Origin of the sequence: Salmonella sp. SAL04213 (genome assembly GCF_046550535.1) — a bacterium.
Lineage (GTDB): Bacteria > Pseudomonadota > Gammaproteobacteria > Enterobacterales > Enterobacteriaceae > Salmonella > Salmonella enterica.
The window spans coordinates 614,300-671,970 of sequence record NZ_JBGDXS010000001.1; the positions used below are offsets into that span (position 1 = coordinate 614,300).

Here is a 57,671-nt window from a genome sequence, read left to right on the forward strand (position 1 = left end):
TCACGCTCATCCTGGAAGATGTTGCCGTAACCACCGCCCCAGCTTGGAATATTGGAGTGGTTGTCATATTCGGTGAAGTGCAGTTTGAACATGGTGCCTTTGGCACGCCCCTCCTGCAGGGTATAGACCGCATCCAGACTGTATGAGGACTCTTCGATAGTGCGGTTTTTGTCGTAGTAAGCATCCGGGTTACTTTGCCAGGTTGCCGGTTTAGCATCCCAGGCGTAAACGTAAGACGCGCCCACAGCCCAGCCCGGCAGATTCCAGTTTTTCAGGTCATACATCGCGCCGAAGAAAACCGCCTTTTCACCGTTAGCGTTAAAGTCGGAGCGGTTATCCCACCAGATATCCAGACGACCGTTTGAAGAGGCGTAGGTTGGCGTCATACGTTGCAGAAAATAGCCCTGCTGACCGTCCGCTTTCACCCAGGTGCCTTCCAGACGCAGGTCAACCACTTCCGCGACTTTGTAGCCGAAGGTCAACGCCTGCAGCCAGGCCGTACCGTCGTAAATATCATTCACGCTGCGATCGTCTACTTTGTCGCGCGCGCCGTAGAACTGGTAACTGGTGGTGAACGGATTGCCGCCTAAATCAAATTTATAGCTGGCCTTTGCGAAATATTGATCGACATAGCCTTCGGACTGACCAAACGCCGCTTCCAGCACCAGATCATTTTTGAAGTCGTACTTCGCGCCGATGGAGTGGAGGTAGTCCACATTGGTTTTTTTATCCGCCTGATAAAACTTATCCATTTCGGTATGCCACGGCGCTTTATATTCGTTAGTCCACATGTAGGAAAAACTTAACGCGCCCGCATCGCCATAGTCAAAACTGGCGCCGGCTTCCGCACCCTGATAAGTACCCGGCATAAAACTCCAGTGCGGCGCTAACAGCGTCTGACCGGTAGGCTGAATATAACCGGCGCGCGCCCAGACCGGGCCATATTTAAATTTCGCTGCGGCTTTATAAAGACTGATACCGCTCTTATCGCCGGAATAGTCTTCGTCGTAGCCTTTATTCTTTTTCGAGAAGGCAATTTCGTTTGGATGACCGCTGTCGCCGTTTTCTGCCATTTCAATCGCGGTAAACGCCGCGATATCCAGACCGAACATATCCGCAGCGTAACCAGACTGAAAATCCAGGTTAGCGTTCCAGGTCGCATGAGAAAGGTTAGTTTTATATTTGTCGCCGTCGGTCACATCTTTGCGATCGCGTTCACGCTGCCAATAATAGATGCCGCCCGTTAACGTGGAGTCGTCGAAAAAGCCGGAGGCTTGCGCCTGCGGAACAACGATCCACCCCGACATTGCTGTGATACCGGCGATAGCCAGAGCCAGCGTACTACGTTTGCCACTAAACGTACGCATAAGTTAATCCTCTTTGACGTATAAATTGCTGCCGACAAAAGCGAACAGCGAAAAAATAAAAATAAAAAGTAGCGCTGAGAAACCTCATTTACTACGTTAAATAGACTATTTTTCGCGATGCGAATTATCAATCTCTTTCTGTAACCAGTATGTAATAATATGAGCAACCGCACATATTTAATTGCTTTCTGTTACATTCAACTGCTGGTGGGGGAAGCAGACCGCCAGAAAGAAAATTGACTTGTTTTCCATAGGCATGAAAATAATTGTCTCCTGTTGACCTGACGCTTATAACATTTAGATTAATAATCATTTATCAGATCAATAATTTTCAGAGAATAATTAATTCGCCTCGCAAAAAAGAGAATCGACTTAGAGCCTATCCCACCAGGCGTTATTGGCGCAGCCAGTTTGGACACGGACAGCGCGCAAAAACCGGAGCGTACACGTAGTACGTGAGGTTTGACTCGCTACGCTCGCCCTTCGGGCCGCCGCTAGCGGCGTTCAAAACGCTAACGCGTTTTGGCGAGCACTGCCCAGGTCCAAAATGGCAAGTAAAATAGCCCTAATGGGATAGGCTCTTGGAAATGCAGAGAAAAAACGCCGCAAAACGCGGCGTTGACAAGGTATTTTTACAGCATTCGCCTGTTGGCGCAGTGCTTACTCGCCCGCTTTCGCCCAGGTATCACGCAGGCCCACGGTGCGGTTAAAGACCAGCTTATCGGCCGTTGCATAGCGGCTGTCGAGGCAGAAGTAGCCTTCACGTTCAAACTGGAAAGCTTTCCCTGCTACCGCCGCTTTCAGCGACGGCTCGCCATAACCCTGCTTAATCACTAATGATTCGGGGTTGATAACAGACAGGAAGTCCTCCGCGGCGCCTGGATTCGGCACGCTGAACAGACGGTCGTAGAGACGAATTTCAATCGGCAGCGCATGTGCTGCGCTAACCCAGTGGATTACGCCTTTCACTTTACGCCCGTCAGCCGGATCTTTACTCAGCGTATCGGCATCATAGGTACAGAAGATGGTGGTGATATTCTCTTCGGCATCCTTCTCTACGCGCTCCGCTTTAATGACGTAGGCATTACGCAGACGCACTTCTTTGCCCATCACCAGACGCTTGTACTGCTTGTTCGCTTCTTCGCGGAAATCTGCGCGATCGATCCAGATCTCACCGCTAAACGGCACTTCACGGCTGCCCATCTCCGGTTTATTCGGATGGTTAGGCATGGTAACCATTTCGCTCTCACCCTGCGGGTAGTTTTCGATAACCAGTTTTACCGGATCGATTACCGCCATCGCGCGCGGCGCGTTTTCGTTCAGATCTTCGCGAATGCAGGATTCCAGCGACGCCATCTCAATGGTGTTGTCCTGCTTGGTGACGCCGATGCGTTTGCAGAACTCACGAATAGAAGCCGCGGTATAGCCGCGACGGCGCAGACCGGAAATAGTCGGCATACGCGGATCATCCCAGCCTTCGACGTGTTTGTCGGTCACCAGCAGGTTCAGCTTACGCTTGGACATCACGGTGTATTCCAGATTCAGGCGCGAGAATTCGTACTGGCGCGGGTGAACCGGAATGGTGATGTTGTCCAGCACCCAGTCGTACAGACGACGGTTATCCTGGAACTCCAGCGTACACAGAGAATGAGTAATGCCTTCCAGCGCATCGCTGATGCAGTGAGTAAAGTCGTACATCGGATAGATGCACCACTTCGTGCCGGTCTGATGATGCTCGGCGAATTTAATGCGATACAGCACCGGATCGCGCATCACGATAAACGGCGACGCCATGTCGATTTTAGCGCGCAGACAGGCTTTACCCTCTTCAAAACCGCCGGTACGCATTTTTTCAAATAGCGCGAGGTTTTCTTCCACGCTGCGATCGCGGAACGGGCTGTTTTTACCCGGCGCGGTCAGCGTACCGCGGTATTCGCGGATCTGCTCCGGCGTCAGCTCATCAACGTAGGCCAGGCCTTTATTGATTAGCTCGACCGCATAGGCGTGCAGTTGGTCAAAGTAATCGGAGGAGTAGCGAATATCGCCAGACCAGTGAAAGCCTAACCACTCGACGTCGTTTTTGATCGAATCAACGTACTCGATATCTTCTTTTACCGGGTTGGTGTCATCGAAACGCAGGTTGCACTGGCCCTGATAATCTTGCGCGATGCCAAAGTTCAGGCAGATAGATTTCGCGTGGCCGATGTGCAGATAGCCATTCGGCTCCGGCGGAAAACGGGTATGGACAGTGGTATGTTTACCACTCGCCAGATCTTCATCAATAATCTGACGAATAAAGTTAGTCGGGCGGGCTTCAGCCTCACTCATCGTGGATTCCTCAAAGCGTAAACAACGTATAACGGCATATGATCTTATAAGCCGGACAGACTGACAACCTTTAGTTACTTAAAAAGTGGCTTTGCAGAAAATATTGGGGCTAATTGCGGTAAAAAAAAGCGGCGAAGGTTCCCCTCTGCCGCTTATGTTTTCTGTGATATCGCCGGATGGCGTCTTACGCCTTATCCGGCCAGGAAGCGATTATTTGCTCTTAATCTCGTACAGCGGCGTTTGACCCGCTACCACGTGACCATCCGCTTTGATGACCAGAGCGCTGAAGTCATCGCTGTTGCTGCAAACAACCGGGCTTATCATGGAACGCGCATTGGCATTCAGGAAGTCCAGATCCAGTTCCAGCACCGGCTGACCCGCCGTGACTTCCGCACCCTCTTCTACCAGACGCTTGAAGCCCTGACCGTTCAGCGCGACGGTATCGATACCCATATGGACAACGATCTCCGCGCCTTTTTCGGTTTCCAGACAGAACGCGTGGTTAGTGTTGAAGATTTTCACGATAGTACCCGCCGCCGGAGAAACCACGGTTTTATCGGTGGGTTTCACCGCCACGCCGTCGCCGACCGCTTTGCTGGCGAAAGCTTCATCCGGTACCTGATCCAGCGCCACTACCTCACCGGTAATCGGAGAGACCAGTTCAGCGATAGTCACCGCATTCGGCACCGCCTGGGGTTTGGCCGCCGGAGCAGGTGTCGCAACGTGAGCCGCATCAGCAGACGCTGCCACGACCGGTCCCCGCGCCACCACTTTCTTCATTTCATCGCCAATCGATTCCGCTTTCGCGCCGACAATAACCTGAATGGTCTGTTTGTTCAGTTTCACCACGCCGGAAGCGCCGAGGCGTTTGCAGGCCGCATCGTTGACGCGAGCAGAGTCGTTCACGGTCAGACGCAGACGGGTAATACACGCATCGATCGCTTTCAGGTTGTCCGTACCGCCAACCGCAGCAATATAGCTGGTCGCCAGTTGCGTTAACCCTTCTTCGGTGTTGCTGTTGGCTTCTTCCGTTACCATCTCATCAACTTTATCTTCGCGGCCCGGCGTTTTCAGGTTAAACATACGAATAACCGCGCTGAACAGCAGGAAGTAGATGATAAAGAATACAACGCCCATCACCAGCAACATCCAGACGTTATTGCTGGCCGCTGGCAGGTTATACATCAGAACATAGTCGATCGCGCCTGCCGAGAAAGAGAAGCCCGCATGGATACCCAGCAGCGTCGCGACGAACAGGCTGATACCGGTCAAAATGGCGTGCAGGAGGTACAGCAGCGGCGCCAGGAACATAAACAGGAATTCCAGCGGCTCGGTTACGCCGGTCAGAAACGCGGTGATCGCGACAGACAGCAGCATACCGCCCACCATCGGACGACGTTCTTTCGGCGCGGCGAAATACATCGCCAGAGCGGCGCCCGGCAGACCAAACATCATGATCGGGAAGAAGCCGGACATAAACATCCCCGCCGTGCCGTCGCCAGCATAGAAGCGGTTGATGTCGCCGTGGAATACAGTGCCTGCGGCATTGGTGAATTCACCAATCTGGAACCAGGCGATGGTGTTCAGTACCTGATGCAGACCGGTGGGGATCAGCAGACGGTTGATGAAGCCAAAGATACCGGAACCCAGCGCGCCTGCGGAAACGATCCATTCACCGCCCGCATGGATGCCATGCTGTACCGGCGGCCAGACGTAACCGAAAATAGCGGCCAGCACCAGACAGAAAAAGCCCGTTGCGATCGGTACAAAACGTTTTCCACCGAAGAAACTGAGAAAATCAGGCAGTTTGATACCAGACCAGCGATTATAAACCGCGCCGCCGACCAGACCGGTAATAATCCCCGCCAGCACGCCCATGTTGATTTCCGGGTTAATCGTCACCATCGCTTTGGTCATGACGAAGTAACCCACGGCTCCCGCCAGCGCTGCCGCGCCCGCGCTATCTTTAGACCAACTGGAGGCCACGCCGATAGCGAAAACCAGCGCCAGGTTATCGAAAATAGACCCGCCCGCTTGCGCGATAAACGGCATATTCAGCAAATCTGGTTGGCCGAATCGCAGCAACAACGCTGCCACCGGCAACACGGCGATAGGGAGCTGCAACGCCCTACCCAACCGCTGGAAAAAACCTAAAATATTCATCTTATTCCCCCTACGAGACGCCGATATGGCTTCTTTGAAGCCGTTTTTTATTGTGCTGCAAACGTTAAAAACGTGATGTTCTGTAATCGAACGGTGAGATCATCTTCTGCAGAGTGTGTGGAAAATTAATTCGCCTCGCAAATTAAACGGGTGTTTTTTGTGATTATAATCACTAAATATCGTAATCACCCCCACCATCCACTGGCTAACACGGAAAACTTATTTTATGATTCAAAAAATCAGGACGGATTGAACACGAACCCTGGATATCCAGGTTACGCTTAATACGATCCGCCAAATTTTGACATTGATTATTGAGGTGAAGAATGAGACTGATCCCCCTGAGTACCGCAGAACAGGTTGGCAAATGGGCCGCTCGCCATATCGTTAACCGTATTAATGCGTTCAAACCGACAGCCGATCGTCCGTTTGTCCTTGGACTGCCTACCGGCGGCACGCCGCTAACGGCGTACAAAGCGCTGGTTGAGATGCACAAAGCGGGCGAGGTCAGCTTTAAGCATGTGGTCACCTTTAATATGGACGAATATGTTGGCCTGCCGAAAGAGCACCCGGAAAGCTACCACAGCTTTATGCATCGTAACTTTTTCGATCACGTTGATATTCCGGCAGAAAACATCAATCTTCTCAACGGTAACGCACCGGATATCGATGCAGAATGCCGTCAATATGAAGAAAAAATTCGTTCTTACGGTAAAATCCATCTGTTTATGGGCGGCGTCGGCAACGACGGTCACATCGCCTTTAACGAACCGGCGTCTTCCCTGGCTTCCCGTACCCGTATCAAAACGTTAACCCATGATACTCGCGTAGCGAACTCCCGCTTCTTTGACGGCGACGTAAACCAGGTGCCGAAATACGCGCTGACGGTAGGCGTAGGCACGCTGCTGGATGCGGAAGAAGTGATGATTCTGGTGCTGGGCCATCAGAAAGCCCAGGCGCTGCAGGCGGCGGTTGAAGGCAACGTCAACCACATGTGGACCATTAGCTGCCTGCAACTCCATCCGAAAGCGGTTGTGGTATGCGATGAGCCGTCCACAATGGAACTTAAAGTTAAAACATTGAAATATTTCAATGAATTAGAAGCAGAAAATATTAAAGGTCTGTAATGTTGTCTCCGCCCCGCCAGTCAATGCGGGGCGGTAAATTTTTGATATCGGGGGTCGGAATGTATGCTTTAACCCAGGGCCGGATCTTTACCGGTCACGAAATTCTTGATGACCATGCGCTTGTTGTCGCTAATGGCCTGATTGACCGCGTTTGTCCGATGGCTGAACTGCCGCCGGGAATAGAACAACGCTCATTGAATGGGGCCATTCTCTCCCCCGGTTTTATTGATGTGCAGCTAAACGGCTGCGGCGGCGTGCAGTTTAACGATACCGCAGAAGCCGTCAGCGTTGAAACGCTGGAAATTATGCAGAAAGCCAATGAAAAATCGGGCTGTACTAACTTTCTGCCAACGCTTATCACTACCAGCGACGAATTGATGAAACAGGGCATTCGCGTCATGCGCGAATACCTGGAAAAACATCCGCACCAGGCGCTGGGTCTCCACCTGGAAGGCCCCTGGCTTAATCTGCTAAAAAAAGGCACCCATAATCCTGATTTCGTGCGTAAACCAGACGCTGCGCTGGTCGATTTCTTATGCGATAATGCCGACGTCATCACCAAAGTCACACTCGCGCCGGAAATGGTGCCTGCTGACGTAATCGCTAAACTGGCGAATGCGGGCATTGTGGTTTCCGCAGGTCACTCCAACGCGACGTTAAAAGAGGCGAAAGCGGGCTTCCGCGCCGGGATTACCTTTGCGACTCACCTGTTTAACGCGATGCCGTACATTACAGGGCGTGAGCCGGGCCTTGCTGGCGCTGTTCTGGACGAAGCGGATATTTATTGCGGCGTTATCGCCGATGGTCTGCATGTCGACTACGCCAACATTCGCAATGCCAAACGCCTTAAAGGCGACAAACTTTGTCTGGTGACAGACGCCACCGCACCGGCGGGGGCCAATATTGAGCAGTTCATTTTCGCAGGTAAAACAATATACTACCGCAATGGACTGTGTGTGGATGAAAACGGTACGTTGAGCGGTTCGTCCTTAACCATGATTGAAGGCGTACGCAACCTGGTCGCGCATTGCGGCATCGCGCTGGATGAAGTGCTGCGCATGGCAACGCTCTATCCAGCTCGCGCTATCGGCGTTGATAAACATCTCGGTAGCATTGCGCCGGGTAAAGTCGCCAACCTGACCGCGTTCACCCACGATTTTAAAATTATCAAGACCATCGTTAATGGTGACGAGGTCGTTGACTTGAGTAAGTGAGAATATGACACCAGGCGGACAAGCTCAGATAGGTAACGTTGATCTCGTAAAACAGCTTAACAGCGCGGCCGTTTACCGCCTGATTGACCAGCATGGTCCTATCTCGCGCATACAAATTGCCGAGCAAAGCCAGCTTGCTCCCGCCAGCGTAACGAAAATTACGCGTCAACTCATTGAACGCGGGCTGATCAAAGAAGTCGATCAGCAGGCCTCTACCGGAGGCCGCCGCGCTATCTCTATCGTCACGGAAACCCGTAACTTCCATGCCATTGGCGTTCGCCTGGGGCGTCATGACACCACTTTAACGCTCTACGATCTGAGCAGTAAAGTGGTCGCTGAGGAGCATTATCCGCTACCGGAGCGCACCCAGGAGACGCTGGAACATGCGCTGCTCAACACCATCGCCGTCTTTATTGATAGCTGTCAGCGTAAAATTCGTGAATTGATCGCTATCTCGGTGATCCTGCCAGGGCTTGTCGATCCGGAAAGCGGCGTGATTCGTTACATGCCGCACATTCAGGTTGAAAACTGGGGACTGGTCGAAGCGCTGGAAAAACGGTTTCACGTTACCTGTTTCGTGGGACACGATATCCGTAGCCTGGCGCTGGCGGAACACTACTTCGGCGCCAGTCAGGATTGCGAGGACTCGATTCTGGTGCGCGTTCATCGTGGTACAGGCGCCGGGATTATCTCCAACGGACGCATCTTCATTGGCCGTAACGGCAACGTCGGCGAAATTGGGCATATTCAGGTGGAGCCGTTGGGCGAACGCTGCCACTGCGGTAATTTCGGCTGTCTGGAAACCATTGCCGCCAATGCGGCGATTGAACAACGGGTGCTGAATTTGCTTAAACAAGGGTATCAAAGCCGTGTTCCGCTTGACGACTGCACGATTAAAACCATCTGTAAGGCGGCAAACCGGGGCGACAGCCTGGCCTCGGAAGTCATTGAGCATGTTGGCCGCCATTTGGGCAAAACGATCGCCATTGCTATCAACCTGTTTAATCCGCAAAAAATCGTCATTGCCGGCGAGATCATTGAAGCCGATAAAGTCCTGTTGCCCGCTATCGAAAGCTGTATCAATACGCAGGCGTTAAAGGCATTTCGCAAAAATTTGCCGGTGGTTCGCTCCACGCTGGATCACCGTTCTGCTATCGGCGCTTTTGCCTTAGTTAAACGCGCCATGCTCAACGGAACATTGCTGCAACGTTTGCTGGAAAGTTGATGCGCTCTTATAGTATCGGATTATTCACAAATTCCCTGGGTAGTTCATGACCATCAAGAATGTAATCTGCGATATCGACGGCGTGCTGATGCACGACAACGTAGCCGTACCCGGTGCGGCGGAATTTCTGACGGGGATTCTGGAAAAAGGTCTGCCGCTGGTGCTGCTGACCAATTACCCGTCGCAAACCGGCCAGGATCTGGCGAACCGTTTTGCTACCGCTGGCGTTAACGTGCCGGACAGCGTGTTTTATACGTCAGCAATGGCGACAGCCGATTTTCTGCGCCGTCAGGAAGGTAAGAAAGCGTATGTCGTGGGCGAAGGCGCGCTTATTCACGAGCTCTATAAAGCGGGTTTTACCATTACCGATGTGAACCCTGATTTTGTCATCGTTGGAGAAACCCGCTCCTACAACTGGGACATGATGCATAAAGCGGCATTTTTCGTCGCCAATGGCGCGCGCTTTATCGCCACCAACCCGGATACCCACGGTCGCGGCTTTTATCCGGCCTGCGGCGCGCTGTGCGCAGGCATTGAAAAAATTTCCGGCCGGAAGCCGTTTTATGTCGGCAAACCCAGCCCGTGGATCATCCGCGCGGCGTTGAACAAAATGCAGGCGCACTCGGAAGAGACCGTTATTGTCGGCGATAACCTGCGCACCGACATTCTGGCGGGGTTCCAGGCCGGTCTGGAGACCATTCTGGTGCTTTCAGGCGTATCAACAATCAATGATATTGACAGTATGCCGTTCCGCCCAAGCTGGATTTACCCTTCCGTCGCCGAGATCGACGTTATCTAAACCTGTCCCCTGCCTGATGACGCATAGCTTTCAGGCCTACGGTTCGAACAACATTGTAGGTCTGATAAGCGAAACGTCATCAGGAAAAACATAATTCAATTAAACCACGATAAAACTGAAGATCCATCAATAAATCCGCGCAATACGTAATCATTTTTCACTAATCAACAATGACGATTGCATTTTTCATTTTTCAGACCGTAATCCCCTTGCGCCTTCCACGCCTTTGCGGCATTTTTTAGTCAAGCAAACACAAAAAGTACGACGCAACAGATTAACGGAGAAGGCTATGTGTTCTATTTTCGGCGTATTCGATATCAAAACAGATGCAGCGGAACTGCGTAAAAAAGCCCTTGAACTGTCACGCCTGATGCGCCATCGCGGCCCGGACTGGTCCGGCATCTACGCTTGCGATAACGCGATTCTCGCACATGAACGTTTGTCGATTGTTGATGTTAACGCCGGCGCCCAGCCCCTGTATAACGCCAGAAAAACCCACGTGCTGGCGGTGAACGGTGAAATTTATAACCATCAAACGTTACGCGCGGAGTATGGCGATCGTTACGCGTTCCAGACAGGCTCCGACTGCGAAGTTATCCTCGCGCTGTATCAGGAAAAAGGGCCGAATTTCCTTGACGATTTACAGGGGATGTTCGCCTTCGCCCTGTATGACAGCGAAAAAGACGCTTATCTGATTGGTCGTGACCATATCGGTATTATTCCGCTCTATATGGGCTATGACGAATTCGGCAACTTCTACGTAGCGTCAGAAATGAAAGCGCTGACCCCGGTCTGCCGCACCATTAAAGAGTTTCCGGCGGGCAGCTACCTGTGGAGCAAAGACGGCGAAATTCGTCAGTACTATCAGCGCGACTGGTTTGAGTTCGATGCGGTAAAAGACAACGTCACCGACAAAAACGCGCTGCGTCAGGCGCTGGAAGAATCCGTGAAAAGCCACCTGATGTCCGACGTCCCTTACGGCGTGCTGCTCTCCGGCGGTCTGGACTCGTCGATTATCTCGGCTATCACCAAAAAATTCGCCGCCCGTCGCGTCGAAGATCAGGAGCGCTCCGAAGCCTGGTGGCCACAGTTGCACTCTTTTGCGGTCGGTCTGGAAGGTTCGCCTGACCTGAAGGCGGCCCAGGAAGTGGCTAACCACCTCGGCACCGTGCACCATGAAATTCACTTCACCGTGCAGGAAGGCCTTGATGCCATTCGTGATGTTATCTATCACATTGAAACCTATGACGTGACCACTATCCGCGCCTCAACGCCGATGTATCTGATGTCGCGTAAGATCAAAGCGATGGGCATCAAAATGGTGCTCTCCGGCGAAGGTTCCGATGAGGTGTTTGGCGGCTACCTGTACTTCCATAAAGCGCCGAACGCCAAAGAGTTACATGAAGAGACGGTCCGTAAGCTACAGGCGCTGCATATGTATGACTGCGCCCGCGCCAACAAAGCGATGTCCGCCTGGGGCGTGGAAGCGCGCGTACCGTTCCTGGATAAAAAATTCCTCGACGTGGCGATGCGTATCAACCCACAGGATAAAATGTGCGGCAACGGCAAGATGGAAAAACACGTGCTGCGCGAGTGCTTCGAGTCTTATCTGCCAGCAAGCGTGGCGTGGCGTCAGAAAGAGCAGTTCTCTGACGGCGTAGGCTACAGCTGGATTGATACGCTGAAAGAGGTGGCGGCGAAACAGATTTCCGATCAACAACTGGAAACCGCCCGCTTCCGCTTTCCATACAACACGCCGTCGTCTAAAGAGGCGTACTTGTACCGGGAAATTTTTGAAGAATTGTTCCCGGTGCCGAGCGCCGCGGAATGCGTACCCGGCGGCCCGTCCGTGGCCTGTTCTTCCGCCAAAGCCATTGAGTGGGATGAAGCATTCAAAACGATGGATGACCCGTCAGGCCGCGCGGTCGGCGTGCATCAGTCGGCGTACCAGTAAATTAACGATGACGAAAGAGCCCTTAGGGGCTCTTTTTTTATAGCAAACCACTTTCGGAAAAACGATTAATAACCAATAATTGCCGAATATTGCGCCACGCTGTTCGCAACCTAACCAAACAGACACTTTCCGACGTTTTTCGATGAAAAAGAGGTTGACGCTTCAAGGCTCAATACGCATAATGCGCCCCGCAACGCCGATAAGGTAACGCGAAAAAAGATGGCTACGTAGCTCAGTTGGTTAGAGCACATCACTCATAATGATGGGGTCACAGGTTCGAATCCCGTCGTAGCCACCATCTTTTTTGCGGGAGTGGCGAAATTGGTAGACGCACCAGATTTAGGTTCTGGCGCCGCAAGGTGTGCGAGTTCAAGTCTCGCCTCCCGCACCATTCACCGATAAGCGTTGTACGGATGGGGTATCGCCAAGCGGTAAGGCACCGGTTTTTGATACCGGCATTCCCTGGTTCGAATCCAGGTACCCCAGCCATATTTCTTCGAGTTTGCGGTTCACCGCGACGGTATTGGGGTATCGCCAAGCGGTAAGGCACCGGTTTTTGATACCGGCATTCCCTGGTTCGAATCCAGGTACCCCAGCCATCGAAGAAATCATCTGGCTACGTAGCTCAGTTGGTTAGAGCACATCACTCATAATGATGGGGTCACAGGTTCGAATCCCGTCGTAGCCACCATATTCAGAACGCGTCGAGGTATTCGACCGGTTCGAAAATAATTTGTTGGGGTATCGCCAAGCGGTAAGGCACCGGATTCTGATTCCGGCATTCCGAGGTTCGAATCCTCGTACCCCAGCCAGTTTTAAAGACGCTCTGCTAACGAGCGCAAGAAGTACGACAATTGGGGTATCGCCAAGCGGTAAGGCACCGGATTCTGATTCCGGCATTCCGAGGTTCGAATCCTCGTACCCCAGCCACCTTTAAAAAGCTCGCTTCGGCGAGCTTTTTGCTTTTCTGCGTTTATAAATTCCGAAAGAGGTTTCCCCCTCAATGCCCTGCTATCAGTAAAACGCTATGATAAAGCCTTACAGGGATCGTTCGGTAACCTCACAATGAATTACCAGTTTTGTTGGTATCTCTTTTTGCGGCCATTAACATTTTTTATGGTCGTCTTGCTCTGCGCTTTCACCTTCATTGATATCACGGCCAGCGCCGCCTGGTTGATTATTTTGGGTCTGGTTTACCCCGTGGCAGTGTCAATGAGGCTACATATACTGCACCAGAAAAAGGCCGTCATGTTGCGCCAGAATAGTGCGGAATGGATAGTGTATCTGCCAGGGATCCCTGTGCAAGAAAAACAAAGCGCGCTGATTAATGTCGCGTTTTCCTCGAAAACGGCGCTGCGTGGATTCTATATTCGCGCCCTGTCCAGCAAAGTCATTCTTCACATCATCACTTTTTATATTCTGTGGTTTGATGTCCAACATGCAACACTGACGTGGTATCGGATTATCGCCGCATTAATCACCCTGGCGATTCTTGTAAAATCAATGAGTTCCACATTACTGATGCTACATAAAGTAGTACGTTGCCAATACAACGTATGCACAATTGAAATGGCATCACCTTGGTATGAAATTGATTTCAAAGGGAAATTAGGTTTATGTGCATTATTTGCAGTAAAGTAAGATGTCAATACGCTTACCCGACCTGCAATTGAGCGTTTTTACAAACCGGGTAAGGCATTCAACGGGTTACAACCCCAACGCATATTTCAGCGCCTGACGTTTTAGCACGCCTGCGCGCTGCGCCGCCATCAGCCCCATATTGCGTAAAATACGCAGCGGCGGCAGTTCATTGCTGAACCCGGCATAAAACAGATCCATTCCACTTTGCATCATAAAATTATCTGCCATGCGCCGCGTCTGATAGCGTTTCAACACCGAATGGCTGGCCCAGGACTCGCCATAGCTACGGGCACTCGCCAGCACATCAATCAACGCATCAACATCCCGATACCCCAGGTTGACGCCCTGCCCGGCCAGCGGATGAATGGTATGCGCCGCGTCGCCTACCAGCGCCAGCCCCGGTTGCGCATACTGCAACGCGTGACGACGGGTTAGCGGAAACGCGCCCGCCGCGACAGGCATCACCGCCCCCAGACGCGCCGGAAAGTGCTGGTTAATTTCCACCTGCAATTGCGTCATCGATAAACTCTGTAGCTGGCGAATACGTGCCGGAGCGTCATACCACACCAGCGACGCCCAATCGTCGAACAGCGGCAAAAAGGCGCGCGGCCCCGTTGGCGTAAACTGCTGCCAGGTGCTGTCGCCTGGCGCATTTTCACACTTGACGGTGATAAGCATACACGACTGCGCATATTGCCAGGCATGAATGCCAATTCCCGCCATTTGCCGAACCTGCGAATTCGCGCCGTCGGCGCCAATCACTAACTTCGGCGTTACCCATTCGCCGTCGGCCAGTTCCAGCGCATAACCATCGTGGCGGCGGTGCAATGCCGCCAGTGAAGCCGGAACGCGCAGCGTCACGCCGGGGTGCGCTTCCAGCGCCTGCCACAGCGCCTGTTGCAGGACGTTGTTCTCTACCATATAGCCTAACAGCGGCAGCTTGAGTTCAGCGGCGTCGAACACCACATGGGCGTTTTCCCACTCCCAGGTCTCCAGTCGCCGATAAGGATGGCTACGCATCCCCTGCACCGCCTCCCAAACGCCCAGTCCCTTGAGCAGCGCCACGGATGCCGCGCTAATGGCCGAAATCCGCACGTCAGGCTGGCTGTCAGCCACAAACGGCGCAGGCGCGGCATGTTCTATTACCATCACCGTAAACCCTTGCTGCGCCAGACCCAGCGCCAGCGCGCCGCCGACCATTCCCCCGCCGACAATGGCAATTTCCGTTGGTTGATTTGTCATGGTCATTCATCCTGTTACGTTTTAGACAAGTTTACAGGATTTTTTACCCATTAGGGCTGACGTCAGTCATACTGGTCACAACCGCGCCAAAGCATTACACTATGCGCCCTGCTTTTCAGCCACTATTTCGCAAGAGCAAGTCGATGACTAAAAAACTCCATATTAAAACCTGGGGCTGTCAGATGAACGAGTACGATTCATCGAAGATGGCCGATCTGCTGGACGCCACCCACGGCTATCAACTGACCGACGTGGCGGAAGAGGCGGATGTGCTGCTGTTAAATACCTGCTCAATCCGCGAGAAGGCTCAGGAAAAAGTCTTCCATCAATTAGGTCGCTGGAGACTGTTAAAAGAGAAAAATCCCGATCTGATTATCGGCGTCGGCGGCTGCGTGGCTTCCCAGGAAGGCGAGCACATTCGTCAACGCGCCCATTACGTCGACATTATTTTTGGCCCGCAAACCTTACACCGCCTGCCGGAGATGATTAACTCCGTGCGTGGCGACCGTAGCCCGGTGGTCGATATCAGCTTCCCGGAAATCGAGAAGTTCGACCGTTTGCCGGAACCACGCGCAGAAGGCCCGACCGCTTTCGTTTCTATCATGGAAGGCTGCAATAAATATTGTACTTACTGCGTGGTACCGTATACCCGCGGTGAAGAAGTCAGCCGTCCCTCAGACGATATCCTGTTCGAAATCGCCCAGCTAGCGGCGCAGGGCGTGCGTGAGGTCAACCTGCTGGGCCAGAACGTTAACGCCTGGCGCGGAGAAAACTACGACGGCACCACCGGCACCTTTGCCGATCTGCTGCGTCTGGTTGCCGCCATCGACGGCATTGACCGTATTCGCTTTACCACCAGCCATCCGATTGAGTTCACCGACGATATTATCGAGGTGTACCGCGATACGCCGGAGCTGGTCAGTTTCCTGCATCTGCCGGTACAGAGCGGTTCCGATCGCGTGTTGAATCTGATGGGGCGCACCCACACTGCGCTGGAATATAAAGCAATCATCCGTAAACTGCGCGCGGCGCGGCCGGACATTCAGATAAGCTCTGACTTTATCGTCGGTTTCCCAGGCGAAACTACCGATGATTTCGAAAAAACCATGAAGCTTATCGCCGACGTCAACTTTGATATGAGCTACAGCTTTATCTTCTCTGCGCGTCCGGGAACGCCGGCTGCCGATATGGTTGATGACGTACCGGAAGAAGAGAAAAAGCAGCGTCTGTATATTCTGCAAGAGCGTATCAATCAGCAGGCGATGGCATGGAGCCGCCGTATGCTCGGCACGACACAGCGCATTCTGGTGGAAGGCACGTCACGTAAAAACATTATGGAACTGTCTGGCCGTACCGAAAACAATCGGGTGGTGAACTTTGAAGGCACGCCGGAGATGATTGGTAAGTTTGTCGATGTGGAAATTACTGACGTCTATCCGAACTCCCTGCGCGGAAAAGTGGTGCGTACCGAAGATGAAATGGGTCTGCGCGTCGCCGAAACGCCGGAGTCCGTCATTGCCCGTACCCGTAAAGAAAATGAGCTGGGCGTAGGATTCTACCAGCCTTAATCCTGCAGGAAAGGCAATAATGCCCGATGGCGCTACGCCTGTCGGGCTTCCTGGTCATGGCCTGTCGCCCGACGGGCCTTGCAATTTTCTCTCTTCATCCCCATCTTCATTGCAATGCTTGCGCCTTTTCCCTATGGCGTGAATAATTTCCTTAGATGCCGGTAAATGTTCAGCGTCCGGCGATACAGACACAAGAGGAACAGTTTGAATATAGACACTCGCGAAATTACCCTTGAGCCCGCAGACAACGCCCGTCTGTTGAGCCTTTGCGGGCCGTTTGATGACAATATTAAACAGCTCGAACGTCGTCTCGGTATTGAAATCAACCGCCGTGACAATCACTTTAAACTGACCGGTCGTCCGATTTGCGTGACCGCGGCGACAGATATTTTGCGAAGTCTGTATGTCGATACCGCACCGATGCGCGGCCAGACTCAGGATATCGAACCGGAACAAATTCATCTGGCGATCAAAGAAGCGCGGGTGCTGGAACAGAGCGCGGAAAGCGTGCCTGACTATGGCAAAGCTATTAATATCAAAACCAAGCGCGGCGTGATTAAACCGCGTACCCCGAACCAGGCGCAGTACATCGCCAATATTCTCGATCATGATATTACCTTTGGCGTCGGCCCAGCGGGTACCGGTAAAACTTATCTTGCGGTCGCCGCTGCGGTAGACGCCCTGGAGCGCCAGGAGATTCGCCGTATTCTACTGACCCGTCCGGCGGTGGAAGCGGGCGAAAAACTCGGCTTTCTGCCAGGCGATTTAAGTCAGAAGGTGGACCCGTACCTGCGTCCGCTGTATGACGCGCTGTTCGAAATGCTCGGCTTTGAAAAAGTCGAGAAGCTGATTGAGCGCAATGTGATTGAAGTCGCGCCGCTGGCCTATATGCGCGGACGCACATTAAACGACGCCTTTATCATTCTGGATGAAAGCCAGAACACCACCATCGAACAGATGAAGATGTTCCTGACGCGTATCGGCTTTAACTCTAAAGCGGTTATCACCGGCGACGTCACCCAGATTGACCTGCCGCGCAGCACCAAATCCGGCTTGCGTCATGCCATTGAAGTGCTGGCGGAAGTCGATGAAATCAGCTTTAACTTCTTCCACAGCGAAGACGTGGTGCGCCATCCGGTCGTTGCCCGCATTGTGAACGCCTATGAAGCCTGGGAAGAGGCCGAACAAAAACGCAAAGCGGCGTTGGCGGCGGAGCGTAAGCGTGAAGCCCAGGAGCAGGAACAGAAATGAGTCAGGTGATCCTCGATTTACAGTTGGCCTGTGAAAACCACGCGGGCCTGCCGGATGAAGCTCAGTTTCAACGCTGGCTGGACGGCGTTATTCCGCAGTTTCAGGAAGAGGCGGAAGTCACAATCCGTCTGGTGGATGAGGCCGAAAGCCACAACCTTAATTTGACGTACCGCGGGAAAGATAAACCCACTAATGTTCTCTCCTTCCCGTTTGAAGCGCCCCCCGGCATTGAAATGCCGCTACTGGGCGATCTGATTATTTGCCGTCAGGTCGTGGAGCAGGAAGCGCAAGAACAGAGCAAGCCGCTGGAGGCGCACTGGGCGCACATGGTCGTGCACGGTAGCCTGCATTTGCTGGGTTACGATCATATCGACGATGACGAAGCAGAAGAGATGGAGTCTCTCGAAACGGAGATTATGCTTGCTATGGGCTATGAGGATCCGTACATTGCCGAGAAGATTGCAGAATAGTAGCTTGCCGGATGGCGGCGCTTGCGCCTTATCCGGCCTACATTCATGCCTTTTGTAGCCCTGATAAGCGTAGCGTCATCAGGCAAAACATGCCGTCACAGCTGAGTATACGCATGACGAGCTTTGTATTAACTAACATGAGAACCCATACGACGCCATGAGCGACGACAATTCACACAGTAGTGACACAGTAAACAGTAAAAAGGGATTTTTTTCCCTGCTACTCAGCCAGCTTTTCCACGGGGAACCTAAAAACCGTGATGAGTTGCTGGCGCTGATCCGTGATTCCGGGCAGAACGAGCTTATCGATGAAGATACGCGCGATATGCTCGAAGGCGTAATGGACATCGCCGACCAGCGCGTTCGCGATATTATGATCCCGCGCTCCCAGATGATTACCCTGAAACGCAACCAGACGCTGGACGAATGTCTCGATGTTATCATCGAGTCCGCCCACTCGCGTTTTCCGGTGATCAGCGAAGATAAAGATCACATTGAAGGGATTCTGATGGCCAAAGATTTGCTGCCGTTTATGCGCAGCGATGCCGAAGCCTTCAGCATGGACAAAGTGTTACGCACCGCGGTTGTCGTACCGGAAAGCAAACGGGTTGACCGTATGCTCAAGGAATTCCGCTCCCAGCGCTACCATATGGCCATCGTTATCGATGAGTTCGGCGGCGTTTCCGGCCTTGTGACTATCGAAGACATCCTCGAACTGATTGTCGGTGAAATTGAAGATGAGTATGACGAAGAAGACGATATCGACTTCCGTCAGCTTAGCCGCCATACCTGGACGATTCGCGCGCTGGCGTCGATTGAAGACTTCAATGACGCTTTCGGCACCCACTTCAGCGATGAAGAAGTTGATACCATCGGCGGACTGGTGATGCAGGCGTTCGGCCATTTACCGGCCCGCGGCGAAACCATTGACATTGATGGTTACCAGTTCAAAGTGGCGATGGCCGATAGTCGTCGTATTATTCAGGTGCATGTCAGGATCCCGGATGACTCGCCCCAGCCAAAACTGGACGAATAACAGCAATAGTGGACTAAAAATGGCATTTGCCTCGTTAATTGAACGCCAGCGTATTCGCCTGCTGCTGGCGTTATTATTCGGCGCCTGCGGAACACTGGCTTTCTCTCCGTATGACGTCTGGCCCGCAGCGATAGTGTCGCTTATCGGGCTGCAGGCCTTAACGTTTAATCGCCGCCCGCTCCAGTCTGCCGCCATCGGCTATTGCTGGGGACTCGGACTTTTCGGTAGCGGGATTAACTGGGTTTATGTCAGTATCGCGCAGTTTGGCGGCATGCCGGGCCCGGTTAACGTTTTTCTGGTGGTGCTGCTTGCAGCTTATCTCTCACTGTATACCGGACTGTTTGCCGGGATTTTGTCGCGCCTGTGGCCAAAAACCAACTGGCTGCGCGTCGCTATCGCCGCGCCTGCAATATGGCAAATCACCGAATTTTTACGCGGCTGGGTGCTGACCGGCTTCCCCTGGCTGCAATTTGGCTATAGTCAGGTCGACGGCCCGCTAAAAGGCCTGGCGCCGGTAATGGGCGTCGAAGCGATCAACTTCCTGCTGATGATGGTCAGCGGCCTGTTAGCGCTGGCACTGGCGACGCGGAACTGGCGTCCGCTGGCTGTCGCCGTGATTCTGTTTGCTTTGCCCTTTCCGCTACGTTATATCCAGTGGTTTACGCTGGAACCGGCCAAAGCGACCCAGGTATCGCTGGTGCAGGGCGATATTCCGCAGTCGCTGAAGTGGGACGAAAACCAGCTACTGAATACGCTAAAAATTTATCTCAACGAAACCCGCCCAGAGTTAGGCAAATCACAGATTATTATCTGGCCTGAGTCGGCGATTCCGGATCTCGAAATCAATCAGCAGCCTTTCCTTCGTTCGCTGGACGAGATGTTACGCGAAAAAAATAGCACGCTGATCACCGGTATTGTCGATGCGCGTCTCAATAAACAGAATCGATACGACACCTACAATACGATTATTACGTTGGGCAAGGATAATCCATACAGTTATGACTCGCCCAATCGCTACAATAAAAATCACCTTGTGCCCTTTGGCGAGTTCGTTCCGCTGGAGTCTATCCTGCGTCCGCTGGCGCCGTTCTTCGATCTGCCCATGTCCTCCTTTAGCCGCGGCCCTTATATCCAGCCGCAGTTACATGCGCACGACTATAAGCTGACGGCGGCAATCTGTTATGAAATTATTCTTGGCGAACAGGTGCGGGATAACTTCCGCCCGGACACCGACTATCTGCTGACGATTTCTAACGACGCCTGGTTTGGTAAGTCCATTGGCCCGTGGCAACATTTCCAGATGGCGCGGATGCGTTCGCTGGAGCTGGCGCGTCCGTTACTGCGCAGTACTAATAACGGTATTACGGCGGTGATTGGCCCGCAGGGCGAAATTCAGGCGATGATCCCGCAGTTCACACGCCAGGTACTGACCACCCACGTCACGCCAACCACGGGGTTAACTCCCTATGCCCGTACCGGCAACTGGCCGCTATGGGTACTGACCGCGCTGTTTGCTTTTGGCGCGGTAGTGATGAGTCTGCGACAACGACGGAAATAATCTCTCCCCAGGCCGGATAGCGCTTCATTTATCCGGCCTGAAAATTCTCCTTTATCCCCCATTCTGGCACGTCTATTGCTTTGTTAAACATGGCAAACCTGTTCTGGCTGCTTGTGCAACCTGGTCGCACCAAAATCGATCATCGGTAGCACCTGAACGGTGCAATGTAGGATTTTTGCCTCTGAACGGTGCGGCGCACTTCGCAAAAATAAACAATATCGCAGCAAAATATTTACAACAAGCCACACTAAATGTTAACAAACACACATAACACTGCACGCGCAAGTTGCAGGCAATAACAACATCACAATAGCTATCAATGCGTCGACGGCGCAGATGATAAAGGAGTTGGATATGCAATTACGTAAGCTAACCACAGCAATGCTGGTCATGGGACTGTCTGCGGGCCTCGCGCACGCAGAAGATGGCGCGCCTGCCGCTGGTAGCACCCTGGACAAGATCGCTAAAAATGGCGTGATCGTCGTCGGGCATCGCGAATCTTCTGTGCCCTTTTCTTATTACGACAACCAGCAGAAAGTGGTCGGCTATTCCCAGGACTACTCCAACGCCATTGTGGAAGCGGTAAAAAAGAAACTTAACAAGCCCGATCTGCAGGTGAAGCTGATCCCGATCACCTCGCAAAACCGTATTCCGCTGTTGCAAAACGGAACCTTCGATTTTGAATGTGGTTCAACGACTAACAACCTTGAGCGCCAGAAACAGGCCGCCTTCTCCGATACGATTTTCGTCGTCGGGACGCGACTGCTGACTAAAAAAGGCGGCGATATTAAAGATTTCCCGGATCTGAAAGGCAAAGCGGTCGTCGTCACCTCCGGGACGACCTCTGAAATTCTGCTGCATAAGCTTAACGAAGAGCAAAAGATGGGGATGCGTATTATTAGCGCGAAAGACCACGGTGACTCGTTCCGCACCCTGGAAAGCGGTCGCGCCGTCGCCTTTATGATGGATGACGCGCTGCTGGCCGGCGAGCGCGCCAAAGCCAAGAAACCGGATAACTGGGAGATTGTCGGTAAACCGCAGTCCCAGGAAGCCTACGGCTGTATGCTGCGTAAAAACGACCCTGAGTTTAAAAAGCTGATGGACGATACCATCGCCCAGGCGCAAACCTCCGGCGAAGCGGAAAAGTGGTTTGATAAGTGGTTTAAAAATCCGATCCCACCGAAAAACCTGAACATGAATTTCGAGTTGTCTGACGAGATGAAAGCCCTGTTCAAAGCACCGAATGATAAAGCGCTTAACTAACTAAAACTAAATGGGACGGGACTCCTGTCCTCTCGATTGTCGCTCAGCACGGACAGACTATAAGCCTGATGGTCGTTCCCCATCGGGCCTGAAGCCGCAAATCGCCGGGCAACAATCTTCGAGGGTAGCGCTGCTACCCTTTTTTTTCGGAGTAGATGTATGTCAATAGACTGGAACTGGGGTATTTTTTTACAGGAAGCCCCCTTCGGCAATACCACCTATCTCGGCTGGCTATGGAGTGGTTTTCAGGTCACCGTAGCCCTTTCGATTACCGCCTGGATTATCGCTTTCCTGGTAGGATCTATTTTCGGCATTTTACGTACCGTTCCCAACCGTTTCCTCTCCGGACTGGGCACATTGTACGTAGAACTGTTCCGTAACGTGCCGCTGATCGTGCAATTCTTCACCTGGTACCTGGTGGTGCCTGAACTGTTGCCGGAAGATCTTGGCATGTGGTTTAAGGCGGAACTCGATCCCAATATTCAGTTTTTCCTCTCCTCAATGATCTGTCTGGGACTGTTTACCGCCGCGCGTGTTTGCGAACAGGTACGCGCCGCGATTCAGTCTTTGCCTCGCGGGCAGAAGAACGCGGCGCTGGCGATGGGGCTAACGCTGCCGCAGGCTTATCGCTATGTCCTGCTGCCGAATGCCTATCGCGTTATCGTGCCGCCAATGACGTCAGAGATGATGAACCTGGTGAAAAACTCGGCTATTGCCTCAACCATCGGCCTGGTGGATATGGCGGCGCAGGCAGGCAAACTGTTGGATTACTCGGCGCACGCCTGGGAATCCTTCACCGCCATTACGCTGGCCTATGTGCTGATTAACGCCGTTATCATGCTGGTCATGAGCCTGGTTGAACGCAAAGTCCGCCTGCCGGGCAACGTGGGGAGCAAATAATGTACGAATTTGACTGGAGTTCGATTATCCCCTCACTGCCTTACCTGCTGGCCGGGTTGGTCATCACGCTGAAGATCACCGTCACCGCCGTTGTCGTGGGGATAGTCTGGGGAACCATTCTGGCCGTCATGCGCCTCTCAAGCTTTACCCCTATCGCCTGGTTTGCTAAAGCGTATGTTAACGTTTTCCGTTCCATCCCGTTGGTGATGGTGCTGCTGTGGTTTTATCTGATTGTACCCGGCTTTCTGCAAAACGTGCTGGGACTATCGCCGAAAACCGATATCCGCCTGATCTCCGCGATGGTGGCATTCTCCATGTTTGAAGCGGCCTACTATTCCGAGATTATTCGCGCCGGTATTCAAAGTATTTCCCGCGGGCAGTCCAGCGCCGCGCTGGCGTTGGGGATGACCCACTGGCAGTCGATGAAGCTCATTATTCTGCCGCAGGCGTTTCGGGCGATGGTGCCGCTGTTGCTTACGCAGGGCATCGTGCTATTTCAGGACACCTCTTTAGTTTATGTACTCAGCCTGGCGGACTTCTTCCGCACCGCGTCGACTATCGGCGAGCGTGACGGTACTCAGGTCGAAATGATTCTGTTCGCCGGCGCCGTTTATTTTGTTATCAGCCTGAGCGCGTCGTTGCTGGTCAGCTATTTGAAGAAAAGGACAGTTTAATGATTACCCTGAAAAATGTTTCAAAATGGTATGGTCACTTTCAGGTGCTGACCGATTGTTCAACAGAAGTGAAAAAAGGTGAAGTGGTGGTAGTCTGCGGGCCATCGGGTTCCGGTAAATCCACGCTGATTAAGACCGTCAACGGTCTGGAACCGGTGCAAAAAGGCGAAATTACCGTTAACGGCATTATTGTGAACGACAAAAAAACCGATCTGGCGAAACTGCGTTCCCGCGTGGGCATGGTATTCCAGCACTTCGAGCTGTTTCCCCACCTGTCGATCATCGAAAACCTGACGCTGGCGCAGGTGAAAGTGCTGAAACGCGATAAGGCCGCCGCCCGCGATAAAGGCCTGAAGCTGCTGGAGCGCGTTGGCCTGTCTGCGCATGCCAACAAGTTCCCGGCGCAGCTTTCCGGCGGTCAGCAGCAGCGTGTCGCCATCGCCCGTGCGCTGTGCATGGACCCCATTGCCATGTTATTCGATGAACCGACTTCCGCGCTCGATCCGGAAATGATCAACGAGGTGCTGGACGTGATGGTCGAACTGGCGAACGAAGGGATGACCATGATGGTGGTGACGCACGAAATGGGCTTTGCCCGTAAAGTGGCTAACCGGGTGATCTTTATGGATGAAGGTAAAATCGTCGAAGATTCGCCAAAAGAGGAGTTCTTCGCTAACCCCAGTTCCGATCGCGCAAAAGACTTCCTTGCGAAAATCCTGCACTAATCTTCCCGGCGCGCATGTCAGAGTGCGCGCTATCTCACGCTTTACCGCTTCGCTTCTCGAAACGTATCCAGCCGGGCGTTAACCTTGTCACAAAGTACCGCTTACAAGGAGCCACAATGGCACTGCCCATTATTATTGATTGCGATCCGGGTCATGATGACGCGATCGCCCTCGTTCTCGCCCTCGCCTCCCCTGAACTGGAAGTGAAAGCGATCACCTCTTCCGCCGGCAACCAGACGCCGGAGAAGACCCTGCGCAACGTGCTGCGGATGCTGACGCTGCTCAAACGCCCGGATATTCCGGTGGCGGGCGGCGCGGTGAAACCTCTCATGCGCGAACTGATTATCGCCGATAACGTTCACGGCGAAAGCGGCCTCGACGGCCCGGCGCTGCCCGAGCCGTCATTCGCCCCGCAAAGCGGCACTGCCGTTGAGCTAATGGCAAAAACACTGCGCGAGAGCGCACAGCCAGTCACCATCGTCTCCACTGGCCCACAGACCAACGTGGCGCTGCTGCTGAATAGCCATCCGGAACTGCATACGAAAATCGCCCGCATTGTGATCATGGGCGGCGCAATGGGATTGGGTAACTGGACGCCCGCTGCGGAATTTAATATTTACGTCGACCCGGAAGCGGCAGAAATTGTCTTCCAGTCAGGCATTCCGGTGGTGATGGCCGGGCTGGACGTCACTCATAAGGCACAGATTCACGCCGCCGATATCGAACGCTTTCGCGCCATCGGCAACCCGATTTCCACCATCGTCGCCGAACTGCTGGACTTCTTTATGGAGTACCACAAAGACGAAAAATGGGGATTTGTCGGCGCGCCGCTGCACGACCCGTGCACCATCGCCTGGCTGCTGAAACCCGAGATTTTCACCACCGTTGAGCGTTGGGTTGGCGTGGAAACCCAGGGGAAATACACCCAGGGGATGACGGTGGTGGATTATTATTTCCTGACGGGGAATAAGCCGAATGCGACGGTGATGGTCGATGTAGACCGCCAGGGATTTGTCGATTTGCTGGCGGAACGGCTGCAATACTACGCATAAAGCGCAAAGTAGAATCCAGGGATGAACAGCGATGTTTTGGCGTAACAATAGACCTGAAATCAGCCTGCTACAGCACGACGTAGCCCATATTACGTTTTCAGTACGTAACGGAAAAGCATTGCTTCGTCCCTGCGTTATCCACGATCCCGACTCTTACGCCGGTATTCATACGCTTTCCTGGCATGGCTCGCCGCTGATTCGTTTTTACACTGAAGCCTGGTGCCCAACCTGCGCAGAATTTGTTTATGCCGGTTTTAGCAATGATGATGAAGGCGCCGCGCAGTTTTTATCCTCACTTGCCGAGTGGAATCAGCCAGGAGTCGGGTTGAACGAAGCATTTACCGCCCTGACGCCGCTGTTTTCACTCTTTGCCGATGGCTATTACCGGCTGGAAGAACGCGAACTTTATCCCACAGATGGCAACGGACATTTTTTCTGGGCGGTGGGTAACGAAAAACAACCGAATCCCGCGACCACAGGGCAGTGGATTGCTGACGTGGACTATCACTACCAGTCCGGCGAACCCTGTTTTTTACTGCCAGGCCAGCCCCCATCGCGATTTAACCCACAACGCGCCGGGTATTACCGCGATAAGCCAGAGAGCCACGCGCTGGCCTGGCATATGAATGACAGCTGGCTTTGCGTCCTGCTTGATGGTCACCATAAAGCCACCGCCGCCGCGCTGGAAGGCCGGCCCGTGAAGACCTGGGTCATCAGCCAGCCGGTAGCGGTGTCATGCTACGAGACGCGACAGCAATACCTGCGATTTTATGACGGCGCGCGCCTGGAAGCAGCCCAGTTTCAGCGCCGCATCCCCCTGAAAATACAGTACGAAAAACTACCGCCATCCCTTTGGGAGGATTACTTTACTCGCCATGACGGACGTTATACCCGCGTCAACTGGCCGAACGCATTGGCTAACTGCGCAACGCATTATCCCGATCTTGCGGCCTGCGCAGATATTATTGCCGCAGGCGATCTGAGCGAGGCCGGCCTCAACAAAATCATGGCGCAAGGGATCACCGAAGAGGGATTTCCCGCCATACTGTTACGCGCGCTGTTTTATACCCATTCTCCCTTGTTGATTGATTTTGTCCGTTTTCTGACTCGCGCACCCGGTTATGCCTGCCACTACCCGCTGGCGTTTCGTTTACTGGCCCAGAAACGCACGCCACAGGCCGATGCTTTTTTCCTCGATTTCGCCATCAATGATGACGGCGAGCGCCCGGAGTTGACGAATATTATGGATGAATACTTTCGCCAGGCGTGACATTGATAAAGATCACCACGCCAGAGGGTGGTGTTCTTTATTCTATAAACTCTCTTTCCCGATAAATTAAACGCAATGGATAATGCAACGTTAGCGATTGGTATCGATCTCGGCACTACTAATAGTTTAATCGCCGTCTGGCAAGACGGAGCCGCACAATTAATACCTAATAAATTTGGTGAATATTTAACACCATCCATAATTAGTATGGATGAAAATAAACAAATTCTGGTGGGAAAACCTGCCGCAGCGCGTAAAACATCTCATCCAGATAAAACCGCTGCCTTATTTAAACGCGCAATGGGCAGTAATACTCACTGGCATTTGGGTGAAGAGTCGTTTAATGCGCCGGAATTATCTTCGCTGGTTTTACGCTCGCTGAAAGAAGATGCGGAAGACTACCTTCAGCAGCCAATCAAGGATGTCGTGATCTCGGTTCCGGCTTATTTCAGCGATGAGCAGCGTAAGCATACACGCCTTGCCGCTGAGCTTGCGGGGTTAAACGCCGTGCGCTTGATCAATGAACCCACGGCGGCGGCAATGGCTTATGGCCTGCATACGCAGCAAAACAGCCGTTCGCTGGTTTTCGATCTGGGGGGCGGAACCTTTGATGTGACCGTTCTGGAATACGCTACGCCGATTATCGAAGTTCACGCCTCCGCTGGCGATAACTACCTCGGCGGCGAAGATTTCACGCATTTGTTACTTGATGAAGTGCTGAAACGCTGGAATCTCGATAAATCAACGCTGACGGATAGCGATCTGGCTGCGCTGTATGCCTGTGTTGAAGCCGCAAAATGCGCCAGCGGCTCCCCGCTGCGCATGAGCTGGCTTTATCAGGAGCGCGTGCTGGAAAGCACGTTTTATGATGATGAGCTGGAAGCCCTGTGGCTACCGTTGCTCAACCGGCTGCGCACGCCCATTGAGCAGGCGCTGCGCGATTCCCGACTCAAACCGGAGCAAATTGACAGCCTGGTGCTGGTCGGCGGCGCGTCACAGATGCCGCTGGTGCAACGCATCGCGGTGCGCTTATTCGGTAAATTGCCCTATCAAAGTTACGATCCCAGCACCATCGTGGCGCTTGGCGCCGCAACTCAGGCCGCCTGTCGCCTGCGCCATGAAGACGTTGAAGAGGTGATCCTCACGGATATCTGCCCCTACTCGCTGGGCGTGGAAGTCAACCGACAGGGCGTGCCTGGTATTTTCTCGCCCATCATTGAACGCAATACCACCGTTCCGGTGTCAAAAGTGGAAACGTACTCCACCATGCACCCTGAGCAGGACTCTATTTGCGTCAGGGTATACCAGGGCGAAAGCCATAAGGTGAAAAATAATATCCTGATCGATTCTTTTGACGTCATGCTGAAGCCGAACGGGCACATTCAGGCCATTGATATTCGTTTTAGCTACGATATTAATGGTCTGCTGGAAGTTGACGTGCTGCTGGAAGACGGCAAGAGTGAATCCAGAATCATCAGTCACAATGCCACCTCACTGACGACGCAGCAAATCGACGCCAGCCGCGAGCGGCTGCTGGCGCTGAAAATTTATCCCCGCGATATGCTGATTAACCGGACCTTTAAAGCACAGTTAGAGGAGCAGTGGTCACGCACGTTAGGCGATGAGCGCGAAATGCTGGGGGAGATTATTACCGATTTCGACGCGGCCCTGCTGTCTAATGATATGCAGCGCGTCGATGACGTGCGCCGTCGCGCCTGTGAATATCTGGGTATTGACGAGCCGAAAGCGCCGTAACGGCGCTTTCACTACCCCTGTTCAGAAAAAATGGAAGAATCGATTTAACGCGCAGACAATCAACGCGATCAAACCGACAATCTTCATGATTTTCATCACCCCGCCAGATTCCGCCTGACGGGGTGTTTCGGTTTTCGCTTCAGAAGACAATTTTTTCTCAGCCGCCAGCCTGAGCTCTTCCGCCAGCTCCTTTTTGTCACGAATATCGCCTGGCTTTATGGCGATTTTAGATGACAATGCCTGGGTTATCAGCGCCTCCAGCGGACAGGCTTGCCCCTCCTCCAGCCGGATCAGCAGGCGAAAAAAGGGCTTTTCTTTGGGAAACGCTTCCAGCACCACCTGCTCCGCCGTCCGGTACAGATCCAACAGCGGCGTTTCGGGTTCCCCCTGGGTACTCAGCCGTGAATTTGCCCACGCCATCTCTTTTCGCTTATAAAACAGGGAGTTAACAAATGAACGCCCCAGCGGTGATAACCTACCGCTGTGCAAAATGTCGGCCCACAGTAAACGCGTGCGCGCGCTTTCACCGGGGACATATTCGGCATCCGCCATACAGCGCGCTTCGACCGCCATCACCGCCAGCGGGAAGAAATCAGGCCGGTGCTGGCGGCACCAGCCCAGCAACAGGTCGTCCGCCTGCGTGGAGGGATAACGCTGCCAGAAATCGCAAAGATCGGCCAACAGGCTTTCCCCTTCACCGCAGAGCAAACGCTGTTTGCACAGGTAATAGTGCGCATCTTCGTTATCCGGCTCCGCGGCCTGCCAGCGACGAGCAATATCGACCAGTTCGGCCATGCCCCACTGCTCGGCGCTAAACCAGTGTAATAGTTTACGATGCAGCTGTTTATCATCGGGAATTATCCAGGCTCCCTGAACCTGCAGAGCGTCGGCAAAATGTTCGGGATAAAAGCGCCAGATACGCTCAAGCTTAAAAAAGTAGGCGTCAGTTTGGTCTTGAACAACAAGAGGCAATTTGGCCAGACTTAGCAGATCAAACGCATCGCCCCGCTTTACGGTCTCCAGAAATGCTTCCAGCTCTTCTCCATCAGCATCATCTTCTGCTTCCTGCGGCTGCCAGTTCAGACGCTGCGCCAACAATGCCAGGCAAGACAGCGAGATCGTTTCTGTTTTCATGGCGATGTCGCACAACTGCCAGCGCAGCTTATCTATCTCATCCATTGAACACTGGTTCAATTGCTGAATAAATTTCTGCCATGCCGAGGGCTGAAAGCGATCGCGCTCTGATGCCAGCAATTCCCTGAACGCCACCAGTATTTCATGTTCGTCGCTCACCTCTTCCGTTTTTACATCCTCCGCAGGCGAGGCGGCCCAGTGCTGCGCTTCTTCATAGGCCTGGCGCAATCGCTTAAAACCCTGCGGATCGCTCTCAGGGTGGAATGAGGGCAACAGGGCAAGATAAGCCTGACGGATACATTCCAGATCGGTGGTGGGTTCAATGCCCAGGATTTCCCAACAGATATTCATAAATCGCTCACTCCTTTAAGCGTTTCCGGGCATGTCGGTTGTTCGTTGAGCGGACGCCACGGTAGCTGCGCATAATAACTCTCTGTCGTAGAGGTCAGTTCATTAAACATCCGTGCGCCTGAAGCGTCGTACTTTAGGTGAGCGAAATATGCCTGTATGGTGTCCCCTTTAGCCTGCCAGTACAGCCGACCCAACGAATAGGCGGCAAAATATTGCGTCCAACCGTCGTAAAAATAGTACGCCCGCGCATAGATACGCGATTGCAGCCACAGGCTTTCCTCTTCCGTCAGCCATTGATTCAACACCCCCATCCGGCATAAAAACCCCATACGCACATAGTCCCAGGCTTTAATGCCGCCGCGACCGCAGCATAGTGCGGTTTCGGCAACAAATCGCGCATAAATCTGGCCCTGCTCGCCAAACTGCGCGGTAAATTCGCGCCATTGGCGAGGAGATAGCGTAAACCAGCGGATATAAAAGGGAGCCAAATCTGCCGCATGACCATCGTCCGTCATCCGATAGATGGTTTGAATAAGATCTTCACGGTTATCAATCCCCCATGAATCGGAGAGATCAAAGTGTGTTTTCCCGGTATACATTGCCGGGGAGAAGTGCGAAGGTTTCGCGCCAATGGCACGACTGTTTAGCACCTCCATCGGCGTGGAGAGCGCAAAAAGTAAATATTGTTCTTCCTTGTCCATATTCGATATCCCTAATGCATAAACTGGCGTAATACATGGCCGACAACGCCAATAAATAAAATGATTTTAATCACCTGCCAGAGGCCAAAGCCGCCGCCAGATTCCTCCGTACTCGGCGAAGTCACCGTCGTCACCGGTTCTTCATCTGCGACTACAGCTTCACACGGTGTGGCGACAGCCGCAGCCCGCCCCAGCAACCCGCGAATAACCAGCGCTTCCAACGGGCAGATATCCGGCGCATCAAGCTTCGTTACCAGACTCTGTAACAATGCCGCTGACGGCTCCTCGGCGCACGCCAGGCTATCCGCCACCTGATACAACAGCCAGTATGGATGCTGGCTATGCGCCTCACTCACCGCTGGCGCGCCATAATTCAAACGCCGCGCAATAAAACTTTCGCTTAGCGGCGATAATGCGCCGCTGTGCAGCGCCTCGGCCCACAGCAAGCAGGAACGGGCGCTGGAGCCGGGAATATACAGCAGCGGTTCGCCATCGATATCGACCTGCTCGCGCGTCTCAACCGCCATCACCAGCAGCGGGAAAAAGTCCGGTCGATGCTGACGGCACCAACGCAGCAACAGATCGTCAAGCTGGGTAGAAGGATGCGCCCACCACTGCGCGTAAAGTTCTGGCAGCAGGCTATCGCCTTCACCGCAGAATACGCGCTGGGCTAAGTAGTAATAACCCGGCGTTGCGTTATCGGGTTCGGCTTCCTGCCATGCCAGGGCGACAGGCAGCAGCTCCGCAATACCCCAGTGCAAGGTGCTGAACCAGCGTAACAGACGTCGTTGAAAGCGTAGATTGTCCGGGATAATCCAGGCGCCGTGCTGCGCCATAAGTTGGGCGAAATAGAGAGGATGCTCGAAAAAGGTGTTGTCCAGGGCATCATAAAAAGCAATGGTCTGGTTTTGTACCGCCACTGGCAAATGCAGCAATAGCGAATAATCAAACAGGTCGCCACGGCGGATTTCAAACAAAAGATCCTCCACCTCCTCGGCATCGACATCTCGATTATCACTCCCCTGTTCCCAGGCCAGGCGATCTGACAGCAGTTTCAGACACGAGTACGAAATAGGAAAGGTCTTCATCGCGATAGCGCACAGCCACCAGCGCGATTTTTCGACCTGTGAAATCGATAATTTATTGATCTGTTGGATAAACTCCTGCCATGCCTGCGGCTGAAAGCGCCGTTCGCCATCCGCCAGCAAATCACCAAATATCTCCCTGAGATAATTCACCCACGGGGTATCGGGATCCTCATCAACCACCGTAATGGCGGGCGATGTTGTCCCCTGCAATGCATTCTCATAGGCTTCTCGCAATTGCTTGAAACCCTGCGGATCGGTTTCCGGGTGAAATGACGGCAGCAGCGCCAGATAAGCCTGACGAATGGCGTCGGTATCCGTGGTGGCCTCAATACCAAGGACTTGCCAACAGGTTTTCATAGATCGCTCACCTCCTGAAGCGTGTCCGGGCATTCAGGGTAATGGGGCAGGTAGCGCCACGGCAGCGTGGCGTAAAAACTGTCTTTCCCGGCGATCAGCTTATTCATCATACGTCGCCCCGCGTCGTCAAACTCCTTACGGGCGAATGTCTCGCGTAGCAGCGGTAGGTTATCGCCATTCCGTAACTGCCAGTACAAACGCCCGGTGTAATAGGCGCTGAAATATTGCAACCAGCCGGAATAATAGCTGAGCGCGCGAAGCTGTATCCGCGACTGCAGCCACAGGCTCTCCTCTTCCGTCAGCCATTCATTGAGCACGCCCATGCGGCAGAGAAACCCCATCCGCACATAATCCCAGCTACGAATACCACCTTCGCCGCAACACACGGCGGTATCAGCGACGAATCGGGCATAAATGCGATCTCCCTCATCCAGCGCGTCGGTATACTCCTGCCACTCCTGCGGCGCATACCTAAACCAGCGGCGATATAGCCATTCCAGTTGTGTGGCATGACCGTCATCCGTCATGCGGGAAATGGTCTGAAGCAGCTCATCACGATTTTCAATACCCCACGACGATTCAAGATCGAAACGTTTTATCCCTAAATACATTTTCGGTGACGAATGTGAAGGTAAACAGTCCTCGTTCAATACTTCCATCGGCGAGGAAAGTGCAAAGAGTAAATATTGTGATTCTTTATCCATAATAAATCGCCAAAATATATTCACACCACAAATAAAAACGCAATTGAAAACTAAAATAGAGTACAACAAAGCCAAATCGCAATATATTATTAATCTAAAAAACAATGGCGGGATAAATTAAAAAATGAATCATTCCATAACCAGTCATCCCTGCGACAACGTATCTTTAGCACAATTAACCGAACTGGCGCAGTCAGGAAATAGTGAAGCTCAATATATATTAGGCCGTTTATATAATGACGAACGTATAGATGGCAGCGAAGAGGATAAGCTCTCTTTTTATTGGTTGCAGCAGGCAGCTGAACAAGGACACTGCGAGGCACAATATTGGCTCGGCTTACGATACAAAGACACGCCTACCGACATGAAAGATAATACGCTGGCTTTATTCTGGTCAGAAAAAGCCGCACAGCAAGGACACCGCCACGCTTTCAACACATTAGGCTGGGTTCAGGAAGGAGAAACCGGGATGGCGCCAGATTATGCCCAGGCCGTTGCCTGGTATCGCAAAGGAGCAGAACAGAGCCACAACCTTGCGCAATATAATCTCGGGAGAATGTATCATTCAGGAACTGGCGTAGAGCAAAATGATACACAGGCACTCTACTGGTTTAAACAGGCAGCATTACAAGGCCATTGCGCCAGCCAGGAAAGACTGGCGTATATGTATGGCAATGGGAAAGGATGTCGGAAAAATTTATCCCTTGCCGCCCTTTGGTACAAGAAGAGCGCGCTACAAGAGAGCAGCTACTCGCAATATCAGATGGGCTATTGTTATTACATCGGAAAAGGTATCAAACAAGATTACCAGCAGGCAATATACTGGTTTCGAAAAGCGGCAGACCAGGGTGACGATGATGCCTATAACAGTATCGGCTGGATGTACAAATGCGGTCATGGCGTCGAGCAAAATTATTCGCTAGCACTGGAATGGTTCCACAAATCAGCAGAATGTAACAATTCATCGGGCTGGTACAACCTCGGATGCATGTACAGAGATGGATACGGTACCGCACAAGACCTACAACAAGCGCTCTACTGGTTCAAAAAAGCACAGCCCACGGGCAAATGGAACGTCGACGAAGAGATCCGCAAACTGGAAGCGCAGTTGAATGCGTGATACAGGCTTCGATACAGAGCAATATTGGTTATTTCAGCGTCCAGAGGGGCTGGCTAATCACGTCAATAGTCGTCACCTCTTTCGCGTCGTCATAGATAGCCTGCGTGACGCGTATCCGCCCCGGACGCTGTAAATCGGGTTTCACCAAATCCGATGCTGTTTCCGTCGGCTGCATATTAAGGTTGCGAGTAAAAGCGGACGTGGCCTGAATCCATTGTTTCTTCTGGATATCAAACAGATACACCACACGAAATACGCTACTCCACCATTGTGGAGAAACCATGACGCGATCCCGCCCGCTATCGTCCAACCCGGATAGCGTCTCAACATTTCCGACCAGGCATTGCGATAACTTCACTGGCTTCACTTCCGCATCGCTGCTCCACAGCGAGCAATCACAATCACTATCGTCCGAACACGCGCCGCCAGTCCGTGGATTTTCCTCGCGAAGCCAGACGTAGCTCAAATGTTGGCCATCAAATTTACCCCTGGCAACTTCGGCACTTTTCTCTTTACTCTGATTAGCACGCGTAATGCCGTCGGTTTCGCGGGTGATTCGCCATCCCGCCGCGTCGCGCATCAGCAATATTTCCTCGGGATAGTTGGTCATTTTTCCCGTCGTACCTGCGCGTTTAACAAAACGAACGATGACTGATTTATCATCTTCCGCTGGCTGAATATTCAATGCGGTGACAATGTGTTGCTGATAGTCACTATTTTTCGCCAAAAACGCCTGCTCCCTGGCCACAACCTGCTGCGCGGAAAGCGACTGACCATACCACTCCACCTTTCCCCTATACAGTGACTGCGGCGGCGTGCTTTCCGTTCGATTCAGAGCATCGTTCCAACTATCCACCAACGCGTTGATTTGCTGTCCGTCGGCTGGCGTCAGCGCGGCGAAAGCGGAAAAGGATCCCAGCCCCCATAGCAAAACCACAGCCCGGCAACCCATGGAGCAAAACACATTCATCAACACATTCCTTGTCAGTTACGATTCCTGATAAACCTACTGAGCAGGCGATCATACGCCTGCTCCCTGCAATAATGAACCTTACGGCTCAAACGGCCTGCGCTGGAACTGATCGTGGCCACACTTCGGACAGAGCGGCAACACATCCGGCGTGTAAACCGCCAGATGATAGTGGCATTTCTCGCACACCAGATTCCCCAACCCCACCACTTCGCCACTGTGATACACGCCGTGGTGATTCAAATCCTGGAAGACTTCACGCCATTCCAGCTGGGTTTTGTCGGTAATGTCCGCCAGTTCCTGCCAGAGACTCTCTTTAATCACCCGCAAGAAGACGCTATCTTCCTGGCTCTCTTCGTAGCTCATGGCGAACTCTTCCAGATCGCGTCTGACAGCGCGCGTCAGTTCGTCCACCTCGGTTCGCGTTAACTCCCCTGTTTGCATCACGCGCTGGCGCGCCTGCTCCACCAGCGCATCAATGTCGCGCTCGCCATTGCGTAAACGCTCGCTTAATGAGGCCACCAATTCACGGTAATATTGAGCAACCTTGTTCATCACTTCACCTCTTGGATCGTTAACTGCCTATAATAATAGACGTTATTTGCGTTACGCTTTGCAAGGCTGTCCACAGAGTCTGTAAATTCTTGTCAGGCCGACTCACGTATCCAGCGCGTCAGCGAGGTACGATCGACATTTAATCGTTTCGCCACTAACGATTTATTATCCCTTTCCGCCTCTAATAATTTTCTCAAAATACGCAGGCGAATCGTTTTATAATCGCCAGCCAGCATCTGGCAGTCGTGGCAGGTACTTGGCTCGCGTCGGCTCCCCTCTTCCAGATCGTCCAGCAAGAGGCGGCCCTCATCCAGCGTTGCCGGGGAGTGATCAATAGAGAGCACCAGCCGTTCGATAATATTGCTTAACTGCCTGACGTTTCCGGGCCAGGCGAAGCGCTGAAGCTCTTGCCACAGCGCCGGGGTTAACGTTAGTGCCGGGCGTTTATAATGCTGGCTGAAACTGGTAAGCAGCGACAGGCCGATGGCTTTGATATCCTCCGGACGTTTGCGTAGCGGGATGGTGGTCACTTTTAATACGTTAAGCCGATAGTAAAGATCTTCGCGAAATGTCCCGTCCGCAATGAGCTTCGTTAACGTCTGATTGGTCGCCGCAATCACGCGAATATCAACAGGTATCATCTGGTCTGAGCCCAGCCGCATAATCTGCCGCTCCTGCAACACCCGTAATAAGCGCGTCTGTAGCGGTTTATCCAGCTCGCTAATCTCATCCAGAAAAATGGTACCGTGGTGCGCTAATTCAAACAGGCCTATTTTGCCTTTCGGCGACGCGCCGGTAAATGCGCCAGCGACATAGCCAAAGAGTTCGCTCTCCAGAATCTGAGGGGCCATCGCGCCGCAGTTAATGGCGACAAACGGGCCGTTGACGCGTTGGCTGGCATTATGAATACTTTGCGCCAGCACCTCTTTTCCCGTCCCGCTTTCGCCATTAATTAAGATAGTCGCGTCCGTACCGGCATAATTTTTAATGATCGCCAGACGACGCAACATTTCCGGGTTTTCGGTAAGCAGATCGTCGAAATGATAGCGGGCGCTCAAGCCGCGGCGAGACAGTTCCTGGCGGCGAACATGATGTTCCGCCCCCTGTAAACTGGAGACGGTTTGCATCGTCAACACTACCCGGCTTAACTGTCTGGCCGCAAATACCGGATACAGATTAACCACCATCGCGCCTTGCGGCGTATCGACGACTTTCGCGCTGACGGTTTTTCCCTCACGTAATGTATGCCGCTCCTGGTGCAATACCTGTTTCAGGAAAGACGCGTCATAAATTTCACCGGAGGCGTTAATTTTAAAAAGTTGGCTCGCATATTTATTGTAATGCAGTAACGCGCCGGTATCATCAAGCGTGATAACAGCTTTATCAAACTGATCGAGAATCAGCTGCAGATGATGACGTTCGAGTAATTGGCTGCGAAAAGCCAGATATAATGAGCGGGCCTCTTCCAGAGCTTCGGTTATTGAGGCGGGGCTGGAATCAAGTAAACGAAATTGCGAGCCCAGCGGTGAAAAATAATCCTGACAAACGGTATCGCCAACAATGCAATCTAATGGCGTGGACGCTAATTGTTGCTTCAGGCAAGAAATCGTTTCTTTATCATTTCCCTGTAAGGTAAAAATTTTATAGTTAATATTTAACTGTTCCGCTACGCGCGCGCATCCTTTGATCACACTGGAAAAGCCGACAATACCGACAGTGCCTTTTTGTCCTTTAAAAGGGATAAGCGCATCAAGAATGTCGTAGCCGGACATTTTAATTTCGACTACCGGTAATTTACTGTGCTTTTTTAATATTTCCGCACAGCCGCCACGACTAATCAGTACCTGGTGCCCACGGGACTCTAATAAAGGTAGCTCATCCAGGATACGATTAAGCGTCGTTTGATGAATAGTGACGGCATAATCCAACTGCGCGACCAGCGCCTCGGCAGCCTTTGCCAGTTGCGGATAAGGAGAGACAAAACAGAGAGGAGATGCGGCTATATCTTTCGTCTTATTCATCACTCACCATCCTGTTGGTTTATGAACGGGCGAGACCGCCCGTCGTGATTTATTTTCCGCCGAAACGCTAACCGCCTGCGGCGGCTGGGTTCAGTTTACGATCGTAGCGTTTTTTTATCCATACGGTCAGGAAGGGGGCGCACAGAGCGGTAATAATCGTCGAGGCCGCCACCTGTGCCGCCGCCGTCGACGCCAGGTCGGTAAAATGCGGATCGAGCAGCGCGATTGCCGCTGGCGTCGCGACGGCGTTGCCAGAGGTGGTGGATACCGCCGCGCCTGCCACGCCGCTGCCTCCCGTCAGACGATCGGCGAAAATATTAAAAAATCCGCCAATCGCCACCGTCATGAGCCCCAGTAAAATGCCTGAAGAACCTGCCGTGATAAGTCTTGCGAAATCAATACCGTATCCTAACCCAAAGGCAAAAAAGGGAATCGTTACCACGCTGCCCTGTTTAAGAAACTTGCGCATGTCCTCATCCAGATTACCCAAAATCATGCCAATGATAATGGGAATAATAACCGCCACCAGATTCATAAAGGGTATCGACACCATGCCTGCCGACCCTAACGCCAGCATGGTGAAAAAGGGACCATCGTTCAACGATATTACCGCAATCGCGCCGCCGTCGGTTTCATCGCCGTACTCCCCCACCAACGCGGCATATAACCCACTGTTCGAGTTGGTCATCGCCGAAATAATCGCTAAAGCCGACAGACCTAATAACCCATCCGGGCCGCAAAATTTTCCGACCAGAATGCCAATAATCACGCCGCTGGCAAATTTCGCAAAGGTGATCGCAGCGCCTTTTTTCAGCGCTTTCGGCGCGGCTTTAAACTGGATATCCGCGCCCATACAGACTAAAAACATGCCTAAAATCGCCATTGCGCCATGCGAAATAGAAGTGACAAAACCGCCTATTTCCAGCGCCTCCGGGGCAAAGGTTTTAAACAATGCGCCGATGATTAGCGGTACAACCATCATACCACCAGGAAAACGTTCCAGTGTTTTTTTAATTTTCATAGCTTATTCCCAGGAGATAACCGGACAGCTTGTGCTGCCCGATTTGATATCAGAACGTCGGCGCGATCTTATAAATAGAGAATTCGTTATGACCTAAATCTTCTGATTTAGTCGTTTTCCCATTCGCGACACGTAAAATTTCCTGATAAATTTCCTCGCCCATTTGTGTAATAGAAGCCTCGCCAGACATAATGGCGGACACATCAATATCAATATTGTCCTGCATCATTTCCCACGTTGCTTTATTACCCGTAATTTTTATTACCGGCGCTATTGGGTTACCGGCAGGCGTTCCGCGACCAGTAGTAAAAATAACGATCTGCGCTCCACCCGCCACCATGCCGGAAATAGATTCAATATCCTGCCCCGGGGTATCCATAATCCACAGGCCCGGATGCGTTGGACTATCGGCATATTCCAGGACGCCCTGTAACGGCGCATGACCTGCTTTATGCATACAGCCTAACGATTTTTCTTCAATGGTAGTCAACCCGCCTTTAATATTGCCCGGCGTCGGCTGTCCCCCGCGAATATCCTCGCCCAGCGCTTTTGCTCGCGCCTCGCAGCCGACCACTAAATCAATGAGCTGTTGACCAACCTCCGGCGTCACCGCGCGTTTCGCCATCACATGCTCGGCGCCAATAAATTCCGTCGTTTCAGAAAGAATTGAGCTTCCGCCGCAGCGTATCAGCTTATCCGAGGCGACCCCGCAGGAAGGGTTAGACGCCAGCCCCGATGTCGTATCTGACCCGCCGCACTCCATCGCCAGCAGCAGCTCGCTAACCGGTGCTTGCTGCGGTTTTTGCATGGAGAGTTGTTGCGCATAGTCGCGGGCCAGCGAAATCCCCCTGGCCTGACATTTAAGCGTGCCGCCCTCTTCCTGAATGGTAATGCAGGAAGTCGGTTTGCCAAATGCGGTAATCTCTTCTGCGATGCGCAGCGGCTCCGCGCCTTCACAGCCTAAGCCCACAACCACAATAGCGCCGACGTTGGGATTATTCGCCACATTAATCAATGTCTTTTCCGTCAGACGCGCATCGCCTGCCACCTGGCAGCAGCCAAAATCGTTATTCACCCATGTCGCGCCTTTTACCTGCCGGGCAATATCCTGGGCAACTTTATTCGCACAAACGCTGGTAGGTAAAATCAGTACATAATTACGGATGCCAAAACGGCCGTCAGGGCGGCGGAAACCCAAAAAAGTCTCATTGCTCATAATCATTTTCCCTTGTTTTATATTATTTCCAGTCACCACGTCCGCGTTCGCTTTCCACATTGTGGACGTGCACATAGTCGCCACTTTTTATTTCCTGAGTGGCGCGGCCAATGGATTCGCCATATTTATAAACTTCGCCATGAAAAGGCACATCGCAGATGGCGAATTTGTGGCCAAATGGCACATCCTGATGTAACACAACGCTTATCTCGCGTTCGCCAATGAACATTGTGGCGGTTTCGCCGGCCTTGAGCGCCGTAATAGCCGTCGCGACGCAATCCTGAGGGTGAATCACCACTGCATTTTTTTTCACGATTAACTCCTTTGCTTTAGTCCTGTCTTCCCTAATCAAAAGGCGTGCCATTTTTTAACTTATTGTTTTATATGGCTTTATTTTCACAGATCGATCTGGCGGTGACAGGAACTGCGGTAATTTGCCTCAGTCGTGTCGCATTTTGCGTCACCTCCTCATGAACGCCTGGCGCGACAAATGTTCTACCCCCTGTTTTGACGTGCGTGTTTGGGCTATGCTATGCGGATCTAAACACCACCTCTAAAGCTACATTTGTAGCTGTATCGAAAACAGGACTACTGGCTGCCATGCAAGAGCAATACCGCCCGGAAGAGATAGAATCCAAAGTACAGCTTCACTGGGATGAGAAGCGCACATTTGAAGTGACCGAAGACGAGAGCAAAGAGAAGTATTACTGCCTGTCGATGCTTCCCTATCCTTCTGGCCGACTACACATGGGCCACGTACGTAACTACACCATCGGCGACGTGGTTGCCCGCTACCAGCGTATGCTGGGCAAAAACGTGCTGCAGCCAATCGGCTGGGACGCCTTCGGCCTGCCGGCGGAAGGCGCGGCGGTGAAGAACAACACCGCGCCGGCGCCGTGGACGTACGACAACATCGCGTATATGAAAAACCAGCTCAAAACGCTGGGTTTTGGCTATGACTGGAGCCGTGAAATCGCGACCTGCACCCCGGAATACTACCGTTGGGAACAGAAATTCTTCACCGAGCTGTATAAAAAAGGCCTGGTGTACAAGAAGACTTCTGCCGTTAACTGGTGCCCGAACGATCAGACCGTTCTTGCCAACGAACAGGTGATCGACGGCTGCTGCTGGCGTTGCGACACCAAAGTTGAGCGTAAAGAGATCCCACAGTGGTTTATCAAAATCACCGCTTACGCAGACGAGCTGTTGCGCGATCTGGATAAGCTGGACCACTGGCCTGATACCGTAAAAACGATGCAGCGCAACTGGATTGGCCGCTCTGAAGGCGTGGAAATCACCTTCGATGTGAAGGGTTACGATAACACGCTGACCGTCTATACCACCCGTCCGGATACCTTTATGGGCGCCACCTACCTGGCAGTGGCCGCCGGTCATCCGCTGGCGCAAAAAGCGGCGGCGAACAACGCCGAGCTGGCGGCGTTCATCGACGAATGCCGTAACACCAAAGTGGCCGAAGCCGAAATGGCGACCATGGAGAAAAAAGGCGTCGACACCGGCTATAAAGCGATTCATCCGTTAACTGGCGAAGAGATCCCGGTCTGGGCGGCAAACTTTGTCCTGATGGAGTACGGCACTGGCGCGGTGATGGCCGTTCCGGGTCACGATCAGCGCGACTACGAATTTGCCTCCAAATACGGTTTGACCATCAAGCCGGTGATTCTGGCCGCCGACGGTTCCGAGCCGGATCTTTCCGAACAGGCGCTGACCGAAAAAGGCGTGCTGTTTAACTCCGGCGAGTTCGACGGTCTGGCCTTTGAAGCGGCGTTTAATGCCATTGCCGATAAACTGGCGGAAAAAGGCGTCGGCGAACGTAAAGTGAACTATCGTCTGCGTGACTGGGGCGTTTCCCGTCAGCGTTACTGGGGCGCGCCGATCCCGATGGTCACCCTGGAAGACGGCACCGTGCTGCCGACGCCGGAAGATCAACTGCCGGTTATTTTGCCGGAAGACGTCGTCATGGACGGCATCACCAGCCCGATTAAAGCCGATCCTGAGTGGGCGAAAACCACCGTTAACGGTATGCCGGCGCTGCGTGAAACCGACACCTTCGACACCTTTATGGAATCGTCATGGTACTACGCGCGTTACACCTGCCCGCAGTATCAGGAAGGAATGCTGGATTCGAAAGCGGCAAACTACTGGCTGCCAGTCGACATCTACATCGGCGGTATTGAACATGCCATCATGCACCTGCTCTACTTCCGCTTCTTCCATAAGCTGATGCGCGATGCGGGCATGGTCACCTCTGACGAGCCGGCTAAACAGTTGCTGTGCCAGGGCATGGTACTGGCGGATGCGTTCTATTATGTCGGCGAGAACGGCGAACGTAACTGGGTTTCGCCAGTTGACGCTATCGTCGAGCGCGATGAAAAAGGCCGCATCGTCAAAGCAAAAGACGCAGCGGGTCATGAGCTGGTCTACACTGGCATGAGTAAAATGTCCAAGTCGAAAAATAACGGTATCGACCCGCAGGTAATGGTTGAACGTTATGGCGCGGATACGGTACGCCTGTTTATGATGTTCGCTTCTCCGGCGGATATGACTCTGGAATGGCAGGAGTCCGGCGTAGAAGGCGCAAACCGCTTTATTAAACGCGTCTGGAAGCTGGTTTACGAACACACCGCTAAAGGTCCTGTCGCGGCGCTGAACGTCGATGCGCTGAGCGAAGATCAAAAAGCGCTGCGTCGCGATGTGCATAAAACCATTGCCAAAGTGACCGATGATATCGGCCGCCGTCAGACGTTCAACACCGCCATTGCGGCGATCATGGAGTTGATGAACAAACTGGCGAAAGCCCCGCAGGAAGGCGAACAAGACCGCGCACTGCTTCAGGAAGCGCTGCAGGCCGTCGTGCGTATGCTTAACCCGTTCACCCCGCACGTCTGCTTTACCTTGTGGCAGGAACTGGGCGGCGAAGGCGATATCGACAACGCGCCGTGGCCGGTTGCCGACGAGCAGGCAATGGTGGAAAACACCACGCTGGTTGTCGTGCAGGTTAACGGTAAAGTTCGCGGTAAGATCACCGTTGCGGTGGATGCCACCGAAGAACAGGTGCGTGAACGTGCAGGCCAGGAACATCTGGTGGCAAAATATCTTGATGGCGTTACCGTGCGTAAAGTGATTTACGTTCCGGGTAAACTCCTCAATCTGGTTGTTGGCTAAGCGCGGGAGGAAGCGTGCGATATCTGGTAACACTGTTGTTATCTCTGGCGGTGCTGGTCACCGCCGGATGCGGCTGGCATCTGCGTAGCACTACGCAGGTTCCGGCTTCAATGAAAACGATGATCCTCGATTCCGGCGATCCGAACGGTCCGCTAAGTCGTGCGGTACGTAATCAGTTACGGCTGAATAACGTAAACCTGCTTGATAAAGACACAACGCGCAAAGACGTTCCGTCTCTGCGGCTTGGAACGGTGACTATTTCGCAGGATACGGCGTCAGTGTTCCAGGACGGCCAGACGGCGGAATATCAGATGGTAATGACCGTCAATGCCTCGGTATTGATTCCGGGCCATGACATCTATCCTATCAGCACGAAAGTGTACCGTTCGTTCTTCGATAACCCGCAGATGGCGTTGGCGAAGGATAACGAGCAGGCCATGATCGTTCAGGAGATGTATGACAAAGCCGCTGAACAGCTGATTCGTAAGCTGACCAGCGTCCGCGCGGCGGATATTCAGGCGACGAAAGAGGAGGCTACCGCCGACAATGAGACGGCGGCGCCCGCCTCTACGCCAGCACGCGTCTCCACTACGCTGAGTAACTAATGATCAGGTTGTATCCTGAACAACTCCGCGCGCAGCTCAACGAAGGGCTGCGTGCGGCATATCTATTATTGGGCAACGATCCGCTGCTACTGCAGGAAAGTCAGGACGCTATTCGTCTGGCGGCTGCGTCGCAAGGCTTCGAAGAGCACCACGCTTTTACTCTCGATCCCAGTACCGACTGGGGATCGCTTTTCTCACTTTGCCAGGCGATGAGCCTGTTCGCCAGCCGTCAAACGCTGGTGCTGCAACTGCCGGAAAACGGGCCTAACGCGGCAATGAATGAGCAACTCGCCACCCTGAGCGAGCTGCTGCATGACGACCTGTTATTAATAGTACGCGGAAACAAGCTCACCAAAGCGCAGGAAAACGCCGCCTGGTATACCGCACTGGCAGACCGTAGCGTTCAGGTCAGTTGTCAGACGCCGGAGCAGGCGCAGCTTCCCCGCTGGGTTGCCGCCAGAGCGAAAGCACAGAATTTGCAACTGGATGACGCCGCGAACCAACTGCTGTGCTATTGCTATGAGGGCAATCTGTTGGCGCTGGCGCAGGCGCTGGAACGGCTGTCGCTGCTTTGGCCTGACGGTAAGTTAACGCTTCCTCGCGTAGAGCAGGCCGTCAATGACGCCGCCCACTTTACCCCTTTCCACTGGGTGGATGCGTTACTGATGGGGAAAAGCAAACGCGCGCTGCATATTCTGCAACAGCTACGCCTTGAAGGCAGCGAACCGGTCATTCTGCTGCGGACCCTCCAGCGAGAGCTGCTGCTGCTGGTAAATCTCAAACGTCAGTCCGCGCATACGCCGTTACGCGCGCTGTTTGATAAACACCGGGTCTGGCAAAACCGTCGCCCCATGATCGGCGACGCGTTGCAGCGTCTCCATCCTGCACAGCTTCGCCAGGCCGTGCAGTTACTGACGCGTACAGAAATTACGCTCAAACAGGATTATGGTCAGTCAGTATGGGCAGATCTTGAAGGGCTGTCGCTCCTGCTCTGCCATAAGGCGCTGGCAGACGTATTTATTGATGGGTGATATGAAATCGTTACAGGCTTTATTCGGCGGCACCTTTGATCCGGTGCATTATGGACATCTTAAACCTGTTGAAACGCTGGCGAATCTGATCGGCTTATCGCGGGTGATTATTATGCCTAACAATGTGCCGCCGCATCGCCCCCAGCCGGAAGCTTCCAGCGCGCAGCGTAAATATATGCTGGAGCTGGCTATCGCCGATAAGCCGCTTTTTACGCTGGATGAACGCGAGCTACAGCGAAACGCGCCCTCTTACACTGCGCAAACGTTGAAAGCATGGCGCGAAGAACAGGGTCCCGAAGCGCCGCTGGCGTTTATTATCGGCCAGGACTCTCTGCTTAACTTCCCCACCTGGCATGATTACGACACCATCCTTGATAACACTCACCTGATCGTTTGTCGTCGTCCGGGCTATCCCCTTGAAATGACGCAGGCGCAACACCAGCAGTGGCTGGAACAGCATCTGACCCATACGCCGGACGATCTGCACCAGTTGCCAGCCGGTAAAATTTACCTGGCGGAAACGCCCTGGCTTAATATCTCCGCAACCCTCATCCGCGAACGGCTGGAAAAAGGCGAATCCTGCGACGATCTGTTGCCGGAAAACGTGCTGAACTACATCAATCAGCAGGGGCTATACCGGTAAGCACATTGCGCAGCGCCGACAGCAGACGCTCGTTTTGCGCAGCGCTGCGTATCGCCACACGATAATAGCGGCTGTCCAGCCCCGGGTAGTTAGCGCAGCTACGGATTAAAATCCGCTGCGTCAGCAACCGTCGCTGCAGATCAATATCCTCTCGCTCACAGCGTAACAACAGATAGTTTGCCCGCCCGGGATAGACCGTCAGCAGGGGGAGCCGACAAAGCGCCTGATAAAACCGGGCGCCCTCCTCCCGTAACCAATGCCAGGTCGCCTGTTGCCAGGCGCTATCCTGTAACGCTACCTCACCGGCCAGCGCCGCCAGCGCGTTAATCGACCACGGCATTTGTTGGCGACGCATCCGCGCTACCGCCGCGTCATCGCTATTGACGAGATATCCCAACCGCAGGCCGGGAATGGCATAAAATTTGGTCAGCGAACGCAGCACCCAGATATGCGGATTATCTTTAAGAGCAGGAATAAAGCCCGTCTCATGCGGAATAAAATCGATAAACGCCTCATCCAGGATCAGGTTAATGCTCAGCGATTTGCAGCGATCGGCAATGGCCTGTAATAACGGCCGCTCCGGCAGCAGGCCGGTAGGATTATTGGGCGTACACAGAAACAGGCAGTCCAGATCGGGCGTCAACGCCTCAAGAATGGCATCGGTAAGCTGCCAGCCATCCGCTTCGCGTAGAGACCAACGACGAATTTCACAGCCACTTTGCGCCAGCGCCCGGCCATACTCCGCGAAACCTGGCGTGACAATCATTGCACGACGCGGTTTAAGACCGCTCGCCACGGTAAAGATTGACTCCGTCTCGCCATTTCCCGCCAGTATCCACGATGCCGGCACCTGATGATGACGCGCCAGCGCCTGGTGCAAATGAAAATAATCGGCGTCCGGGTAGCGCTCAATGCAGTCCAGATTGTCGATAAGCGCGCGTTTCACGCTGACAGGCATACCCAGCGGATTAATGTTTGCGCTAAAATCCAGTAACTGGTCAGGCGAGATGCCCAACACCGTCGCGGCTTCCCGAATATTACCGCCATGCGCGCTGTTGAATAACGCCATTATGCCTCCGGCCAAAAAATGCTATTTTAGTGAAAAAAACGTTGCGCAATCAGGGGCATTATCATGTTTTGCGCATTTAACCTCATGAGGAATACCATGCGATTGTGGCTGGTGCGTCATGGCGAAACCGAGGCCAATGTCGCCGGGTTGTATAGCGGACATGCTCCCACGCCGTTAACGGAAAAAGGGATTGGCCAGGCGAAAACGCTACATACTTTATTGCGCCACGCGCCATTTGACCGGGTGTTATGCAGCGAGCTGGAGCGCGCGCGCCATACCGCCCGGCTCGTACTGGAGGGCCGGGATGTGCCGCAACACATCTTACCTGAGCTTAATGAGATGTACTTCGGCGACTGGGAAATGCGCCATCACCGCGACCTCACCCATGAAGATGCCGAAAGCTATGCCGCCTGGTGTACGGACTGGCAGAATGCGGTTCCGACCAATGGCGAGGGTTTTCAGGCTTTTACCCGGCGCGTAGAGCGCTTTATCTCGCGACTCGACGCGTTTAGCGATTGCCAGAACCTGCTGATCGTCAGCCATCAGGGCGTACTCAGCCTGTTGATTGCCCGTCTGCTCGCGATGCCCGCCGCCTCGCTATGGCATTTCCGGGTAGAACAGGGATGCTGGAGCGCAATCGACCTGTGCGAAGGGTTCGCCACCCTGAAAGTATTAAATAGTCGTGCCGTCTGGCGGCCTGAGTGATGAATTTTCCGTTTTTTCTCGCCGCAGTGGTTTCGCCCATTGACAGCCCCCGACAGGCTGTTATTCTCCGCAGCCAGGCTTTTTTCACCTTGCAGAGCTTTGCAGAAATTGTTTTACAAAAATGGCGATGCTTTCTGTGACGTGGGATGGGATGATAATCTGGTTTTAAACGCCGATCCGGCGACATAAGTCCCGGTATCGCCGCTGATTCAGGTATACTACACGGCGTCCCGCCGGAAGGTTAGCGTTAACTCGCAACGCCTTACCGGTCCAGCCTGTTGGCCTTTTTTCTATCGTTATAACGCAATTATTCACCCAGGGGGAAAACTTGCAGGGTAAAGCACTCCAGGATTTTGTTATCGACAAAATTGATGACCTGAAAGGTCAGGACATCATCGCCTTAGATGTTCAGGGTAAATCCAGTATCACCGACTGTATGATTATTTGTACCGGCACCTCCAGCCGTCACGTTATGTCTATTGCCGACCACGTGGTGCAGTCGTCGCGCGCGGCCGGTATGCTGCCGTTGGGCGTCGAAGGCGAAAATGCGGCTGACTGGATTGTCGTCGATCTGGGCGATGTGATTGTGCATGTCATGCAGGAAGAAAGTCGCCGCCTGTATGAACTGGAAAAACTCTGGAGTTAATGCGTGAAGCTGCAACTTGTCGCTGTCGGCACGAAGATGCCCGACTGGGTTCAAACGGGATTTACGGAATATCTGCGTCGTTTTCCGAAAGATATGCCCTTTGAGCTGATCGAAATCCCTGCGGGCAAACGCGGCAAGAACGCGGATATCAAACGCATTCTCGACAAAGAGGGCGAGCAGATGCTGGCCGCCGCCGGTAAGAATCGCATTGTTACCCTGGATATTCCAGGCAAGCCGTGGGATACGCCGCAGTTAGCCAATGAGCTGGAGCGCTGGAAACAGGACGGGCGCGACGTCAGTTTGCTGATTGGCGGCCCGGAAGGATTATCTCCCGCCTGCAAAGCGGCAGCGGAACAGAGCTGGTCGCTCTCGGCGTTAACGCTCCCTCACCCGCTGGTTCGGGTTCTGGTTGCGGAGAGTTTGTACCGGGCGTGGAGCATCACAACCAACCACCCTTATCACCGTGAGTGATCGTGAAGTCTTGAGAAGATTAAGCAGCGGATGAAACGACAAAATTCTTTTCGTGACTATACGGCTGAGTCCGCACTGTTTGTGCGTCGGGCGCTGGTCGCCTTTTTGGGTATTTTGCTGCTGACCGGCGTACTGATCGCCAATTTGTATAATCTGCAAATTCTCCGTTTTACCGATTACCAGACCCGCTCGAACGAAAACCGTATCAAGCTGGTGCCAATTGCGCCAAGCCGCGGGATAATCTACGACCGTAACGGCATTCCCCTTGCGCTGAACCGCACTATCTATCAGATTGAAATGATGCCGGAAAAGGTGGATAACGTTCAGCAAACGCTGGATGCGCTACGCAGTGTGGTCGATTTAAACGACGACGATATCGCCGCCTTTAAAAAAGAGCGCGCCCGCTCCCATCGCTTTACTTCTATTCCGGTGAAAACAAACCTGACGGAAGTTCAGGTCGCGCGCTTTGCTGTCAACCAGTACCGTTTCCCGGGCGTCGAAGTCAAAGGCTATAAACGCCGCTATTATCCATACGGATCGGCGCTGACCCACGTTATCGGCTACGTATCGAAAATCAATGATAAAGACGTCGAGCGTCTCGACAGAGAAAACAAACTGGCGAACTACGCCGCCACTCATGACATCGGCAAGCTGGGCATTGAGCGCTACTATGAAGATATTCTGCATGGGCAAACCGGTTATGAAGAGGTTGAAGTCAACAACCGCGGCCGCGTTATTCGCCAGCTTAAAGAGGTGCCGCCGCAGGCCGGACACGATATCTACCTGACGCTGGATCTCAAGCTCCAGCAGTATATTGAAACGCTGCTGGCAGGCAGTCGCGCGGCGGTGATTGTCACCGATCCGCGTACCGGCGGCGTGCTATCGCTGGTCTCCATGCCAAGTTACGACCCTAACCTTTTCGTGGATGGCATCTCCAGCAAAGATTATTCCGGGCTGCTTAACGACCCGAACACGCCATTAGTGAACCGCGCGACTCAGGGTGTCTACCCACCTGCTTCTACCGTTAAGCCTTACGTCGCCGTATCGGCGTTAAGCGCTGGCGTCATCACCCGTAACACCAGTCTTTTCGACCCTGGCTGGTGGCAGTTGCCGGGGTCTGAGAAACGCTACCGCGACTGGAAAAAATGGGGCCACGGGCATCTGAATATCACCAAATCCCTTGAAGAGTCGGCGGATACCTTCTTCTATCAGGTGGCCTATGACATGGGGATCGATCGCCTGTCAGAATGGATGGGTAAGTTCGGCTATGGTCACTATACCGGAATTGATCTCGCAGAAGAGCGCTCTGGTAATATGCCGACCCGCGAGTGGAAACAGAAACGCTTTAAAAAACCGTGGTATCAGGGCGATACGATTCCGGTGGGCATCGGCCAGGGCTACTGGACGGCAACGCCGATTCAGATGAGTAAGGCGCTGATGATCCTTATTAACGACGGTGTAGTTAAAGTCCCGCACCTGTTAATGAGCACCGCGGAAAACGGTAAACAGGTGCCGTGGGTACAGCCGCATGAGCCGCCGGTGGGCGATATTCACTCCGGCTACTGGGAAATTGCGAAAGATGGCATGTATGGCGTCGCCAACCGCCCTAACGGCACGGCGCATAAATATTTTGCCAGCGCGCCCTATAAAATCGCGGCGAAGTCGGGCACCGCGCAGGTCTTTGGCCTGAAGGCCAACGAAACGTACAATGCGCATAAAATCGCCGAGCGCCTGCGCGACCATAAATTAATGACCGCCTTTGCGCCGTATAACAATCCCCAGGTCGCCGTCGCGATCATCCTTGAAAACGGCGGCGCAGGCCCGGCAGTAGGCACGATCATGCGCCAAATCCTTGATCACATCATGCTGGGCGACAACAACACCCATTTGCCTGCGGAAAACCCGGTGGTTGCAGCGGCGGAGGACCAATAATCATGACGGATAATCCGAACAAAAAAACCTTCTGGGATAAAATTCATATCGATCCCACGATGCTACTCATTCTGCTGGCGTTACTGGTTTATAGCGCGTTGGTCATCTGGAGCGCCAGCGGCCAGGACATCGGCATGATGGAGCGTAAAATCGGTCAGATTGCGATGGGGCTGGTGGTTATGGTGGTGATGGCGCAGATCCCGCCGCGCGTGTATGAAGGCTGGGCGCCCTATCTCTATATCATTTGTATCATTTTGCTGGTCGCCGTTGATGCCTTCGGCGCAATATCCAAAGGCGCGCAGCGCTGGCTCGATCTGGGAATCGTTCGCTTTCAGCCTTCGGAAATAGCCAAAATCGCCGTGCCGCTGATGGTCGCCCGCTTTATTAACCGCGACGTCTGCCCGCCCTCGCTGAAAAATACCGCCATCGCCCTGGTATTAATCTTTATGCCTACCCTGCTGGTCGCCGCCCAGCCGGACCTGGGGACGTCTATTCTGGTCGCCCTTTCCGGTCTCTTTGTCCTATTTTTGTCTGGTCTGAGCTGGCGCTTAATTGGGGTCGCCATTGTATTGATCGCTGCATTTATTCCTATTTTGTGGTTTTTCCTGATGCACGATTACCAACGCCAGCGCGTCATGATGCTCCTTGATCCGGAGACCGATCCGCTGGGCGCGGGCTATCATATTATTCAGTCTAAAATCGCCATTGGCTCAGGCGGCCTGCGCGGTAAAGGCTGGCTCCACGGCACCCAGTCGCAGCTGGAGTTTTTACCCGAGCGCCATACCGACTTTATCTTCGCGGTACTGGCGGAAGAGCTCGGTCTGGTGGGCATCCTGATTCTGCTCGCGCTCTATATTTTGCTAATAATGCGCGGCTTGTGGATTGCCGCCAGAGCGCAAACTACATTTGGTCGCGTGATGGCTGGCGGATTAATGTTAATATTATTCGTTTATGTCTTCGTAAATATTGGTATGGTGAGCGGTATTCTGCCTGTGGTTGGAGTACCTTTACCCCTGGTCAGCTACGGGGGCTCCGCACTGATTGTGCTGATGGCCGGGTTCGGGATTGTGATGTCGATCCACACCCACAGAAAAATGTTGTCGAAAAGCGTATAAGGGGTGCGCAATGCGTAAGCAGTTGCCTGTAATCTGCGTCGCGGCAGGGATAGTACTACTCGCGGCATGTACTAATGACGGCGGTCAGCAGCAAACCACCGTCGCGCCGCAACCTGCGGTATGTAATGGTCCGACTGTGGAAATCAGCGGAGCGGAACCGCGTTATGAACCTCTGAATCCGACCGCAAACCAGGATTATCAGCGTGACGGTAAAAGTTATAAAATCGTTCAGGACCCGTCCCGCTTTAGCCAGGCTGGCCTGGCCGCTATTTATGATGCGGAACCCGGCAGTAATTTAACCGCCTCCGGGGAGATGTTCGATCCGATGCAGCTTACCGCCGCCCATCCGACACTGCCTATCCCCAGCTATGCGCGAATCACCAATCTGGCCAACGGTCGCATGATCGTCGTGCGTATTAACGATCGCGGCCCCTATGGCACCGATCGGGTCATCTCCCTGTCCCGCGCGGCGGCGGATCGTCTGAATACCTCGAATAATACTAAAGTACGGATTGACCCTATTATCGTGGCGCCGGATGGTTCGCTCTCCGGCCCGGGGATGGCCTGTACGACGGTGGCGAAACAGACCTACGCTCTGCCCCCTCGCCCTGATTTAAGCGGCGGAATGGGAAGCGCCTCTTCAGCACCTGCGCAACCGCAAGGCGACGTTCTTCCGGTCAGTAATTCCACGTTGAAAAGTGACGATACCACCGGCGCGCCGGTGAGCAGCAGCGGCTTCCTCGGCGCGCCGACTACGCTGGCGCCTGGCGTGCTGGAGAGTAATGAACCGACGCCGGCGCCACAGACAGCGCCGGTTTCCGCGCCAGTGACGGCTCCAGCGACTGCGACGCCGGTGAGCGCGCCTGCCGCCGCAGCCCCGGTATCTGCCCCGGTGAGCGCGCCTGCCGCCGCGGCGAGCGGTCGTTTCGTCGTCCAGGTCGGCGCCGTCAGCGATCAAACGCGTGCGCAGCAGTACCAACAGCGTTTAAGCCAGCAGTTCAGCGTACCAGGACGCGTAATACAAAACGGCGCGGTCTGGCGTATTCAACTGGGGCCTTTTGCCAGTAAAGCCGAAGCCAGCGCGTTACAGCAACGTTTGCAAACAGAAGCACAATTACAGTCCTTTATCGCCAGCGCGCAGTAACCGATCGCAGGTATCTGTACTGTCAATTTCTGTAAATGACATTAACAAAGTCACGCGGAAAGTCAGATGCCTGCCAGTTATGCTTTTGCTATAGTAGGGCTCTTTTTTTAATTTCATCACGGACGTCGTAGTTCAGACCATGAAGACCACTTTTTCCGCTCGTTTTATGCAGCGCATGGCGCTCACCACGGCGCTTTGTGCCGCGTTTATCTCAACCGCACATGCCGATGACCTGAATATCAAAACTATGATCCCAGGCGTTCCGCAGATCGATGCGGAATCCTACATCCTGATCGACTACAACTCCGGCAAAGTTCTGGCGGAACAAAACGCCGACGAACGTCGCGACCCGGCTAGTCTGACAAAGATGATGACCAGTTACGTCATCGGACAGGCAATGAAAGCGGGTAAATTTAAAGAAACCGACCTGGTTACCGTCGGTAATGACGCCTGGGCCACCGGCAATCCGGTATTTAAAGGCTCCTCGCTGATGTTCCTCAAGCCGGGAATGCAGGTACCGGTCTCTCAGTTGATACGCGGCATCAATCTGCAATCCGGCAATGACGCCTGTGTGGCGATGGCTGATTTCGCCGCCGGTAGCCAGGATGCTTTCGTCGGGCTGATGAACAGCTATGTGAACGCGTTAGGACTGAAAAATACCCACTTCCAGACCGTACACGGCCTGGACGCCGACGGACAATACAGTTCAGCTCGCGATATGGCGCTGATTGGTCAGGCGTTAATTCGCGATGTGCCTAACGAATATGCCGTTTATAAAGAAAAAGAGTTCACCTTTAACGGCATTCGCCAGTTAAACCGTAACGGTCTGCTGTGGGATAACAGCCTGAATGTGGACGGCATCAAAACCGGCCATACCAGCAAAGCGGGCTATAATCTGGTCGCTTCCGCAACCGAAGGCCAGATGCGATTGATTTCCGCCGTGATGGGCGGACGGACCTATAAAGGCCGTGAAACAGAAAGCAAAAAACTGCTGACGTGGGGCTTCCGTTTCTTTGAAACCGTTAATCCGCTGAAGGCTGGTAAAGAGTTCGCCTCTGAACCCGCCTGGTTTGGTAATACCGATCGCGCCTCGCTGGGCGTCGATAAAGACGTTTACCTGACGATCCCTCGCGGTCGCATGAAAGATTTGAAAGCGAGCTATGTACTGAATACCGCAGAACTGCACGCGCCGCTGCAGAAAAACCAGGTGGTCGGCACCATCAACTTCCAGCTGGACGGTAAAACCATCGAGCAGCGTCCGCTGGTCGTACTGCAAGAGATCCCGGAAGGGAACTTCTTCGGTAAAATCATTGATTACATTAAATTAATGTTCCATCACTGGTTTGGATAAAAATTGAACTCTTGAAAGTGTGATTTTCGTCCCCATATACTATGCATCAGTAAAACTCCCGCCCTGTGGCGGGAGTTGTTATTTTTTTACGTAATGCCGGAGCTGACATGAAAACCAAACTTAACGAACTGCTTGAATTCCCTACGCCATTTACTTACAAAGTAATGGGGCAGGCGTTACCTGAGCTGGTTGATCAGGTGGTTGAAGTGGTACAGCGCCATGCGCCTGGTGATTACTCTCCGACGGTAAAACCGAGCAGCAAAGGCAACTACCACTCGGTCTCTATCACCATTAATGCCACCCATATTGAACAGGTTGAAACGCTGTACGAAGAACTGGGCAATATTGATATCGTGCGAATGGTATTGTAATACATCCAGACGGTTACCCGGTCTTATCCGGGTAACTCCCCGCCTCCCCCGCTGTGATATACTTTCCTCTCTTTTTTCATTCTCTACGGAGATGCCGTTTTGTATCAGGATAAAATCCTTGTCCGCCAGCTCGGCCTTCAGCCCTATGAAGCTATCTCTCAGGCCATGCATAACTTTACCGATATGCGCGATGAAAACAGCCATGATGAAATCTGGTTGGTTGAGCATTACCCGGTGTTTACCCAGGGCCAGGCCGGTAAAGCGGAACATATATTGATGCCTGGCGATATTCCCGTTGTGCAGAGCGATCGTGGAGGACAGGTGACCTATCATGGTCCAGGCCAACAGGTAATGTACGTTTTACTTAACCTGAAACGACGTAAACTGGGCGTGCGTGATTTAGTCACCCTACTTGAACAGACCGTGGTGAATACGCTGGCTGAAATTGGTATTGAGGCGCATCCGCGCGCCGATGCACCGGGCGTCTATGTGGGTGAAAAGAAAATCTGCTCGCTGGGTTTACGTATCCGTCGCGGCTGCTCATTCCACGGTTTAGCGCTAAACGTTAACATGGATCTTTCTCCTTTCCTACGTATCAACCCGTGTGGTTATGCCGGCATGGAAATGGCCAAAATAACACAGTGGAAGGAAGACGCTACCACGGATAATATTGCGCCCCGCTTGCTGGCGAATATTTTAGCTCTGCTAAATAATCCACCGTATGAATATATTGCTGCTTAATGCGTAAAATATAATGGCCCAAGAAATTTATGGGTCATTAATCATATATGATTTGAATGCTTTACTTCTCCCCCCGCTTTCTATATTTTCGTTATATCCCTGCTGTAGCCGCCAGGCGGCATGGCCTCTTCAGTCCTCATGATGAGGAATTTTCCGTGAACAAAATCCCGGCCTTGCTGTTACTTATCTTATTGAAATGACTAAAAATACATTCATAAGAGTAATTTTAAAACCAATTCATAAATGCAAAATATACTATTTCATCTATTATTCATAATACGAATGAATTCGGAGCCAGAGCGTGAGTGATAATAATCAGGCAGAAAGACAACCGGCCGATCAACACCTACAAGACAAACCGCAAATTTTCAGAACACTGAGAAATATTGACCTCAATCTGTTGACGATTTTTGAGGCCGTATATGTCCATAAAGGGATCGTCAATGCAGCGAAAATTCTTAACCTGACGCCGTCAGCCATCAGCCAGTCCATTCAAAAATTACGGACTATATTTCCCGATCCGCTGTTTATTCGCAAAGGCCAGGGCGTAACGCCCACGACGTATGCTACGCATCTGCACGAATACATCAGCCAGGGGCTGGAATCTATTCTTGGCGCCCTGGATCTTACGGGCAGCTATGATAAGCAACGTACCATTACAATTGGCACGACGCCTTCGGTCGGCGCGCTAGTGATGCCGATTATTTACCAGGCCATCAGGCCGCGTTATCCTCAGCTTTTGCTGCGCAACATTCCGGTAGACGATGCCGAAAGCCAGCTTAGTCAGTTTCAGACCGATCTCATTATCAATACCCATAGCTATAACAACCGGAGCATCCAGCATCACGTCCTGTTTAGCGATACGCTTGAGATTGTCTGCCGCCAGCATCACCCGTGTCTGGCGAACGCCATTACTGAAGAGAGACTGAACAGCGCGGATCACACCTTTCTGATGCTGGAGGGACAACATCTTTCCCTCCTGCGCCAGCGACTGCAGGAGACATTTCCCGATCAGCAAATCAGTTTTAGCAGCTACAATATTTTTACCATTGCCTCGCTGATCGCCAGCAGCGATCTGCTGGGACTGATGCCCACCCGCTTCTACGACTTATTTAGCCGTTGCTGGCCGCTTGAACGCCTTCCCTACGCGCCGGTGAATAGTGAACAGGTCGAGTTCTCGCTGCATTACAATAAACTGAGTCTGCGCGATCCGGTGCTGGAGAACGTCATTGATATCATCCGTGAGGCGTTCTGACAAAAATGTTGCATTCAGGTCACGGAAGATATGGGCAAACAGCACAAAACAACAACTATTTTACATTTTGCCGGGCTGTCAGGCTGCTTTATGGCCCTTATCAATGATATACTGCGTGTCACAAATTCAAAAATAGTTGATAAATACAACTTTCCCTTGAATTGAAACGCTTTCCTTCGTTATTCGCAACTGGAACACGCACGCTATGAGTAAACCCATTGTGATGGAACGCGGTGTAAAATACCGCGATGCCGATAAGATGGCTCTTATCCCGGTTAAAAATGTGGTCACAGAGCGCGACGCTCTACTACGTAAACCGGAATGGATGAAAATAAAACTTCCGGCGGATTCTACCCGTATCCAGGGCATCAAAGCCGCAATGCGCAAAAATGGCCTGCATTCTGTCTGCGAGGAAGCGTCTTGCCCAAACCTGGCTGAATGTTTCAACCACGGTACCGCTACGTTTATGATCCTTGGCGCCATTTGCACTCGCCGCTGTCCGTTCTGTGATGTCGCCCATGGCCGCCCCGTTGCGCCGGATGCGGAAGAGCCGCAGAAACTGGCGCAAACGATCGCCGACATGGCACTACGCTATGTGGTCATCACCTCTGTCGACCGTGACGATCTGCGTGACGGCGGCGCCCAGCATTTTGCTGACTGCATCACCGCCATCCGCGCCAAAAGCCCGGAGATAAAAATAGAGACGCTGGTGCCAGACTTCCGTGGACGTATGGATCGCGCGCTGGATATCCTTAACGCGACGCCGCCGGATGTGTTTAACCACAACCTGGAAAACGTGCCGCGTATTTACCGCCAGGTTCGTCCGGGCGCCGATTACAACTGGTCGCTGAAATTACTGGAACGCTTCAAAGAAGCACACCCGGAAATTCCGACAAAATCGGGTCTGATGGTGGGCTTAGGCGAAACCAATGCGGAAATCATTGAGGTTATGCGCGACTTACGCCGTCACGGCGTTACCATGCTGACGCTTGGTCAGTATCTACAGCCAAGCCGCCATCACCTGCCGGTACAGCGTTATGTCAGCCCGGAAGAGTTTGACGAGATGAAAGCGGAAGCCCTGGCGATGGGCTTTACCCATGCCGCCTGTGGCCCCTTTGTACGTTCTTCGTACCATGCTGATCTCCAGGCCAAAGGCATGGAAGTGAAATGATCGTGTAATAGACGCTTACATTTCAGGCAAAAAAAACCGGCAACTTGCCGGTTTTTTTACTCTGCGGAGCAAGCGCATCGCGCTATTACTCTTTGTGCGAGAGTTTTTCAGCCTGAACGCTACCGTCGACGTCTTTCTTAACGCCCGCGTCTTCATCGTTCATTGCTTTCTTGAATCCTTTAATCGCCGTGCCCAGGTCTCCGCCCAGCGTACGTAACTTCTTGGTACCAAACAGCAGAACAACCAGTGCGGCAACCACCAGCAGTTTGGTAATACTAATCTCACCCATAGATACCTTCTTCACTAAAAACAGGCTGCGTAACGCGCCGGATTAACCTGAGAATATTAACGGTCTTTCGACGCGCGCACACAATAGCAATCTGTAACAAGGTGAATCAAGCTTTGCGTAAAAAAACAT

General features: G+C 52.9%; 51 protein-coding genes and 7 tRNA genes (2 of these 58 running past the window's edge). 41 read left to right on the plus strand and 17 right to left on the minus strand.

The annotated features are described in order from the left end of the window. From chiP to nagE, 3 genes are all read right to left on the minus strand, one after another. On the minus strand, nt 1-1,367 hold the 5' portion of the coding sequence (chiP, locus tag ACLJPQ_RS03025; protein WP_001258803.1) for a chitoporin ChiP. Its footprint begins 40 nt before the window's first position; only the first 1,367 of its 1,407 coding nucleotides appear in the window; its start codon is at nt 1,365-1,367; its stop codon lies off the left edge, out of view. Nucleotides 1,368-2,027: 660 nt separating this feature from the next. Then, nucleotides 2,028-3,695, minus strand: a complete 1,668-nt coding sequence (glnS, locus tag ACLJPQ_RS03030; protein ID WP_080184565.1) for a glutamine--tRNA ligase — start codon at nt 3,693-3,695, stop codon at nt 2,028-2,030. A gap of 210 nt (nt 3,696-3,905) precedes the next feature. Next, a complete protein-coding gene (nagE, locus tag ACLJPQ_RS03035) occupies nt 3,906-5,858 on the minus strand; it encodes a PTS N-acetyl glucosamine transporter subunit IIABC (RefSeq protein WP_080184566.1) in 1,953 nt (650 codons plus the stop codon). 326 nt (nt 5,859-6,184) lie between these two features. Here nagE and nagB point away from each other — a divergent pair, with 326 nt between their 5' ends. The 13 genes from nagB (at nt 6,185) to ACLJPQ_RS03100 (ending at nt 13,818) form a co-directional block, all read left to right on the plus strand. Then, on the plus strand, nt 6,185-6,985 hold the full coding sequence (gene nagB / locus ACLJPQ_RS03040) for a glucosamine-6-phosphate deaminase (protein WP_001237059.1): 801 nt from the start codon (nt 6,185-6,187) through the stop codon (nt 6,983-6,985). A gap of 59 nt (nt 6,986-7,044) precedes the next feature. Further along, complete coding sequence (nagA, locus tag ACLJPQ_RS03045) at nt 7,045-8,199, plus strand: N-acetylglucosamine-6-phosphate deacetylase (RefSeq protein WP_080178495.1); 1,155 nt, start codon at nt 7,045-7,047, stop codon at nt 8,197-8,199. Between the two features lie 4 nt (nt 8,200-8,203). Next, a complete protein-coding gene (nagC, locus tag ACLJPQ_RS03050; protein ID WP_000187578.1) occupies nt 8,204-9,424 on the plus strand; it encodes a DNA-binding transcriptional regulator NagC in 1,221 nt (406 codons plus the stop codon). Nucleotides 9,425-9,470: 46 nt separating this feature from the next. Next, a complete protein-coding gene (nagD, locus tag ACLJPQ_RS03055; RefSeq protein ID WP_000153143.1) occupies nt 9,471-10,223 on the plus strand; it encodes a ribonucleotide monophosphatase NagD in 753 nt (250 codons plus the stop codon). A 289-nt stretch (nt 10,224-10,512) separates the two neighbouring features. Then, nucleotides 10,513-12,177 carry an asparagine synthase B gene (gene asnB / locus ACLJPQ_RS03060; RefSeq protein WP_020898549.1) on the plus strand — a complete coding sequence of 555 codons (1,665 nt, stop codon included), beginning with the start codon at nt 10,513-10,515 and terminating at the stop codon, nt 12,175-12,177. 221 nt (nt 12,178-12,398) lie between these two features. Further along, nucleotides 12,399-12,475: transfer RNA gene (locus ACLJPQ_RS03065), tRNA-Met, on the plus strand. An 8-nt stretch (nt 12,476-12,483) separates the two neighbouring features. After that, nucleotides 12,484-12,568: transfer RNA gene (locus ACLJPQ_RS03070), tRNA-Leu, on the plus strand. Between the two features lie 23 nt (nt 12,569-12,591). Beyond that, nucleotides 12,592-12,666 (plus strand) — tRNA-Gln (locus tag ACLJPQ_RS03075). A gap of 35 nt (nt 12,667-12,701) precedes the next feature. Then, nucleotides 12,702-12,776: transfer RNA gene (locus tag ACLJPQ_RS03080), tRNA-Gln, on the plus strand. Between the two features lie 15 nt (nt 12,777-12,791). Next, a tRNA-Met gene (locus ACLJPQ_RS03085) sits at nt 12,792-12,868 on the plus strand. A gap of 46 nt (nt 12,869-12,914) precedes the next feature. Then, nucleotides 12,915-12,989: transfer RNA gene (locus ACLJPQ_RS03090), tRNA-Gln, on the plus strand. A 43-nt stretch (nt 12,990-13,032) separates the two neighbouring features. Further along, a tRNA-Gln gene (locus tag ACLJPQ_RS03095) sits at nt 13,033-13,107 on the plus strand. Nucleotides 13,108-13,242: 135 nt separating this feature from the next. Next, nucleotides 13,243-13,818: a membrane protein gene (locus ACLJPQ_RS03100; protein ID WP_001109079.1), complete on the plus strand. Its 576-nt coding sequence runs from the start codon at nt 13,243-13,245 to the stop codon at nt 13,816-13,818. Nucleotides 13,819-13,884: 66 nt separating this feature from the next. On the opposite strand, the gene ubiF is transcribed toward ACLJPQ_RS03100, so the two are convergent. Next, nucleotides 13,885-15,060: a 3-demethoxyubiquinol 3-hydroxylase gene (ubiF, locus tag ACLJPQ_RS03105; RefSeq protein ID WP_000184625.1), complete on the minus strand. Its 1,176-nt coding sequence runs from the start codon at nt 15,058-15,060 to the stop codon at nt 13,885-13,887. A 143-nt stretch (nt 15,061-15,203) separates the two neighbouring features. On the opposite strand from ubiF, the gene miaB reads away from it, so the two are divergent. The 12 genes from miaB to hscC all read left to right on the plus strand — a co-directional run bounded on the left by miaB (nt 15,204) and on the right by hscC (nt 28,582). Then, nucleotides 15,204-16,628: a tRNA (N6-isopentenyl adenosine(37)-C2)-methylthiotransferase MiaB gene (miaB, locus tag ACLJPQ_RS03110; RefSeq protein WP_001519200.1), complete on the plus strand. Its 1,425-nt coding sequence runs from the start codon at nt 15,204-15,206 to the stop codon at nt 16,626-16,628. Nucleotides 16,629-16,832: 204 nt separating this feature from the next. Then, nucleotides 16,833-17,879: a PhoH family protein gene (locus ACLJPQ_RS03115; RefSeq protein ID WP_170917821.1), complete on the plus strand. Its 1,047-nt coding sequence runs from the start codon at nt 16,833-16,835 to the stop codon at nt 17,877-17,879. Continuing rightward, the gene (ybeY, locus tag ACLJPQ_RS03120; RefSeq protein WP_000084479.1) at nt 17,876-18,349 is read left to right on the plus strand and encodes an rRNA maturation RNase YbeY; all 474 of its coding nucleotides are present in this window, start codon (nt 17,876-17,878) and stop codon (nt 18,347-18,349) included. The genes ACLJPQ_RS03115 and ybeY overlap by 4 nt, the downstream gene beginning before the upstream one ends. A 157-nt stretch (nt 18,350-18,506) precedes the next feature. Continuing rightward, on the plus strand, nt 18,507-19,385 hold the full coding sequence (gene corC / locus ACLJPQ_RS03125) for a CNNM family magnesium/cobalt transport protein CorC (RefSeq protein ID WP_001278615.1): 879 nt from the start codon (nt 18,507-18,509) through the stop codon (nt 19,383-19,385). 19 nt (nt 19,386-19,404) lie between these two features. Next, nucleotides 19,405-20,943, plus strand: coding sequence for an apolipoprotein N-acyltransferase (lnt, locus tag ACLJPQ_RS03130; RefSeq protein ID WP_001749116.1), 1,539 nt, complete (start codon nt 19,405-19,407; stop codon nt 20,941-20,943). Between the two features lie 354 nt (nt 20,944-21,297). Continuing rightward, nucleotides 21,298-22,206 (plus strand): amino acid ABC transporter substrate-binding protein, encoded by a 909-nt coding sequence (locus ACLJPQ_RS03135; protein ID WP_001518176.1) that lies wholly within the window; start codon nt 21,298-21,300, stop codon nt 22,204-22,206. A gap of 159 nt (nt 22,207-22,365) precedes the next feature. Continuing rightward, nucleotides 22,366-23,106: a glutamate/aspartate ABC transporter permease GltJ gene (gene gltJ / locus ACLJPQ_RS03140; RefSeq protein ID WP_000020930.1), complete on the plus strand. Its 741-nt coding sequence runs from the start codon at nt 22,366-22,368 to the stop codon at nt 23,104-23,106. After that, the gene (gene gltK / locus ACLJPQ_RS03145) at nt 23,106-23,780 is read left to right on the plus strand and encodes a glutamate/aspartate ABC transporter permease GltK (RefSeq protein ID WP_000272802.1); all 675 of its coding nucleotides are present in this window, start codon (nt 23,106-23,108) and stop codon (nt 23,778-23,780) included. The genes gltJ and gltK overlap by 1 nt, the downstream gene beginning before the upstream one ends. Further along, the gene (gene gltL / locus ACLJPQ_RS03150) at nt 23,780-24,505 is read left to right on the plus strand and encodes a glutamate/aspartate ABC transporter ATP-binding protein GltL (RefSeq protein ID WP_000631369.1); all 726 of its coding nucleotides are present in this window, start codon (nt 23,780-23,782) and stop codon (nt 24,503-24,505) included. The genes gltK and gltL overlap by 1 nt, the downstream gene beginning before the upstream one ends. Before the next feature lie 116 nt (nt 24,506-24,621). Then, entirely contained in the window at nt 24,622-25,557 is a 936-nt protein-coding gene (gene rihA / locus ACLJPQ_RS03155) for a pyrimidine-specific ribonucleoside hydrolase RihA (RefSeq protein ID WP_047606641.1), read from the plus strand. 31 nt (nt 25,558-25,588) lie between these two features. Continuing rightward, entirely contained in the window at nt 25,589-26,827 is a 1,239-nt protein-coding gene (locus ACLJPQ_RS03160; RefSeq protein WP_080184568.1) for a hypothetical protein, read from the plus strand. A gap of 75 nt (nt 26,828-26,902) precedes the next feature. Continuing rightward, a complete protein-coding gene (gene hscC, locus ACLJPQ_RS03165) occupies nt 26,903-28,582 on the plus strand; it encodes a molecular chaperone HscC (RefSeq protein WP_080184569.1) in 1,680 nt (559 codons plus the stop codon). Nucleotides 28,583-28,603: 21 nt separating this feature from the next. Here the strand turns inward: hscC and ACLJPQ_RS03170 are convergent, their stop codons facing one another. From ACLJPQ_RS03170 to ACLJPQ_RS03185, 4 genes are read right to left on the minus strand one after another with little or no spacing between them, the layout of a single operon-like run. Then, on the minus strand, nt 28,604-30,067 hold the full coding sequence (locus tag ACLJPQ_RS03170; RefSeq protein WP_080184570.1) for a J domain-containing protein: 1,464 nt from the start codon (nt 30,065-30,067) through the stop codon (nt 28,604-28,606). Continuing rightward, nucleotides 30,064-30,768, minus strand: a complete 705-nt coding sequence (locus tag ACLJPQ_RS03175; protein ID WP_080184571.1) for a DUF1266 domain-containing protein — start codon at nt 30,766-30,768, stop codon at nt 30,064-30,066. The genes ACLJPQ_RS03170 and ACLJPQ_RS03175 overlap by 4 nt, the downstream gene beginning before the upstream one ends. A gap of 11 nt (nt 30,769-30,779) precedes the next feature. Further along, a complete protein-coding gene (locus ACLJPQ_RS03180) occupies nt 30,780-32,213 on the minus strand; it encodes a J domain-containing protein (protein ID WP_080184572.1) in 1,434 nt (477 codons plus the stop codon). After that, nucleotides 32,210-32,917 carry a DUF1266 domain-containing protein gene (locus ACLJPQ_RS03185; protein ID WP_023137867.1) on the minus strand — a complete coding sequence of 236 codons (708 nt, stop codon included), beginning with the start codon at nt 32,915-32,917 and terminating at the stop codon, nt 32,210-32,212. The genes ACLJPQ_RS03180 and ACLJPQ_RS03185 overlap by 4 nt, the downstream gene beginning before the upstream one ends. A 124-nt stretch (nt 32,918-33,041) precedes the next feature. Here ACLJPQ_RS03185 and ACLJPQ_RS03190 point away from each other — a divergent pair, with 124 nt between their 5' ends. Then, nucleotides 33,042-34,037 (plus strand): tetratricopeptide repeat protein, encoded by a 996-nt coding sequence (locus tag ACLJPQ_RS03190; RefSeq protein ID WP_080184573.1) that lies wholly within the window; start codon nt 33,042-33,044, stop codon nt 34,035-34,037. 28 nt (nt 34,038-34,065) lie between these two features. Here the strand turns inward: ACLJPQ_RS03190 and ACLJPQ_RS03195 are convergent, their stop codons facing one another. From ACLJPQ_RS03195 to ACLJPQ_RS03220, 6 genes are all read right to left on the minus strand, one after another. After that, complete coding sequence (locus tag ACLJPQ_RS03195) at nt 34,066-35,007, minus strand: hypothetical protein (RefSeq protein ID WP_058821498.1); 942 nt, start codon at nt 35,005-35,007, stop codon at nt 34,066-34,068. 81 nt (nt 35,008-35,088) lie between these two features. Beyond that, a complete protein-coding gene (locus ACLJPQ_RS03200) occupies nt 35,089-35,562 on the minus strand; it encodes a zinc ribbon-containing protein (protein ID WP_001044885.1) in 474 nt (157 codons plus the stop codon). Nucleotides 35,563-35,654: 92 nt separating this feature from the next. Further along, entirely contained in the window at nt 35,655-37,583 is a 1,929-nt protein-coding gene (locus tag ACLJPQ_RS03205) for a sigma-54 interaction domain-containing protein (protein WP_001044170.1), read from the minus strand. Between the two features lie 67 nt (nt 37,584-37,650). After that, complete coding sequence (locus tag ACLJPQ_RS03210; protein ID WP_000694477.1) at nt 37,651-38,604, minus strand: 2-keto-3-deoxygluconate permease; 954 nt, start codon at nt 38,602-38,604, stop codon at nt 37,651-37,653. Nucleotides 38,605-38,653: 49 nt separating this feature from the next. After that, a complete protein-coding gene (locus ACLJPQ_RS03215) occupies nt 38,654-39,826 on the minus strand; it encodes a UxaA family hydrolase (protein ID WP_001670689.1) in 1,173 nt (390 codons plus the stop codon). Between the two features lie 16 nt (nt 39,827-39,842). Beyond that, nucleotides 39,843-40,184 (minus strand): UxaA family hydrolase, encoded by a 342-nt coding sequence (locus ACLJPQ_RS03220; protein WP_001574029.1) that lies wholly within the window; start codon nt 40,182-40,184, stop codon nt 39,843-39,845. A gap of 236 nt (nt 40,185-40,420) precedes the next feature. Here ACLJPQ_RS03220 and leuS point away from each other — a divergent pair, with 236 nt between their 5' ends. Genes leuS through nadD form a run of 4 tightly spaced genes read left to right on the plus strand, consistent with a single transcriptional unit; the run spans nt 40,421 to nt 45,282 of the window. Continuing rightward, nucleotides 40,421-43,003, plus strand: a complete 2,583-nt coding sequence (gene leuS / locus ACLJPQ_RS03225; protein ID WP_001157916.1) for a leucine--tRNA ligase — start codon at nt 40,421-40,423, stop codon at nt 43,001-43,003. 14 nt (nt 43,004-43,017) lie between these two features. Next, nucleotides 43,018-43,608: an LPS assembly lipoprotein LptE gene (gene lptE / locus ACLJPQ_RS03230; RefSeq protein WP_001269950.1), complete on the plus strand. Its 591-nt coding sequence runs from the start codon at nt 43,018-43,020 to the stop codon at nt 43,606-43,608. Next, complete coding sequence (gene holA / locus ACLJPQ_RS03235; protein ID WP_000620491.1) at nt 43,608-44,639, plus strand: DNA polymerase III subunit delta; 1,032 nt, start codon at nt 43,608-43,610, stop codon at nt 44,637-44,639. The genes lptE and holA overlap by 1 nt, the downstream gene beginning before the upstream one ends. A 1-nt stretch (nt 44,640) precedes the next feature. Next, nucleotides 44,641-45,282, plus strand: a complete 642-nt coding sequence (gene nadD, locus ACLJPQ_RS03240) for a nicotinate-nucleotide adenylyltransferase (protein ID WP_001518902.1) — start codon at nt 44,641-44,643, stop codon at nt 45,280-45,282. Here nadD and cobD read toward each other — a convergent pair. Then, nucleotides 45,257-46,351 carry a threonine-phosphate decarboxylase CobD gene (cobD, locus tag ACLJPQ_RS03245; protein ID WP_080184575.1) on the minus strand — a complete coding sequence of 365 codons (1,095 nt, stop codon included), beginning with the start codon at nt 46,349-46,351 and terminating at the stop codon, nt 45,257-45,259. The two genes, nadD and cobD, sit on opposite strands and share 26 nt — an antisense overlap. Nucleotides 46,352-46,447: 96 nt before the next feature. On the opposite strand from cobD, the gene ACLJPQ_RS03250 reads away from it, so the two are divergent. The 11 genes from ACLJPQ_RS03250 to lipA all read left to right on the plus strand — a co-directional run bounded on the left by ACLJPQ_RS03250 (nt 46,448) and on the right by lipA (nt 57,253). Continuing rightward, on the plus strand, nt 46,448-47,056 hold the full coding sequence (locus ACLJPQ_RS03250) for an adenosylcobalamin/alpha-ribazole phosphatase (RefSeq protein WP_001241923.1): 609 nt from the start codon (nt 46,448-46,450) through the stop codon (nt 47,054-47,056). A 328-nt stretch (nt 47,057-47,384) separates the two neighbouring features. Beyond that, on the plus strand, nt 47,385-47,702 hold the full coding sequence (gene rsfS / locus ACLJPQ_RS03255) for a ribosome silencing factor (RefSeq protein WP_001161670.1): 318 nt from the start codon (nt 47,385-47,387) through the stop codon (nt 47,700-47,702). A 3-nt stretch (nt 47,703-47,705) separates the two neighbouring features. Beyond that, nucleotides 47,706-48,173 carry a 23S rRNA (pseudouridine(1915)-N(3))-methyltransferase RlmH gene (rlmH, locus tag ACLJPQ_RS03260; protein ID WP_000776107.1) on the plus strand — a complete coding sequence of 156 codons (468 nt, stop codon included), beginning with the start codon at nt 47,706-47,708 and terminating at the stop codon, nt 48,171-48,173. Between the two features lie 30 nt (nt 48,174-48,203). Further along, nucleotides 48,204-50,105 (plus strand): peptidoglycan DD-transpeptidase MrdA, encoded by a 1,902-nt coding sequence (gene mrdA / locus ACLJPQ_RS03265; RefSeq protein WP_000828700.1) that lies wholly within the window; start codon nt 48,204-48,206, stop codon nt 50,103-50,105. 2 nt (nt 50,106-50,107) lie between these two features. Next, nucleotides 50,108-51,220, plus strand: a complete 1,113-nt coding sequence (mrdB, locus tag ACLJPQ_RS03270; RefSeq protein WP_000131713.1) for a peptidoglycan glycosyltransferase MrdB — start codon at nt 50,108-50,110, stop codon at nt 51,218-51,220. 10 nt (nt 51,221-51,230) lie between these two features. Further along, nucleotides 51,231-52,364, plus strand: a complete 1,134-nt coding sequence (gene rlpA / locus ACLJPQ_RS03275; RefSeq protein ID WP_001231303.1) for an endolytic peptidoglycan transglycosylase RlpA — start codon at nt 51,231-51,233, stop codon at nt 52,362-52,364. 139 nt (nt 52,365-52,503) lie between these two features. Next, on the plus strand, nt 52,504-53,715 hold the full coding sequence (dacA, locus tag ACLJPQ_RS03280) for a D-alanyl-D-alanine carboxypeptidase DacA (RefSeq protein ID WP_000858711.1): 1,212 nt from the start codon (nt 52,504-52,506) through the stop codon (nt 53,713-53,715). Nucleotides 53,716-53,822: 107 nt separating this feature from the next. Continuing rightward, a complete protein-coding gene (gene ybeD, locus ACLJPQ_RS03285) occupies nt 53,823-54,086 on the plus strand; it encodes a DUF493 family protein YbeD (protein WP_000850547.1) in 264 nt (87 codons plus the stop codon). 99 nt (nt 54,087-54,185) lie between these two features. Beyond that, on the plus strand, nt 54,186-54,827 hold the full coding sequence (lipB, locus tag ACLJPQ_RS03290) for a lipoyl(octanoyl) transferase LipB (RefSeq protein ID WP_000284009.1): 642 nt from the start codon (nt 54,186-54,188) through the stop codon (nt 54,825-54,827). Between the two features lie 301 nt (nt 54,828-55,128). After that, nucleotides 55,129-56,082, plus strand: a complete 954-nt coding sequence (locus ACLJPQ_RS03295; protein ID WP_001282817.1) for a YbeF family transcriptional regulator — start codon at nt 55,129-55,131, stop codon at nt 56,080-56,082. 205 nt (nt 56,083-56,287) lie between these two features. Next, nucleotides 56,288-57,253 (plus strand): lipoyl synthase, encoded by a 966-nt coding sequence (gene lipA / locus ACLJPQ_RS03300; RefSeq protein ID WP_000042640.1) that lies wholly within the window; start codon nt 56,288-56,290, stop codon nt 57,251-57,253. An 85-nt stretch (nt 57,254-57,338) separates the two neighbouring features. Here lipA and tatE read toward each other — a convergent pair whose 3' ends face one another. Together tatE and ACLJPQ_RS03310 are read right to left on the minus strand one after the other, a co-directional pair. Beyond that, nucleotides 57,339-57,542 carry a twin-arginine translocase subunit TatE gene (gene tatE, locus ACLJPQ_RS03305; protein WP_000503938.1) on the minus strand — a complete coding sequence of 68 codons (204 nt, stop codon included), beginning with the start codon at nt 57,540-57,542 and terminating at the stop codon, nt 57,339-57,341. A gap of 128 nt (nt 57,543-57,670) precedes the next feature. Further along, on the minus strand, nt 57,671 holds a 1-nt sliver of the coding sequence (locus ACLJPQ_RS03310; protein ID WP_080184576.1) for a deaminated glutathione amidase. 788 nt of this gene lie beyond the right edge of the window; only 1 of the gene's 789 nt is visible here; the start codon falls outside the window, past its right edge; the stop codon is cut by the window's right edge — 1 of its three bases falls inside, at nt 57,671.

Bases quoted from the DNA above. Each gene is read 5' to 3' on its own strand.
- ACLJPQ_RS03185 (WP_023137867.1), bottom strand. From the start codon at position 32,917: ATGGATAAAGAATCACAATATTTACTCTTTGCACTTTCCTCGCCGATG.
- holA (WP_000620491.1), top strand. From the start codon at position 43,608: ATGATCAGGTTGTATCCTGAACAACTCCGCGCGCAGCTCAACGAAGGG.
- gltK (WP_000272802.1), top strand. From the start codon at position 23,106: ATGTACGAATTTGACTGGAGTTCGATTATCCCCTCACTGCCTTACCTG.
- gltJ (WP_000020930.1), top strand. From the start codon at position 22,366: ATGTCAATAGACTGGAACTGGGGTATTTTTTTACAGGAAGCCCCCTTC.
- nagD (WP_000153143.1), top strand. From the start codon at position 9,471: ATGACCATCAAGAATGTAATCTGCGATATCGACGGCGTGCTGATGCAC.
- ACLJPQ_RS03205 (WP_001044170.1), bottom strand. From the start codon at position 37,583: ATGAATAAGACGAAAGATATAGCCGCATCTCCTCTCTGTTTTGTCTCT.
- miaB (WP_001519200.1), top strand. From the start codon at position 15,204: ATGACTAAAAAACTCCATATTAAAACCTGGGGCTGTCAGATGAACGAG.
- ACLJPQ_RS03160 (WP_080184568.1), top strand. From the start codon at position 25,589: ATGTTTTGGCGTAACAATAGACCTGAAATCAGCCTGCTACAGCACGAC.
- ybeD (WP_000850547.1), top strand. From the start codon at position 53,823: ATGAAAACCAAACTTAACGAACTGCTTGAATTCCCTACGCCATTTACT.
- ACLJPQ_RS03170 (WP_080184570.1), bottom strand. From the start codon at position 30,067: ATGAATATCTGTTGGGAAATCCTGGGCATTGAACCCACCACCGATCTG.
- nagE (WP_080184566.1), bottom strand. From the start codon at position 5,858: ATGAATATTTTAGGTTTTTTCCAGCGGTTGGGTAGGGCGTTGCAGCTC.
- ubiF (WP_000184625.1), bottom strand. From the start codon at position 15,060: ATGACAAATCAACCAACGGAAATTGCCATTGTCGGCGGGGGAATGGTC.
- ACLJPQ_RS03215 (WP_001670689.1), bottom strand. From the start codon at position 39,826: ATGATTATGAGCAATGAGACTTTTTTGGGTTTCCGCCGCCCTGACGGC.
- rihA (WP_047606641.1), top strand. From the start codon at position 24,622: ATGGCACTGCCCATTATTATTGATTGCGATCCGGGTCATGATGACGCG.
- nagB (WP_001237059.1), top strand. From the start codon at position 6,185: ATGAGACTGATCCCCCTGAGTACCGCAGAACAGGTTGGCAAATGGGCC.
- ACLJPQ_RS03100 (WP_001109079.1), top strand. From the start codon at position 13,243: ATGAATTACCAGTTTTGTTGGTATCTCTTTTTGCGGCCATTAACATTT.
- dacA (WP_000858711.1), top strand. From the start codon at position 52,504: ATGAAGACCACTTTTTCCGCTCGTTTTATGCAGCGCATGGCGCTCACC.
- ACLJPQ_RS03180 (WP_080184572.1), bottom strand. From the start codon at position 32,213: ATGAAAACCTGTTGGCAAGTCCTTGGTATTGAGGCCACCACGGATACC.
- ACLJPQ_RS03250 (WP_001241923.1), top strand. From the start codon at position 46,448: ATGCGATTGTGGCTGGTGCGTCATGGCGAAACCGAGGCCAATGTCGCC.
- lnt (WP_001749116.1), top strand. From the start codon at position 19,405: ATGGCATTTGCCTCGTTAATTGAACGCCAGCGTATTCGCCTGCTGCTG.
- ACLJPQ_RS03135 (WP_001518176.1), top strand. From the start codon at position 21,298: ATGCAATTACGTAAGCTAACCACAGCAATGCTGGTCATGGGACTGTCT.
- corC (WP_001278615.1), top strand. From the start codon at position 18,507: ATGAGCGACGACAATTCACACAGTAGTGACACAGTAAACAGTAAAAAG.
- ACLJPQ_RS03210 (WP_000694477.1), bottom strand. From the start codon at position 38,604: ATGAAAATTAAAAAAACACTGGAACGTTTTCCTGGTGGTATGATGGTT.
- rlpA (WP_001231303.1), top strand. From the start codon at position 51,231: ATGCGTAAGCAGTTGCCTGTAATCTGCGTCGCGGCAGGGATAGTACTA.
- ACLJPQ_RS03220 (WP_001574029.1), bottom strand. From the start codon at position 40,184: ATGGCACGCCTTTTGATTAGGGAAGACAGGACTAAAGCAAAGGAGTTA.
- nagA (WP_080178495.1), top strand. From the start codon at position 7,045: ATGTATGCTTTAACCCAGGGCCGGATCTTTACCGGTCACGAAATTCTT.
- ACLJPQ_RS03175 (WP_080184571.1), bottom strand. From the start codon at position 30,768: ATGGACAAGGAAGAACAATATTTACTTTTTGCGCTCTCCACGCCGATG.
- ybeY (WP_000084479.1), top strand. From the start codon at position 17,876: ATGAGTCAGGTGATCCTCGATTTACAGTTGGCCTGTGAAAACCACGCG.
- mrdB (WP_000131713.1), top strand. From the start codon at position 50,108: ATGACGGATAATCCGAACAAAAAAACCTTCTGGGATAAAATTCATATC.
- ACLJPQ_RS03200 (WP_001044885.1), bottom strand. From the start codon at position 35,562: ATGAACAAGGTTGCTCAATATTACCGTGAATTGGTGGCCTCATTAAGC.
- ACLJPQ_RS03190 (WP_080184573.1), top strand. From the start codon at position 33,042: ATGAATCATTCCATAACCAGTCATCCCTGCGACAACGTATCTTTAGCA.
- mrdA (WP_000828700.1), top strand. From the start codon at position 48,204: ATGAAACGACAAAATTCTTTTCGTGACTATACGGCTGAGTCCGCACTG.
- glnS (WP_080184565.1), bottom strand. From the start codon at position 3,695: ATGAGTGAGGCTGAAGCCCGCCCGACTAACTTTATTCGTCAGATTATT.
- ACLJPQ_RS03195 (WP_058821498.1), bottom strand. From the start codon at position 35,007: ATGAATGTGTTTTGCTCCATGGGTTGCCGGGCTGTGGTTTTGCTATGG.
- nadD (WP_001518902.1), top strand. From the start codon at position 44,641: ATGAAATCGTTACAGGCTTTATTCGGCGGCACCTTTGATCCGGTGCAT.
- cobD (WP_080184575.1), bottom strand. From the start codon at position 46,351: ATGGCGTTATTCAACAGCGCGCATGGCGGTAATATTCGGGAAGCCGCG.
- nagC (WP_000187578.1), top strand. From the start codon at position 8,204: ATGACACCAGGCGGACAAGCTCAGATAGGTAACGTTGATCTCGTAAAA.
- lipA (WP_000042640.1), top strand. From the start codon at position 56,288: ATGAGTAAACCCATTGTGATGGAACGCGGTGTAAAATACCGCGATGCC.
- tatE (WP_000503938.1), bottom strand. From the start codon at position 57,542: ATGGGTGAGATTAGTATTACCAAACTGCTGGTGGTTGCCGCACTGGTT.
- gltL (WP_000631369.1), top strand. From the start codon at position 23,780: ATGATTACCCTGAAAAATGTTTCAAAATGGTATGGTCACTTTCAGGTG.
- leuS (WP_001157916.1), top strand. From the start codon at position 40,421: ATGCAAGAGCAATACCGCCCGGAAGAGATAGAATCCAAAGTACAGCTT.
- hscC (WP_080184569.1), top strand. From the start codon at position 26,903: ATGGATAATGCAACGTTAGCGATTGGTATCGATCTCGGCACTACTAAT.
- asnB (WP_020898549.1), top strand. From the start codon at position 10,513: ATGTGTTCTATTTTCGGCGTATTCGATATCAAAACAGATGCAGCGGAA.